This is a genomic window from Mesonia aestuariivivens (assembly GCF_019311235.1).
GTDB lineage: Bacteria > Bacteroidota > Bacteroidia > Flavobacteriales > Flavobacteriaceae > Mesonia > Mesonia aestuariivivens.
In genome coordinates, this window is the sequence record NZ_JAHWDF010000015.1 from 1 (window position 1) to 57,671 (window position 57,671).

The 57,671-nt window shown below is 35.2% G+C and carries 48 protein-coding genes and 1 tRNA gene (1 of these 49 running past the window's edge); 9 read left to right on the forward strand and 40 right to left on the reverse strand.

The features are described from left to right. Positions 1-440: 440 nt before the first annotated feature. Positions 441-1,073: a DUF6266 family protein gene (locus KW502_RS12535; protein WP_219040901.1), complete on the reverse strand. Its 633-nt coding sequence runs from the start codon at positions 1,071-1,073 to the stop codon at positions 441-443. Positions 1,074-1,647: 574 nt separating this feature from the next. Between KW502_RS12535 and KW502_RS12540 the strand changes: the two genes are divergently transcribed. From KW502_RS12540 to KW502_RS12555, 4 genes are all read left to right on the forward strand, one after another. Continuing rightward, on the forward strand, positions 1,648-2,694 hold the full coding sequence (locus tag KW502_RS12540) for a GntR family transcriptional regulator (RefSeq protein WP_219040902.1): 1,047 nt from the start codon (positions 1,648-1,650) through the stop codon (positions 2,692-2,694). Positions 2,695-2,769: 75 nt separating this feature from the next. Next, on the forward strand, positions 2,770-4,299 hold the full coding sequence (locus KW502_RS12545; RefSeq protein WP_219040903.1) for a sialate O-acetylesterase: 1,530 nt from the start codon (positions 2,770-2,772) through the stop codon (positions 4,297-4,299). A 112-nt stretch (positions 4,300-4,411) separates the two neighbouring features. Continuing rightward, positions 4,412-7,174, forward strand: coding sequence for a glycoside hydrolase family 2 TIM barrel-domain containing protein (locus KW502_RS12550; protein ID WP_255554236.1), 2,763 nt, complete (start codon positions 4,412-4,414; stop codon positions 7,172-7,174). A gap of 485 nt (positions 7,175-7,659) precedes the next feature. Then, positions 7,660-9,174: a rhamnogalacturonan acetylesterase gene (locus KW502_RS12555; RefSeq protein ID WP_219040905.1), complete on the forward strand. Its 1,515-nt coding sequence runs from the start codon at positions 7,660-7,662 to the stop codon at positions 9,172-9,174. 125 nt (positions 9,175-9,299) lie between these two features. Here KW502_RS12555 and rhaM read toward each other — a convergent pair whose 3' ends face one another. The 21 genes from rhaM to mraZ all read right to left on the reverse strand — a co-directional run bounded on the left by rhaM (position 9,300) and on the right by mraZ (position 35,806). Beyond that, on the reverse strand, positions 9,300-9,614 hold the full coding sequence (rhaM, locus tag KW502_RS12560) for an L-rhamnose mutarotase (RefSeq protein ID WP_219040906.1): 315 nt from the start codon (positions 9,612-9,614) through the stop codon (positions 9,300-9,302). 108 nt (positions 9,615-9,722) lie between these two features. Further along, positions 9,723-10,415, reverse strand: coding sequence for a sulfatase family protein (locus KW502_RS12565; RefSeq protein WP_255554242.1), 693 nt, complete (start codon positions 10,413-10,415; stop codon positions 9,723-9,725). A 160-nt stretch (positions 10,416-10,575) separates the two neighbouring features. Further along, positions 10,576-12,969, reverse strand: coding sequence for a glycoside hydrolase family 31 protein (locus KW502_RS12570; protein ID WP_219040908.1), 2,394 nt, complete (start codon positions 12,967-12,969; stop codon positions 10,576-10,578). A gap of 124 nt (positions 12,970-13,093) precedes the next feature. Further along, on the reverse strand, positions 13,094-14,509 hold the full coding sequence (locus tag KW502_RS12575) for a pectate lyase family protein (RefSeq protein WP_219040909.1): 1,416 nt from the start codon (positions 14,507-14,509) through the stop codon (positions 13,094-13,096). Positions 14,510-14,653: 144 nt separating this feature from the next. Next, a complete protein-coding gene (locus KW502_RS12580; RefSeq protein WP_219040910.1) occupies positions 14,654-16,162 on the reverse strand; it encodes a RagB/SusD family nutrient uptake outer membrane protein in 1,509 nt (502 codons plus the stop codon). Positions 16,163-16,172: 10 nt separating this feature from the next. Further along, positions 16,173-19,307 (reverse strand): SusC/RagA family TonB-linked outer membrane protein, encoded by a 3,135-nt coding sequence (locus tag KW502_RS12585; protein ID WP_219040911.1) that lies wholly within the window; start codon positions 19,305-19,307, stop codon positions 16,173-16,175. 202 nt (positions 19,308-19,509) lie between these two features. Beyond that, positions 19,510-19,583 (reverse strand) — tRNA-Arg (locus KW502_RS12590). A 39-nt stretch (positions 19,584-19,622) separates the two neighbouring features. Next, positions 19,623-20,072, reverse strand: a complete 450-nt coding sequence (locus KW502_RS12595; RefSeq protein WP_219040912.1) for a GatB/YqeY domain-containing protein — start codon at positions 20,070-20,072, stop codon at positions 19,623-19,625. A gap of 105 nt (positions 20,073-20,177) precedes the next feature. After that, positions 20,178-22,202 carry a cell division protein FtsZ gene (gene ftsZ / locus KW502_RS12600; protein ID WP_219040913.1) on the reverse strand — a complete coding sequence of 675 codons (2,025 nt, stop codon included), beginning with the start codon at positions 22,200-22,202 and terminating at the stop codon, positions 20,178-20,180. Positions 22,203-22,250: 48 nt separating this feature from the next. Continuing rightward, positions 22,251-23,651, reverse strand: a complete 1,401-nt coding sequence (gene ftsA / locus KW502_RS12605; RefSeq protein ID WP_219040914.1) for a cell division protein FtsA — start codon at positions 23,649-23,651, stop codon at positions 22,251-22,253. Positions 23,652-23,664: 13 nt separating this feature from the next. After that, on the reverse strand, positions 23,665-24,381 hold the full coding sequence (locus KW502_RS12610; protein WP_219040915.1) for a cell division protein FtsQ/DivIB: 717 nt from the start codon (positions 24,379-24,381) through the stop codon (positions 23,665-23,667). Further along, the gene (gene murC / locus KW502_RS12615; RefSeq protein ID WP_219040916.1) at positions 24,371-25,726 is read right to left on the reverse strand and encodes a UDP-N-acetylmuramate--L-alanine ligase; all 1,356 of its coding nucleotides are present in this window, start codon (positions 25,724-25,726) and stop codon (positions 24,371-24,373) included. Before murC ends, KW502_RS12610 begins: the two co-directional genes overlap by 11 nt. A gap of 51 nt (positions 25,727-25,777) precedes the next feature. After that, a complete protein-coding gene (gene murG / locus KW502_RS12620; protein WP_219040917.1) occupies positions 25,778-26,869 on the reverse strand; it encodes an undecaprenyldiphospho-muramoylpentapeptide beta-N-acetylglucosaminyltransferase in 1,092 nt (363 codons plus the stop codon). Then, positions 26,866-28,104 carry an FtsW/RodA/SpoVE family cell cycle protein gene (locus tag KW502_RS12625; protein ID WP_369412532.1) on the reverse strand — a complete coding sequence of 413 codons (1,239 nt, stop codon included), beginning with the start codon at positions 28,102-28,104 and terminating at the stop codon, positions 26,866-26,868. Before KW502_RS12625 ends, murG begins: the two co-directional genes overlap by 4 nt. A 7-nt stretch (positions 28,105-28,111) precedes the next feature. Continuing rightward, entirely contained in the window at positions 28,112-29,446 is a 1,335-nt protein-coding gene (gene murD, locus KW502_RS12630) for a UDP-N-acetylmuramoyl-L-alanine--D-glutamate ligase (protein ID WP_219040918.1), read from the reverse strand. A gap of 1 nt (position 29,447) precedes the next feature. Next, the gene (gene mraY / locus KW502_RS12635) at positions 29,448-30,677 is read right to left on the reverse strand and encodes a phospho-N-acetylmuramoyl-pentapeptide-transferase (protein WP_219040919.1); all 1,230 of its coding nucleotides are present in this window, start codon (positions 30,675-30,677) and stop codon (positions 29,448-29,450) included. Between the two features lie 20 nt (positions 30,678-30,697). Continuing rightward, positions 30,698-32,161: a UDP-N-acetylmuramoyl-L-alanyl-D-glutamate--2,6-diaminopimelate ligase gene (locus KW502_RS12640; protein ID WP_219040920.1), complete on the reverse strand. Its 1,464-nt coding sequence runs from the start codon at positions 32,159-32,161 to the stop codon at positions 30,698-30,700. Next, positions 32,158-34,125 (reverse strand): PASTA domain-containing penicillin-binding protein, encoded by a 1,968-nt coding sequence (locus tag KW502_RS12645; protein ID WP_219040921.1) that lies wholly within the window; start codon positions 34,123-34,125, stop codon positions 32,158-32,160. The genes KW502_RS12640 and KW502_RS12645 overlap by 4 nt, the downstream gene beginning before the upstream one ends. A gap of 3 nt (positions 34,126-34,128) precedes the next feature. Beyond that, entirely contained in the window at positions 34,129-34,446 is a 318-nt protein-coding gene (locus tag KW502_RS12650) for an FtsL-like putative cell division protein (protein WP_219040922.1), read from the reverse strand. 6 nt (positions 34,447-34,452) lie between these two features. Further along, the gene (rsmH, locus tag KW502_RS12655) at positions 34,453-35,349 is read right to left on the reverse strand and encodes a 16S rRNA (cytosine(1402)-N(4))-methyltransferase RsmH (protein WP_219040964.1); all 897 of its coding nucleotides are present in this window, start codon (positions 35,347-35,349) and stop codon (positions 34,453-34,455) included. Next, positions 35,336-35,806, reverse strand: a complete 471-nt coding sequence (gene mraZ / locus KW502_RS12660) for a division/cell wall cluster transcriptional repressor MraZ (RefSeq protein ID WP_219040923.1) — start codon at positions 35,804-35,806, stop codon at positions 35,336-35,338. The genes rsmH and mraZ overlap by 14 nt, the downstream gene beginning before the upstream one ends. Before the next feature lie 282 nt (positions 35,807-36,088). Here mraZ and KW502_RS12665 point away from each other — a divergent pair, with 282 nt between their 5' ends. Both KW502_RS12665 and yihA read left to right on the forward strand, forming a co-directional pair. Beyond that, positions 36,089-36,853, forward strand: coding sequence for an alpha/beta fold hydrolase (locus KW502_RS12665; protein ID WP_219040924.1), 765 nt, complete (start codon positions 36,089-36,091; stop codon positions 36,851-36,853). Positions 36,854-36,856: 3 nt separating this feature from the next. After that, on the forward strand, positions 36,857-37,453 hold the full coding sequence (yihA, locus tag KW502_RS12670) for a ribosome biogenesis GTP-binding protein YihA/YsxC (RefSeq protein WP_219040925.1): 597 nt from the start codon (positions 36,857-36,859) through the stop codon (positions 37,451-37,453). Between the two features lie 203 nt (positions 37,454-37,656). On the opposite strand, the gene gldC is transcribed toward yihA, so the two are convergent. Further along, positions 37,657-37,992 (reverse strand): gliding motility protein GldC, encoded by a 336-nt coding sequence (gldC, locus tag KW502_RS12675; protein ID WP_219040926.1) that lies wholly within the window; start codon positions 37,990-37,992, stop codon positions 37,657-37,659. Positions 37,993-37,994: 2 nt separating this feature from the next. Next, a complete protein-coding gene (gldB, locus tag KW502_RS12680; protein WP_219040927.1) occupies positions 37,995-38,963 on the reverse strand; it encodes a gliding motility lipoprotein GldB in 969 nt (322 codons plus the stop codon). 104 nt (positions 38,964-39,067) lie between these two features. Between gldB and nadE the strand changes: the two genes are divergently transcribed. Then, positions 39,068-39,859, forward strand: coding sequence for an NAD(+) synthase (nadE, locus tag KW502_RS12685; RefSeq protein ID WP_219040928.1), 792 nt, complete (start codon positions 39,068-39,070; stop codon positions 39,857-39,859). A gap of 1 nt (position 39,860) precedes the next feature. On the opposite strand, the gene dnaG is transcribed toward nadE, so the two are convergent. From dnaG to KW502_RS12710, 5 genes are all read right to left on the reverse strand, one after another. Continuing rightward, positions 39,861-41,828, reverse strand: coding sequence for a DNA primase (gene dnaG, locus KW502_RS12690; protein WP_219040929.1), 1,968 nt, complete (start codon positions 41,826-41,828; stop codon positions 39,861-39,863). A gap of 104 nt (positions 41,829-41,932) precedes the next feature. Next, positions 41,933-43,009 carry a hypothetical protein gene (locus KW502_RS12695; protein ID WP_219040930.1) on the reverse strand — a complete coding sequence of 359 codons (1,077 nt, stop codon included), beginning with the start codon at positions 43,007-43,009 and terminating at the stop codon, positions 41,933-41,935. A gap of 85 nt (positions 43,010-43,094) precedes the next feature. After that, positions 43,095-43,850 carry a hypothetical protein gene (locus KW502_RS12700; RefSeq protein ID WP_219040931.1) on the reverse strand — a complete coding sequence of 252 codons (756 nt, stop codon included), beginning with the start codon at positions 43,848-43,850 and terminating at the stop codon, positions 43,095-43,097. Then, positions 43,837-44,433, reverse strand: a complete 597-nt coding sequence (locus KW502_RS12705; protein ID WP_255554239.1) for an RNA polymerase sigma factor — start codon at positions 44,431-44,433, stop codon at positions 43,837-43,839. Before KW502_RS12705 ends, KW502_RS12700 begins: the two co-directional genes overlap by 14 nt. A 291-nt stretch (positions 44,434-44,724) precedes the next feature. Further along, positions 44,725-45,702, reverse strand: coding sequence for a polyprenyl synthetase family protein (locus tag KW502_RS12710; RefSeq protein ID WP_219040966.1), 978 nt, complete (start codon positions 45,700-45,702; stop codon positions 44,725-44,727). Positions 45,703-45,911: 209 nt separating this feature from the next. Between KW502_RS12710 and KW502_RS12715 the strand changes: the two genes are divergently transcribed. Continuing rightward, entirely contained in the window at positions 45,912-46,949 is a 1,038-nt protein-coding gene (locus tag KW502_RS12715; protein WP_219040932.1) for a T9SS type A sorting domain-containing protein, read from the forward strand. 94 nt (positions 46,950-47,043) lie between these two features. Here KW502_RS12715 and rlmN read toward each other — a convergent pair whose 3' ends face one another. The 11 genes from rlmN to KW502_RS12770 form a co-directional block, all read right to left on the reverse strand. Further along, a complete protein-coding gene (gene rlmN / locus KW502_RS12720; RefSeq protein ID WP_219040933.1) occupies positions 47,044-48,090 on the reverse strand; it encodes a dual-specificity RNA methyltransferase RlmN in 1,047 nt (348 codons plus the stop codon). Positions 48,091-48,333: 243 nt separating this feature from the next. Further along, positions 48,334-49,383, reverse strand: coding sequence for a tRNA preQ1(34) S-adenosylmethionine ribosyltransferase-isomerase QueA (gene queA / locus KW502_RS12725; RefSeq protein ID WP_219040934.1), 1,050 nt, complete (start codon positions 49,381-49,383; stop codon positions 48,334-48,336). Between the two features lie 114 nt (positions 49,384-49,497). Continuing rightward, complete coding sequence (locus tag KW502_RS12730) at positions 49,498-50,724, reverse strand: 3-phosphoshikimate 1-carboxyvinyltransferase (RefSeq protein WP_219040935.1); 1,227 nt, start codon at positions 50,722-50,724, stop codon at positions 49,498-49,500. Beyond that, positions 50,721-50,984: a hypothetical protein gene (locus tag KW502_RS12735; RefSeq protein WP_219040936.1), complete on the reverse strand. Its 264-nt coding sequence runs from the start codon at positions 50,982-50,984 to the stop codon at positions 50,721-50,723. The genes KW502_RS12730 and KW502_RS12735 overlap by 4 nt, the downstream gene beginning before the upstream one ends. Further along, entirely contained in the window at positions 50,981-51,310 is a 330-nt protein-coding gene (locus KW502_RS12740; RefSeq protein WP_219040937.1) for a nucleotide pyrophosphohydrolase, read from the reverse strand. The genes KW502_RS12735 and KW502_RS12740 overlap by 4 nt, the downstream gene beginning before the upstream one ends. Position 51,311: 1 nt before the next feature. Further along, positions 51,312-51,764 (reverse strand): D-aminoacyl-tRNA deacylase, encoded by a 453-nt coding sequence (gene dtd, locus KW502_RS12745; protein ID WP_219040938.1) that lies wholly within the window; start codon positions 51,762-51,764, stop codon positions 51,312-51,314. 4 nt (positions 51,765-51,768) lie between these two features. Further along, on the reverse strand, positions 51,769-52,716 hold the full coding sequence (gene rsgA / locus KW502_RS12750; RefSeq protein WP_219040939.1) for a ribosome small subunit-dependent GTPase A: 948 nt from the start codon (positions 52,714-52,716) through the stop codon (positions 51,769-51,771). A 93-nt stretch (positions 52,717-52,809) separates the two neighbouring features. Then, positions 52,810-53,892 carry a bifunctional 3-deoxy-7-phosphoheptulonate synthase/chorismate mutase type II gene (locus KW502_RS12755; RefSeq protein ID WP_219040940.1) on the reverse strand — a complete coding sequence of 361 codons (1,083 nt, stop codon included), beginning with the start codon at positions 53,890-53,892 and terminating at the stop codon, positions 52,810-52,812. A 196-nt stretch (positions 53,893-54,088) separates the two neighbouring features. After that, positions 54,089-54,937: a prephenate dehydrogenase gene (locus tag KW502_RS12760; RefSeq protein ID WP_219040941.1), complete on the reverse strand. Its 849-nt coding sequence runs from the start codon at positions 54,935-54,937 to the stop codon at positions 54,089-54,091. Next, complete coding sequence (locus KW502_RS12765; protein WP_219040942.1) at positions 54,934-56,085, reverse strand: pyridoxal phosphate-dependent aminotransferase; 1,152 nt, start codon at positions 56,083-56,085, stop codon at positions 54,934-54,936. Before KW502_RS12765 ends, KW502_RS12760 begins: the two co-directional genes overlap by 4 nt. Beyond that, complete coding sequence (locus KW502_RS12770; RefSeq protein WP_219040943.1) at positions 56,069-56,905, reverse strand: prephenate dehydratase; 837 nt, start codon at positions 56,903-56,905, stop codon at positions 56,069-56,071. The genes KW502_RS12765 and KW502_RS12770 overlap by 17 nt, the downstream gene beginning before the upstream one ends. A gap of 345 nt (positions 56,906-57,250) precedes the next feature. On the opposite strand from KW502_RS12770, the gene gldA reads away from it, so the two are divergent. Continuing rightward, positions 57,251-57,671: the 5' portion of a gliding motility-associated ABC transporter ATP-binding subunit GldA gene (gene gldA / locus KW502_RS12775; protein ID WP_219040944.1), read on the forward strand. It continues 485 nt past the right edge of the window; only the first 421 of its 906 coding nucleotides appear in the window; it begins with the start codon at positions 57,251-57,253; its stop codon lies beyond the right edge, outside the window.

The following is a 57,671-nucleotide window of genomic DNA, read 5'->3' on the forward strand; positions in this document are numbered from 1 at the left end:
ACAGGAAACAGGAAGCGGGATTTTTGAATGTTGAATTGTGAATGTTGAATTGGTATTTAGTAGTGAGTATTGAGTAGTGAGTACAATTTTGAATGTTATCCTTCGGCAAGCTCAGGATGAAAGGGAAGAGAGAATAGAGAATAGAGAATAGAATTTAGACTATTTCTTTGAAACAGGAAGCTAGATTTTTGTCTAAAAATAAAATTACTGAGGGTGCTTGCACACCCGTAAGGTGAGGTACGGGTTACACTCACTAAGTGTTTTACACCTGCAACGCGTGGGTTCTCTTATTTTTTAGCTTGTAACAGTTAGTCTTAGGCATCAAGCCGAGCTAGGGCTGGTAAAAAGGAGCTAGGATTTTTAGAATCAAGAACCTAAAAGGTTCAACTTCAGCTTCAATTTCATTTTCATTCATCACCCCTCCCCTCTGAACGTTTCAATTACAGGCTACCCAAATAAACACTCAGCGAAGCTTGTTGTTCTTCAGGTCGATAATAACCTACCCATATATAAAATTGAGCAGCAGCATCCCAAACTTCTGGTAATTCAAAAGTAGCTTGCCCAGCTTGCCTTTCAGCCACTTGCTCCACAAAACAGAATTGATGTAAATCTGGTTGGTACACCACTACAAAAAGTTGATCGTCTGGCTGCGCCATGGCTTGCTCCTGTTGAGGTTCCCAAGTGAGTAGAACTTCGTACATTCCCTCCCTTTGAAACACTACCTGTTCAGGCATTCGAAGATCGCCATAACTCATCAAACAACGGGAATAGACGAGTTGAAAACCTTCTCCGCTAGGGGTCAAAGCATGGCGTAAATAATAAGATTTGATATGATTAAAACTAGGGGAATTTTGCTGTAACGGAAAGTAGGTATTCTTTAAAATCCATCGGAGGGGCGTTAAAAAATGCATCACCATCTTCATTTTGCTTTGCTGACGCTGTTGCAAAACGGAAGGCTTTTTCGTTACATTCGGCAAACTACTTACATAATTACCGTACTTTGTTTTTTTAAACACCACCGACCCGGCTTTTCCAGAAAGTTCTCCCAAAGGATTATTAATAATTCTTGCCATGACAAATTCATTTTTAAAGTAAGCATCTTATAAAGATACTCAAAATGGTCATTTAAAATCGTGATGATCCTTTAATAATTTAAGGTAACGTTATCACTACTCCGTAACTTCTTCGAGTTTTGCTAGTAAATTATAGGAAATACGGTACTTTAATCAAGGAAAACTCGAAGAAGTATCGAAGAAGTATCAATAAAGCTAGGGGGATGTTGGGAAGATCGTTAATCGGAAAATAATTTTTTAAACGAATGTTTTAAACATGCATTATTCGCTTCAAGCAAAACGCTTTGAATGGTAAGCATTGATACGCTAATTAATAAAAAACAGTTAGCGTTACCGTAAAGAGAACACTTTCTACCAACAATCAGGTAATATAAAAAGATGATTTTAGGATTAGTAGCCACCTTAATACGGGTAACTTACCAATTCTTCCACTTCACCTTAACTCTTTCAAAAAGTTTAAGAAGTTTGAATAAACATTTTATAAAACTACCAACTATTAAATTATATTATTTAACTACTTTTACTGAAAATTCGGTACTAAATTTACTAATTTTCTAAATAAGCCCTTTTTAAAATGTTACAGATTCTCAATATCGAAATTAATAGTCAGTCACGTATCCCTAAATACAAGCAAATTGTCGACTCGATTATTAACGACATTTCTAGAGGCAATCTACAAGTAGGTGAAAAAATACCCTCGATTAATGAATTAAGTGAATACCTTCTGCTCTCTAGGGATACAGTAGAAAAGGCTTATAAACTTTTAAAAGAAAAGAAAGTCATCGTCTCGGTCAAAGGAAAAGGTTACTACACCGCCAAAACCGATCTGATTTCTAAAGTAAATGTTTTTTTCTTGGTAAACAAACCGAGTACTTACAAGATGATGATTTATAACTCTTTTGTAAATACAATTGGGGTGAACGGTCACGTTAATTTATTCATCTACCATTGTGATGAAATTTTATTTAAACGTTCAGTAGAAAAAAATATAGGCGCTTATGATTATTATGTAATTATGCCACACTTTCGAGATGAGAATTCTAACCACGTGAGTTATACCGATGAGATATTAAAATTAATGGAGAATATCCCTAAAGATCAACTTATTTTATTAGATAACACTAAACCTCATATAAAAGGAGATTATGGTTCAATTTATCAAGACTTTCAAAAAGACATTTACAATGCTTTAAAAGAAGGTATTGAAAAAATAAAAAAATACGATAAAATCATCTTAGTCTACCCTCGTAAATCAGTAAATCCATACCCTCGTCGAATTCTTCACGGTTTCAAACAATTTTGTATCGAGAATAATTTTGATTTTGAAGTGTTAGATGAAATTTATGACGATATGGAATTGCAAAGCAAAGACGTTTACGTCACCATACAAGAACGAGACCTGGTCAATTTAGTTCGACAAGTACGTGCTAAAAATTTAGAGTTAGGAAAAGACATTGGTATCATTTCTTATAACGAAACTCCGCTTAAAGAACTTTTAGGGATCACCGTGATTAGTACCGATTTTAAAGCAATGGGAGAATCTGCGGCTTATATGGTGCTAAAAAACAAGAAAGAAAAAGTAAAAAACGTGTTTAAATATATTGAGCGTAATTCTCTATAAATACCATCATCACAGTACAGGATACCTAAGTACTTAAAGCCCTCTATCTTTAAAGCTAAATTCTAAAATTTAGTTATGGTTTCATTTCAGAAGTACTGCTTCTTTTTTTTCTTCGCTTTAAGTGTTCATTTTTCGGTTCAAGCACAAATAAAACTACCGTCTTTAGTGGGTGATCATATGGTTTTACAACAAGATACCGAGGTTAAGCTTTGGGGCTGGGCTTCATCAAATGAAAACATCAACATTACAGCAGATTGGCTATCAAAACCAATAACAATTTCTTCTGATGAAGATGGAAATTGGAAAACCACAATTAAAACGCCAGAAGCCGATCATCAACCCCACCAAATTACTTTAGAAGGAAAAAATAAAATTGAAATTAATGATATTTTATTCGGAGAAGTTTGGTTGTGTTCAGGGCAATCCAATATGTATTTTCCAGTAGGTAAAAAAGAAGATACTTGGAAAACCGGAGTCACTAATTATCAGGAAGAGGTCAACAATGCAGACCAACCACAAATCAGACTTTTTACCGTTGGTTTAGCAGCTTCTCAAACTCCTTTAAAAGACGTTAAAGGAACCTGGCAAATAGGCTCTCCTGAGACCGTTTATAATTTTTCTGCGGTAGCGTATTTCTTCGGAAAAAATCTTTATGAAAATCTCAACGTCCCTATAGGACTTATTTCTTCGTCTTGGGGAGGCACGCGCGCTGAAGCTTGGACTTCTCAGGAAGTCTTAGAAGATACCCCAGATTACCTTCCCATTTTAGAACGCTTTACCGAAAAACAAATTTCTTATTACAAAAAACTACAACACTATTATCAAGAAAAGGAAAAAGCTCAAAGAGATTCTTCCAAATTAACTTTAGATAAACCAACTTATGGCGAGTTAAATAAAGATCCATATGTATTATACAATGCGATGTTGCATCCTTTAATTAATTACACCATCAAAGGTGTTACTTGGTACCAAGGTGAAAGTAATGCCCAACGTGCCTATCAATACCGCACATTGTTTCCTGATATGATCCAGAATTGGAGAGAAGATTGGCAACAAGAAAACCTGCCCCTTTATTTTGTACAAATCACTCCGCATCACAGTCAAAATCCTGAAATTCGTGAAGCACAACTTATGGCTTACCGTTCAGTAGATCATACTGGAATGGTGGTGACCACCGATATCGGGAATCCTAAAAATATTCATCCTGAAAATAAACAAGAAGTAGGCCGTCGCTTAGCACTTTGGGCACGTTCCAATACCTATGGAGAAAAAAATATTGAATATTCGGGGCCAATGTATAAAGATTTCAATGTGAAAAGAAACAAAATTCAGATCTATTTTGATTTTGCTGAAAACGGATTGCAAAAAAAAGGAAAACAACTCACTCATTTTGAGATTGCCGGTGAAGATCAAAAATTCTATCCTGCGAAAGCAAGAATTAAAGGAAATACGGTAATTGTTTCTTCAGCTAAAGTTAAAAAACCGGTAGCAGTTCGTTTTGGCTGGAGTAAATCTCCTGAACCTAATTTGTTCAATACTGCCGGATTACCGGCTTCGCCATTTCGTACAGATAATTGGCCCGGAGAAACTCATCAAAAATTTTGAAATCAGAAAACCTTACGGAAATTAAACCACAATGATCAAACTAAAACTTACTTTCTTTCTCTGCTGTTCATTGTTTTTTCTGAACATAAACGCTCAGAAAACCCTAAAAATAATGCTTTCAGGTCCCGATTTTGAGCATCAAAAAGAATGGGGTTTTAAAGTAACCGACGGCCAAAATTCGGGCGAATGGACAAAAATCGGCGTACCCTCGCAATGGGAAACGGAAGGCTTTGGAACCTATACTTACGGGCGTTGGTACAAAGAATTGAATCAGGAAGAACCTAGCATAGAAGAAGGTTTTTATAAGTATAAATTTGAAGTTCCGCAAGAATATGAAGATCAGCAAGTAATCATCCATTTTGGTGGGGCAATGACCGATACTGAAGTAAAAATCAACGGAAAATTGGCCGGTGAAAAACATCAGGGTGGTTTTTATGAATTCAGTTACGATATTTCAGATTTGATCAATGAGGACGAAAAAAATCTATTGGAAGTTCATGTTTGGAAACATTCAGAAAATCATAATGTCAATAGAGCAGAACGCTATGCAGACTGGTGGTTATTTGGCGGAATTTACCGTCCCGTTTGGCTAGGTATTTTACCTAAAACCAACATCAAGCACGTCGCTATCGATGCCAAAGCAGATGGAAATTTAACGGCCGATTTGGAGTTTGAAAATCTTCCTAAAAAAGCCGAAGTTGAAATTTCACTAATGGCAGATGGCGCTGCTTCTTCAAGCTTCAAAAAATTCACAAAAGAGCTCGATAAAAAAACTAAAAAACAACGAATTTCAGTTCAGTTTGAAAATATAAACCCTTGGAATCCGGAAGATCCTAACTTGTATTGGGTGCAATTCGATTTAAAGAAAAACGGAGAAGTTTTACATTCCATCAAAAAACGTATTGGATTCAGAACCTTAGCATTTAAAAAACGTGATGGAATTTACGTAAACGGCACCAAAATTAAAATGAAAGGGATTAACCGCCATAGCTTTTGGCCGGAATCTGGGCGAAGCACCAGCAAGCGTATCAGTGTGATGGATGTTAACCTCATCAAAGATATGAATATGAATGCGGTACGGTTTCATTATCCGCCAGACACGCATTTTCTGGAAGCTTGTGATTCTCTTGGTCTCTTTGTTTTAGACGAATTAGCCGGATGGCAAAATGGATATGACACCGAAACTGGACAAAAATTGATCAAAGAAATGGTTGAGCGCGACGTGAACCATCCTTCAGTAATTATTTGGGATCAGGGAAATGAAGGCGGCTGGAATTACGAATTGGATGATGATTTCGCAAAATACGACCCTCAAAACAGAATTGTGATTCATCCCTGGGCAGATTTCAATGGTTGGGATACACACCACTACCCTACGTATCAAACGGGAGTACACCGTTTTGGAAGTGGCGAAAATGTATTTTTTCCAACAGAAACGATGCACGGAACTTATGATAACGGAATCGGCTCCGGATTACGTGACTTTTGGGAGCATTACAGTGAAAGTCCGCTTTTTGCCGGAAGTTTTCTTTGGGTTTTTAGTGACGAAGCTGTCTTAAGAACCGATTGGACAGGAGAACAAAAATATGATTCGAAAGGAAATTTAGCGCCCGACGGAGCTTTGGGGCCGCACCGCGAAAAAGAAGGTAGTTTCTATGCCGTGAAAGAAGTTTGGGCGCCAATGCAATTTCAACCTTTGCAAATCACACAAACTTTTAATGGTGAGTTTTTAGTTGAAAACACCTATTTATTTACCAATTTGAATGAATGTAACATCACTTATAAAGTACAGCAAGCGCCTAAGAATTTCTTGTATGTAGATGCTGAAGTACAAACTATTTACAAAGGAGATTTTGAAGTTTCGGACATTCAACCGGGTGAAACGCGTAAGTTGAAAATGCCTGTAAAAGACAATTTTTTTGAAGGTGATTGGGTTGAAATTACAGCTACCGACAAGCACGGAAGAGAAATTTATACCTGGACCTGGAAAATTCATCACGCAGATGCGTTTGCTGCTAAATTCATTCAAAAAAACAAAGAAGAAAAAGCCAGCGCTACAGACAATGGAAATTCGGTTGTTTTAAATGGTGGAAGCGTAAGCGTAAAGATCGATAAAAAGACAGGTGAAATTACTAAAATCACCAACGCTAAAGGTGAAATGCCATTTGTAAACGGTCCTCGCCCAATTGGGATGCAAGCCAAAGTGGATAAAATCGAAATCAAAAACAAGACAGAAAATGCAGTAGCTACCGTGTTTTACAATGGCGGCATCGATCATATTAAATGGACAATCACCAAGGACGGAAGAGTGCATATGGAAGCGATTATGCTGAAAAATGCCGGCCGCAACAGTGGTTTTGATGGTGCATTTTTCCAGGGAGAAATTAGTAAATTCGGACTTACTTTTGATTTTCCTGAAGAGATTGTTGAAGGTTTCAAATGGTTCGGAAAAGGTCCGTACCGCATTTGGAAAAACCGTTTGGACGGAGTAGAATACAACGTTTGGGACAAAGATTACAACAACACCATTACAGGTGAAAGTTTTGAAAATCTCATCTATCCAGAATTTAAAGGATACCACGCAAATTTCATTGCTGGAAAACTAGAAGCGAAAGACAAAACTTTTAGAATTTTCAGTGAATCAGATCAATTGTTCTTGCGCTTATTTACGCCCGATGAACCTAAAAACACTATTTCCAACGCCAAAGCTCATCCCGATTTCCCGGAAGGAAATATTTCGTTTATGTATGAAATTCCGGGAATGCACGCTTTCAAACCGCTTTCGCAACAAGGCCCCAGCAGTCAGCCCACCAACATCCGAATTAAAAGTGGTGATGATGGAATTGCTATGAAATTATGGTTTGATTTCCGTTAGTATTGAGTATTGAGTATTGAGAAAATAGACAAGAGAAGCAACAACCAAGATGATCACATCATCCTTGTTGAGAATCTGATGAGGTTCCGTTTCAGGCAAGAAATGACAATCAAAAAAGTAATAGATGAAAATAAAAAAACAAGGGCCTACTTTTTAATTCTGTAGTAATTGTAGGGAAATAGCCCAGCGATGGATGTGGAGCAAAGGATTAGTGAAACGCTTTCCCTTGCGCAGGATAAACTATTTTTCTAACAATTCAAGGAAATAAAAATAAGACTAGACTTTTTTGCTACTTTTTTTGGCAATGAAAAAAAGTAGAGAGAAAGAAAATCTTTAATAACGAAGCGATCTAGCATCTGAATGACATAAAACAACTTGCGCAAGGGATTGAAAAGTAAACCCCGTATTGCGACCAGAGGAAGCAAACGGAATTGAAACGGAAAGTCCGACCCGAGAGGGATGCGCCCAAAAACATCAACTAAAATATGAAAACAACCAAGTTATTTGCCGTGTTATTACTTATGGCAAGCTTTTTAAGCTGCAAACAAAAACCAGAGAGCAAACCTACCGTTTACATCATCGGCGATTCTACTGTGAAAAATGGTAGCGGTAAAGGTGACGGCGGACTTTGGGGCTGGGGTGATTATATGGATCAGTTGCTGGACACTACAAAAGTTGCCATTGAAAATCACGCTTTAGGTGGCACTAGTAGCCGAACTTTCCAGAGCAAAGGTCTATGGGAACCGGTGAAAGATAGTCTGAAAAAAGGAGATTATGTATTGTTACAATTTGGACATAACGATAATGGTCCTATCAATGATAATTTTCGTGCACGTGGTACTATAAAAGGAGTTGGAGAAGAAAGCGAAGAAATTGATAATATGCTTACCGGCAAACACGAAATAGTACATTCTTATGGTTGGTATTTGCGTAAAGTAATTAAAGAAACTAAAGAAAAAGGCGCTATACCAGTAGTAATCTCGCCTATTCCCCGCAACGATTGGACAGACGGAAAATTGTCTAGAAACGATCAATCGTACGGCGGTTGGGCAAAACAAGTTGCCGAAGAAGAAGGCGTTACCTTCATCAATTTAAATGAAAGAATGGTTAACGTCTTGAATCCAATAGGAGAAGAAAAAGTAACCGGCACGTACTTTTACAAACGCGACCATACGCATACTTCGGCACGTGGGGCATTGCTTTCGGCTAGTTTAATTTCTGAAGGTTTGGCTGCATCTGATAATGATTTGAAAACATATTTACTGAAAGATCCTAAGACGCATTTACCTGAAAAGAAAGATATTTTCTTAATCGGCGATTCTACCGTTGCTAGCAATAATGATACACTTGTAGGTTGGGGAGTTGTTTTCGAAAAATATTTCGACACGACCAGAGTTCGTATTCATAACAAAGCTAGAGGAGGTCGCAGCAGTCGTACGTTTAGGGGTGAAGGTTTATGGGATGCAGTGAAGGATTCGCTCAGCGAAGGGGATTTTGTGTTGATGCAATTTGGGCATAATGACGGCGGACACATCGATACCCCTAAATATCGTGGTTCTATTCGCGGAATGGGCGATGAAACGCAGGTAGTCAATTTTAGCAACGACAGTACGGAAGTGGTGCATACTTATGGTTGGTATATGAAAAAATATATTGAAGAGACGCGTGAAAAAGGAGCTACTCCTATTGTGTTGAGTATGGTGCCCAGAAATATCTGGCACGGAGAAAAAGTAGAGCGCAATGATGACGATTATGCCGGATTAGCAAAAAAAGCCGCAGAAGAAATGGATGCCATTTTTGTAAATCTAAATGATGAAGTAGCACTCAAATACGAAGCAATGGAAAAAGAACAAGTGAAAGACTATTTCCCAAAAGATCATACCCACACCAATAAGGAAGGTGCCGAATTGAACGCCTTAACGGTTGCTGAAAAATTAGAGCAAATTAGAAATTGCTACATCCGCGATTATATTTATTTGCCAGAAGAAGCAAAAAATTAAACTCATTGTCTTTGATATTTATACTAAATACATCACCCCGAACTTGATTCAGCGTCTGATGCTATGAATTCATATTCTTAATTATTAAACGAGGTTACAGATCAGATCCGGAATCTGATAAGTGTTTACTTCATATAAAAAACTTTTTCTAAAGGAATAACTACTGGAGAGTGATCTGGATTAACTTCCATTAAATCTGCCATGTACTCCCACCATTTTTTCATGAGTGCATGTTTAGGCAATTCAGCTTCGGTTGAATTCTCCTTCAGTTTTTGAACCGCGAAAAGACTTAGGCTTTCTTCGTCTAAAAATATATGGTAATCAGTGATACCATTTTCTTTCAGCAAGCTTTCTAATTCAGGCCAAATTTCGTCATGACGTTTTTTATATTCAGCCTCATTACCGGGTTTTAGTTTCATTTTAAAGGCAACTGTTTTCATATTGATATTTGATTAAATGGAAAGATAGTAAATAAACACTTCGACAAGCTCAGTAGAACAAATTAGCATAACTACAGGGTTTTAAAAATCTTGTAGGAGAAATAGAATTTATCGCAAGGGTACGTTCACTTCTTTTGCATCTTTACTAAATTGTTTTGCAATAGCTTGCTTCATTTTCTCTGCGATTGTTGGATATTGCTGGATCACATTGTTTTCTTCGGAAGGATCTTCTTCAACATTGAATAATTCAAACTCGGTTTTAGCATGGAGATGACGCGTTCTTACAAGTTTCCAAGGCCTTTGAATCAAGCTTTCTTGTTTATGCCCACGAACGTAAATGCTATGATGTTCATTCGTTTTCTCTTTTAAAATTACAGTTAAGCTCTCTCCTTCCACTTGTTCAGGAATTTTTACTGCTGCTAATTCTAAAAATGTAGGCATGACATCGATTACGGAGGTATAATTATGATTTTTTTCAGCTTGCATAAAATTATTATTCCACGAAATAATTGCGGGTACCCGAATGGCTCCTTCGTAATTACTGGTTTTATAATTGCGTAAAGGCTGATTACTTCCTAATTGATCATTCGGTCCATATTTACCTTCATATTGAGATGTTGGATGCCAGTTTTCTTGTGCTCCATTATCGCTCATAAACAATACAATGGTATTTTTTCGTAATCCTAAACTATCTAAACGCTTCAAGACTTGACCTATCGCATCGTCCAAATGACTCATTGCGGCGGCGTAATCACGTCTGGATTCACTCTTTATAAAGCTGTATTTATCTCTCCATTGCAGTTCAAAAAAACACTCGAGATGACTTCTTAACTAACAAGTAAATTTATAATTCACCTAATAGACTAGTTGAATTGTCACATCGAGCGGAGTCGAGATGTTATGATATAGCTTTCGACTCCGCTCAAGCTGACACTAATGCAATAAAGAAATAATTAAAAGATTACTTTGAAAAATTAATGCTAGTCTTCTTTTTAGAATTGCTTAAAATACTTACGGTAGAAACATTTTCTTTTTGCTGAATTTTTAAAGATTTCCCGTTTGATTTAGCTTTGGAATAATTTCCGTGTAAACGAATTTCGTAAGTTCTATCATCTAATTTATAGTTCCCTTCCGCAGGTTGAATTGTTACTTTTACCTCATCTTCTTCAGCATTCACTTCAATCGTCGTCAACGCATATTTTCCTTCTTGATACTCTAAACTTTTACCATCATCATCGTAGAGCGTGAACGAAGAATTTCCGTCGGGATAAATATCTAACGTAATTTTTTTAATATCTTTTTCACCTACATATTGCACAACTTCTTGCGAAGGAATAATGGCTCCACCTTTTATAAAAATTGGCATTTCTTCAATAGGGCAAAGTACGTTTAAGTATTGTTTTCCTTCAAATTGTTCACCTGTCCAGTAATTGGTCCAATTTCCTTCAGGTAAATAAACGGTTCTTGTTTTTGCTCCTTTGGTGGTTACCGGGCAAATCATCATACTTTCCCCAAATAAATACTGATCGGTAATTTCGTAAACATTAGAGTCGTCTTGATAACCTAATACCAAAGCCCGCATTAACGGCATCCCGGTTTGATGATTTTCGTAAGCGGTACTGTAGATATAAGGAATTAAACGATAACGTAAATCGTCGTATTGCTTAAAGATGCGTTGGGCTTCTTCACCGTAATTCCAAGGTTCTTTATAATTAGGATGTTCCATCCCGAACAAGTGAGCAATCGGACTAAAGAGACCAAATTGGCACCACCTGATGTACAATTCCGGATCTGCCACGTGTTCAAATCCGCCCATGTTGTGACTCCAATAGCCTACGCCAGACATCCCTATATTTAGTCCGGCTTTAATGACCGGTTCGAAATATTGCCACTCACTCGGCCAGTCACCTGCCCAAATAAAAGGATACCGCTGAATCCCGGCATAGCCTTCACGGGTATGATTCATTCCGCGCATTTTGTTATAGGCTTGGTATTTTTCATAAGGTGCTTTGGCATAAGCTACCGGAAATAAATTATGCAAGGATTTAATTTCCTGACCTTGTGGTCCCGTTTTATTACTTTCATTGGCTTTTCTACCAAAGGCGCTTCCTTCATCGGTTTTAAAAAACATGGCGCCTTGTTCTGCGACGCGCATCGCTCCGTTTTCCCACCACCAATCGACTGCATCTTCATCAAAGAAATTGACAAATTCACCTGAATTGTTAGGTTCGGGATATACGTAACCGGCTTCTCTAGCTTCGTCCAACAAGCGTAGTTTCTTTCCATTATCGAAACGCGGACGAACATGGAGTCCTACGGCATTCAAGTTTAAGGCATATAAACTATCGAACATTTTTTCGGTGTTGTGAAAAGTTTCTCTCCACTCAAAAGTAGTGGCACCGCTCCCTCCATTTTCGCCAAACATTCTCCACGTAGAATCTAAGTGAAGTACATCAATAGGAATTTGGAATTGTCTAAATTTCTCGACCAAAGCCACCGGATAATTTGCAGAGGTTTCTTCTTCGTGACCCCAAGTACCACCGCTATATGTCCCTACGTGCAATCCCATCGCAAACTTAGGAAGCATCGGAGATTTTCCGGTAATGGAAGTATAGGCATCCAATATCTTTGGAAGATTAGGACCATACATAAAATAATAATCGAGCTCCTTATCTTCTGAAGAAAAGGTATAGGTTTCAGCATTTGATTTTCCCATATCCCAAGTGGAAGGATATGCGGTATGATAGAAGATTCCGTAACCTTTGGTACTCATAAAAAAAGGAACTGGTGCATAATTGGCTTCCAACACATTATAAGCTCCAATAATATGCGGTTTTCCCAATCCGCGACCTACGTTTAAAGTTACTTCTTTTCCTCGACGATCGAGCATATCCATACGTTCGCCAAAGCCGAAGAAATGCTCATCGGCTTGAAGTTTTTTAGTAGTTCCAAAAGTTTCTTCTGAAGTTTTTTGGTTGGAAGGAGCATCGGCATTTAATAAATTTCCTTCCTGATCGTAAATATGAATTTGAAACGGACTTTTCTGAATTTCAACGTTTAATTGACTGGTTTGAAAACTTAGCTTATCGGATGTTTCATTTTGCTGAACTTTTACTTGATCCCAATCGTAATTGATCACCATATACGGTTCATTTTCCTTGAACTTTCCGTTCCAAGAAGTTCTAAAGCGAACGATAGAAGAAGTACAGAATTCCACTTTCACATCGGCTGCTGAGGTTTTTAAATGAAAGGTATTGTTATTTTCTTTTTTTAATTTCTGAAAGTCACCCATTTGCTGAGCAAAAAAACTAACTGATAGAAAAAAGCTAAAAAGTGTGAGTCCTAATTTTTTCAAACTTGAGTATTTTAAAATTTCATGGTCTGTAAATATAGATGTTGTAAGCGCTAGAGGTATCCTGCACTATACTGTTGCTGAAGATAATCATCGAATTTAAAATGAAATAGTTTGGATAATCAGGCTATAAATCGACGAGTCCATTGATGTACATTTCTATATTTAAGTAATTCTCGCAAATACTACTTACTTCTAACGCATCTGTAGCATCATTAGGGTTTAATCCTAATTGATTTTCCCATATATCCGGAATACCATCTTGATCACTATCTGTGGGAGAATTGGTACTTTCATAATTGCCTAAACCATTATTTGATAATGACAAATCACTTTCTGTATATACATAAATCCCTTGTGTACCTTTGGAGTCAAGTTCAGCCATTATCAATTCATCAACTTCATCTTGTGAAGGATAATTAGCCCCGGCATTATTTTTCACATAATTATAGGCCTGACTAGCTGATAAAAATGTATTCATCTCTGGATATGGGTAAGGAGAACTTTTTAAGTTGGCAGGAAGAAGCCCGGGATAGCCTAAGGTATCTTCCGGTACCAAATTACCGTCTAAAATTCCATTCTTATTATTATCGAAATAATTTCCAGAAGCATATACATTGAACGTTTCTGTACCTCTAGAAAATGGTGTTTCTTCATTATCTAAAGTTAAGGGACCGCTTATAAAATAATTATTTATAATATTTACTTCTGAAACCATAGCGGAACCTCCCATTATATAAGCTGCTCCAGAAACAGTATGCCCCATTGGGTTATCTTTATTTCCATAATTGTAAACGATATTATTTACATATTCACTTTTTCCTTTCACTTTAGGATTTCTCGTTTTATTACTGGCATATAAAGAATTAAGAATACTGATATGTCCATTCTCTGATTGAATTAATCCGCCTGCAGAGTGATTGTGTCGATGAAGACCTTGAGCGATAATTGAATTTTGAATGGTAATACTATCGGGTTCAAAACCTTTCTTATCCCAATTAATTGAAAAAACTTCATCTAAGCCCCAAGAAACAGAAAAATGATCTAAAATGATATTTTTTCCGTTAGCGATTCCTGAGGCATCAGTATTTTTTGAAATACCTGAAGTATTTCCTAACCGAATTCTTAAATAACGGGCAATGGTGTGATTAGCACCGGTGAAAGATACTTTTTGCCCATACAAAACTATACCATCTCCCGGAGCGGTTTGTCCGGCAATGGTTAAATTATTTGCTATACTAACCGGAGATTGTAAATTAATAATACCACTTACCTCAAATAGAACAAATCTTCCCGACTTACTTACCGCATCCCTAAACGAACCCTGTCCACTATCGTTAAGGTTAGTTACTTTATATACTTCTGGATGCGCTACGCTTCTAGCCCCAGAAGCATATTTTCCAAAACCTTGAGCCGTAGGGAAGGCAAGTACTTGATCTTCGCTACAAGCATCATTGTTTCCGCCACCCGGGAAAAAATCATCTGTGATACACGAAACAAATAAAAAAGAAAAAAGAAAAATTATACAGTTTAGTTTGGACATGATTATTATTTTAAAATTTTAATATCATTAAATTACTCATTATATTGATTTACAGTATCCTGCACTATACTGTGTCAAAAAGAAAAGCCCTGTTTTCAAAAGAAAACAGGGCTTGGATAATTCAAATAAACAAAAACATATACATTAATTGTACCCTGGGTTTTGTTCGTATAAACCTGGGTTTGATAAAATTTCTTGTAATGGAATTGGATAAATTAATGAATTTGGATCTATCCCTCTTAATGCATTTTCATCATCTACTTCTGTTTTCCAATTATTAAGAATGTTAATCGCGTTTCCTGTTCGATATAAATCAAACCAACGATTTCCTTCTGCAAAAAACTCTTTTTGACGTTCTTGAAATAATTCTTCAAGAGTAACATTTACCGCATCTGCGGGTAAGCCTGCACGCTCTCTAACCTTATTTATAATAAAATCTACGTCTGCTTGAGCACCTCCACCTCCTTGTAAGGTGCATTCTGCCATAAGCATTAAAATATCTGTATATCGAAGTACCATAAAATCTACTCCCCAATCTGTTCTGCTATCTCCATACCGGGTCACATCAGCATATTTTGAATAAACAGGACGATCATATGAACCTTCCCATCTTCCCTCATCTACTACGTAAGAATCTACGATACCAAACTCTGCTCTCAAATCTCCCTCTGCAAAGCTGCTTCTTAAATCAGGTGAGACAAATCTACCTTCTGAAGCCCCTTGAGCTGAAAGACCTAAAGAAGCAAAATAAGAGTCTGCCCCAATATGTTCAGACATGAAATTTGTTCCCACACTATTTCCAGTACTTTCTAAAAAAGGAATGACAAATACATTCTCAGTATTTTGAGTTCCTTCGGTTCGAAAAATTCTACTGTATTCTTCTTCTAATTGAAATTGACCACTATTTCTTATATCATTTAATTGTTGGTAGGCTAAATTCCATTCTCCTGAATTTAATCCTGGACCATCTATTCCATAAGTTTCACTAGATCTGGTCATATACACTAAGGCTAAAATACCTTTGGCTGCATATTTTGAAACTCTTCCATAATTCTCATCGTCATAACTTTCTGGTAAATTTTCTACTGCGAATTTTAAATCTTCAATAACGAGTTGATAAATATTTTCTACAGAAGATCTTGGTATTTTTGCAGCTTCTTGAGGTGATACTGTTCGATCTAATAATGGAACGGGGCCAAACCATCGGATAAGATCGAAATAGCAAAATGCTCTCATAAAATGAGCTTCAGCTCTAATATTAAGACGTATATCTGTATCGATTATCACTTGACCATTTTCATCTAACTTTTCTAGTAATTGGTTTACTTTGTAGATAGTATTATAATTGGTAGCATAGGCCTCTTCGATAAAGCCATTAGCTGTAATAGAGGTATAGAAGTTATGGATTTCTGACCATGCATAGTTTACATCTGGCACTGTATAAATATTATCTGATCTTGTTTCACTTAAATTCATTAAACGAGTAGGATATGAATATAAGCCTGAAGAATAGGTTGCGTTTCTCGCCTGCTCAAAATCATTTTGGTTAGCATAAAAACTTTCCGTTGTTCCGTATGATAATGGCACTTGATCTAAATCTGACTCACAAGCCATTAGTACCATTAAAAATGAGAAGTATATAATTTTTTTCATAATCTTTACTTTAGAAATTAAAATTTAATCCTACAATTAATGTTTTAGCTATAGGTGCTCCACCGTAATCTGCTGGAACAGGAAATCTTCCATCATTACTTGCGGGAGCATTAGTTGCCTCTGGATTAAATCCGCTGTAATCTGTCCAATACAACCAGTTTTCTGCGGTAGCATAAATTCTAGCTCCTGAAATTCTTTCTCCAAAGTATTCAGACATATCGAAGCCTAAAGTTATATTTCTTAAACTGATGTAATCAGAATCATAAACCCAAGAACTATTAACGATATAACCAAAACTAGTTTTCCAATTACCTTGAACATTTGGATTTACATCTAAATGATTTTCACCAGAAGACATGCCTGTTCTATTAATAGCACGATCTAAAAGACTTATCACTTTACCTCCATTTTGACCTTGTAATAAGATATTTAAATCGAACTTTTTGTATTTAAAGGTATTGGTTATTCCCCAGTTAATTTTAGGAAAAGGGCTTCCTATATCTACTCGATCATCTGCAGTTATTACTCCATCTCCATTTTGATCTACATATTTAGGATCTCCTAGAACGGGTTCGCCTCCTCCATAAGTTGCTGCTCCATTAGCTATATCTTGAGCTGTTAAAACACCATCTTGCTGTATTGTATGGATTTGATACATAGGTTTCCCTTTTTCTAAAAGTACAAATGGTATATTACTATATCCTGAAGTAACTTCTATACGATCTTGATCAGGACCTAAAGCTAAAACTTCATTTCTATTATGGCTGGCATTTATAGATGTTTTCCATTGAAAATTATCTTGAATAATATTATAAGTCGTTAATTCAAATTCAATTCCGTCATTTCTAACTCTTCCAATATTATCTAAATAACTTGAAAAACCCGAAGCCTGAGCTGCTGGAACTTTTAATAATAACTTTGAATTTTCTTTTCTATAAAGGTTTAATGTGGTAGTAATACGGCCTTTCAATAAGCCAAAATCCAATCCAAAATTAATACTTTCAGATTCTTCCCAGCTTATTGCGTCATTGGGTATGTTACCTACTCCTGATCCTGGAACAGAAGAATCACCAATAACGTAATTACTAGAGGTCAATCTTGATCTCCAAGCATATGGTCCAATATTATTACTACCATTTATACCGTAGCTAGCTCTAAGTTTCAATTCACTTAGCCAAGTTGAATTTTTCAAAAAAGATTCTTCACTAATTCTCCAGCCCGCAGAAATAGCTGGAAATAAACCCCATCGGTTCTCTGGACCAAATTTAGATGAACCATCTGTTCTTAAACTTAATGATAAAAGATACTTTTCTTGAAAATCATATTGTAATCTTGAAAAATAAGATATCATTACATTCTTAGAAGAGTTAGTATTACCTGTCGATCCATCAGGAAGTGTGTAAATACCAAATCTAGTATAACGGTTACCTGAACTTAAACTAGAAGATGTAATTGAGTATTTATTATAGGAGTGCCCTACTAAAAAATTAAAGTTATGATTACCAAAAGAATTTACATAATTCAAAGTATTTTCATTCACTAAATTTTGTTTTCTATAGGTGCCATAACCTCCTCTTATACTTTCTAAATTATCATTAGGTAAGTAAGACTCAGAAGTTCTATCTGTATTATCAAAATTAAATGAACTTCTTAGCGTTAACCCATTAAATATTTGATAATTAATAAAAGTTGTGAATAAATTTCTAAACATACTTCCTTTTCCAGTACGATTTAGCCTTGGTAAAGGATCGGTATTACTACTTCCCCAATCATATCTAGTAGTATATAATTCTCCTGCCTCATTTGGTGTACTTTCCATCAAAGGAGTAGTAGATAAAGTTTTATGTAATGTATTATCTTTTCCTTCTAAACCAGGATCATTTTTTATAGAGTATGAGGGTGCTAAATTAACTCCCATAGAAAGTTTATCTGTAATATTTGCTGTAATATTTGCGCGTGCACTAAATTGCTCAAAATCAGTATTTATAATATAACCTTCATTTTTTTGATAATTTCCAGAAACATAATAATTGATATCTTCTGTCGCTCCAGATACCGATAATTGATAATTTTGAAATACTCCTGTTCTAAAGATTCGATCTTGCCAATCGATAACATTTAAATCTCCATAACCTTCCATATCCCAACGAGGATCATACATATAACTAGTATTAAACTCAGTTGGTGCTAATAAATCATTACCTTCTTGTAGTTGAAATTGATTAAATACTTCTCTTCTTTGATCAATACTTTGGTTTACATTTGCTCCTGGAATACCTGAATTCATCCATTGCTTATCAATCATGGTTTTAGCACGATCAATCCATTCATCGGCATTTAACATATCAACTCTCTTTGCTTCTTTAGATATACCTCCATATGTATTTAAAGTAAATTTTGGTTTACCCATTTTTCCTTTTTTAGTAGTTACAATAACAACCCCATTAGAAGCTCTAGAACCATAAATTGCAGCGGCTGCAGCATCTTTTAAAACTTCAATAGATTCTATATCATTAGGATTGATGTTGTCTAGCGGACTACCGTTACTAAAATTACCATTAGAATTTACTCCATTTGTTTCTACAGGAAAACCATCTATTACATATAATGGTTCATTACCAGCGGATATAGAACCAGTCCCTCTTATTCTAATACTAAGTGGACTCCCTGGCATTCCGCTAGTCTGCTGAACATTAACACCGGCCATTTGCCCTATTAAACCTTGATCAACTCTTGTAATAGGCCTTTCTGCAAAATTTTCAGCATCTAAAGAACCTACAGAACCAGTTGTGAGTTTGCGCTTTTGTGTACCATATCCAACCACCACTACTTCATCTAATTCAGCACTATCAGACTCCATCACTACATCGTAAGTACTTTCAGCACCTATCTTTTTCTCAATCGTTTTCGTACCTACATATGAAAAAAGAATAAGATCACCTTCAGAAGCTTGTAAAGAGTAATTTCCATCAAAATCACTTTGCGTACCTTGGCTGGTTCCTTTAATTAAAATGTTAACTCCTGGAAGTGGAACATTATTTTCATCTTGTACCGTACCTGATACCGTTTTATTTTGAGCTTGAATCGAAAAAGTAATTATCGATAACAAACCACAAAAAATAATTTTAAGTATAACGTGTTTCATACTGCTAATTGATTAAATTGTTCACAATTATTTAACACTCAAATATATTTTGATTAAAATTTATTAGTGTCCTGTACTGTACTGTTGAAATTTAAAAGAATACAATTAGACTGGAATTATATTATATATTTCTAAATATTAAGGTATTATTTTAAATAAAACACAAAAAAAAGCAAGCTAAAATAGCTTGCTTTTTTACTAGTGACCCCGGCAGGATTCAAACCTGCAACCCTCAGAGCCGAAATCTGATGCGCTATTCAGTTGCGCCACGGGGCCAATACTGTTAATTATGCTACAAAGGTAGCTTTTAAAAAATTATTTAGATAATTTATTTTTAACAACAATAGAAATGGTTTTTCCATCTGCTTTACCAGCGAGTTCTTTAGAAGCTAAGCCCATTACTTTGCCCATATCTTTCATACCTTCTGCTCCGCTTTCATTAATAATCGCTTCTACTTTAATTGCTATTTCTGCTTCGCTTAATTGTTCTGGTAAAAACTGAGCGATAACTTCTGCTTGCTTAATTTCAGGCTCTACTAAATCTTCTCTATTTTGCTCTTTATAAAGTGCAGCACTATCTTTACGTTGCTTGACTAATTTCTGAACAATTTTAATCTCTTCTTCTTCAGATAAGTCTTGCTGACTATTTTCTGTTTTTGCCAATAAAATAGCCCCCTTAATTGCTCTTAAAGCTTCTAAAGCTGTCGAATCTTTTGCTTTCATCGCAGCTTTCATTTGCGTCATGACGTCTTTTTCTAAACTCATAAATAGAAAATTATTTGTGATACGAAGATACTAATCTCCACTAAAAAACCCGAAGTTTATTTATGCAAAACTTCGGGTTTTTATTATTTTTTAGAACCTCTACTTTTAATCTACATTATCGTGTAAAAAAGAATTATTAGTTCTAAATGTAACTTCATCATTATTATCTTTCCCTAAAGAAGTTCTAGATATTTTCTCGTTGGTTGGAGATTGGTTATTATTAATATCGATGCCCGCTCTTTTATAGGCTGGCTGCTTTTCTATCTCGTCTATATTATTATTATTTCTAAATTTATAGTTGAAATTTTTCATTCTTGCTCTACGCTCTGCTGCTCTCGCTATCAAGTCTTCTGAAATAGGATTCTCAAAAGGGTCTATCTCTTCTGAATCTTGTTCTTGAGGGGCTTGCTTTTGCTCCTGCTGTATTTCTCTTTTTTCTACCTTAAATTCTTCTACTTTTGGAGAGGGATTAGCTTGAGATGGTGTGGTAGATTTAGATGTTGGTTTTGCACTCTCCATTCGCTCTTCCAATTCCATGTAATCTTCTAACGAATATCTTTTTTCTCCATTTTGATGTTGCACTGAAGAACCTATTTCAATTTCGCTATTTACTTTTGCATTTTTTGTTTCAACTTCCTCCTCTTCTAAACTGAAATAAACTTTATGTTCATCTTCTTCCGCTTGATTTTTTACTTCAGTATCAATTTCATTTGAGTGATCTTCTGATTTATCATCATTCAAAGGAAAATCGAAAGTAAACATAGAAGTTTGGTCTTCATCTTCTACTTGAGGGCTTATTTCTTGAGGTTCATTAACTTCAAAATCATTGATTTCTTGATCTGCATCTATAATTACAAAATCTTCTTCGTGATAGCTTATATCTTCATAAGAAACATCGATATTTTTAATTAACTCTGAAGTTGGAATTAAATCCATCTCATTTCTAGGCGTACTTGGTTTAGGAGTTGGTTTTTCTTCTACCTCTTCTTCTAACGTATGCACTATTTTATTTTGCGCTGCCGTTTTGTTTTGTAGCGGAGTATGCTGTCTAGGTGTGGTTTGATTAGGCGTTAGGTTATGAACTGCTTTTTGTTCGTCTTCTAACGTATGAATAATCTTTTTGGTTTCTGTATTTACAATTACATTTTGCTGTTCAAGGTCGAAACCTGTTGCTATAATGGTTACAGAAATAGATTCTTCTAAACTTTCATCGTCACCAACACCCATAATAATATTGGCACTATGGCCTGCTTCACCTTGAATGTGATCGTTGATTTCTCCTATCTCATCGATGGTAATTTCTTCTGAACCAGAAACTATTAATAGCAATACGTTTTTAGCACCACTAATTTTATTATCGTTTAATAGAGGTGAATCTAATGCTTTTGCGATGGCTTCTTGCGCTCTATTACTACCTGATGCGGTTGCAGAACCCATAATTGCAGTACCACTATTACTCAATACCGTTTTTGCATCTCGCAAGTCAATATTTTGTGTGTAGTGGTGTGTAATTACTTCTGCAATACCTCTAGAAGCTGTGGCCAGCACTTCATCAGCTTTAGAGAATCCTGCTTTAAAACCTAAATTACCATAGACATCTCTAAGTTTATTGTTGTTAATAACAATGAGAGAGTCTACATTTTTTCTTAAACGTTCTACACCTAACTGCGCTTGTTCATTACGCATTTTCCCTTCAAATTGAAAAGGAATGGTAACGATACCTACCGTTAGAATATCCATATCTTTAGCTTGCTTTGCGATAATTGGCGCTGCACCAGTACCGGTACCTCCACCCATTCCTGCAGTGATAAATACCATTTTGGTATTTTTATCTAACAGGGTTTTTAAATCGTCAAAACTTTCTAAAGCAGCTTTTTCTCCAATTTCAGGATTTGCTCCCGCTCCTAATCCTTCAGTTAAATTTACACCTAACTGAACTTTAATAGGCACAGGGCTGTTTTCTAAGGCTTGAGAATCTGTATTACACACTACAAAGTCTACACCGTTAATTCCTTGGTGAAACATATGGTTTATAGCGTTAGATCCACCACCGCCTACGCCAATCACTTTAATGACGTTAGATTGATTTTTTGGTAAATCAAATGAAATGTCGAATTCTGTGCTGCTCATAATTCTATAATTTTCGGTTTTAATGTCTTTATTTCTTTTTCTAGCTTTTTATTCTGCGTTGTCTAAAAAATCTTTAAAATCGTCAAACCATTTTTCAAAAATGTTTTTGCGATGTTTTTTAGGCTTTGTATATTTTTCTTCTTGTTCCTCTTCTTCTACTTCTTCCGCTAACTCTTCATTTACATCTTGTTGAGGCGCTTCTATAGGCTGCTCTACGAAAGGCTTCGTTTCTGGCTGGATTTGCTCTTCTTTTTCGGCTTCAACTATATCTTCATTTTTCAGTTGTTGGTTTTTCTCTAAACTATTTAAGACCAAACCTACGGCTGTCGCATACATTGGACTTGTTGTTTCAGGATCACTATTGCCAGCTAAATGTTCATTAGGGTAACCAATACGAGTATCCATCCCAGTAATATATTCTACTAATTGTTTCAGGTGTTTTAACTGTGCACCACCACCTGTAATTACAATTCCGGCTATTAATTTTTTCTTTTGCTCGTCGTGACCGTAATTTTTAATTTCTAAAAAGACCTGCTCAATAATTTCTACGACTCTAAAATGAATGACTTTAGACAGGTTTTTTAACGTAATTTCTTTTGGCTCTCTTCCTCGTAAACCAGGAATAGAAACAATCTCGTTGTCTTTATTTTCTCCTGGCCAAGCAGAACCAAATTTTACTTTTAATAATTCGGCTTGCTTTTCAATGATAGAGCAACCTTCTTTAATGTCTTCTGTAATCACATTTCCGCCGAAAGGAATCACAGCTGTATGCCGAATAATGCCATCTTTAAAAATGGCTAAATCTGTGGTTCCGCCACCTATATCTATTAAGGCTACTCCCGCTTCTTTCTCTTCTTGACTCAATACGGCATTTGCAGAGGCTAAAGGCTCTAGCGTTACTCCAAACAATTCTAATCCAGAACTTTTTACACAACGGCCAATATTTCTAATAGATGAAATTTGCCCTACAACTACATGAAAATTAGCTTCTAATCTACCGCCATACATACCGATAGGTTCAGAAATTTCAGCTTGACCATCTACTTTATATTCTTGAGGTAGTACGTGAATAATTTCTTCTCCAGGAAGCATTACCAATTTATGCACCTGATTACAAAGCATGTCGATATCTTTTACCGATATCACTTCATCTGGATTTGCTCTAGTGATATAATCGCTATGTTGTAGGCTTCTAATGTGCTGCCCAGCGATACCAACTACTACTCCATCAATAGCTACACCAGAATTAGCTTCCGCTTCTTGTACGGCTTGCTGAATTGATTGTATAGTTTGTGTTATGTTATTAACTACGCCTCTATGGACTCCTAAACTTTTAGACTTCCCGATACCGAGAATTTCCATTTTACCGTATTCATTATTACGGCCAACCATGGCTACAATTTTAGTGGTTCCAATATCAAGTCCTACTGCAATATCTTTATCTTTCATAGTCAAAATAATCTCACTTTTTGGTACAAACAACCTGATTATCAAACTGAAGACTTACGCTTTGGTAAGCATCTAGTTTTTCATCTTTCATCGCCTTTTTGTAAAAAGCTTTGAAATTTTTAATTTTAAATTCTAAATTCTCTATTTTTCCTAACTCTACTTCAAAATCTATGACCCTTAAACCTAGCTTATAATTACCATTTTCACTTTTTGAAATTAATGTAATATGTTCTTTTAGAAACATATCTTCTTTAATTTTCAAAAGTAAGGGGTAAACTTCAGAAATATCTTCTTCTTTTAAACCTGTTACTATTGGTACTCTGGCTGAATATATAGTAGAAAGCGGCATTTTTTTACTTTGTGTATCTATATAAAATGACTCACTACCATATACTCTAGCTAAGGGTTTACGTTGAGTTATAGTTGCAATAAGCTTTTTATTGATAGTTAAATAAACGTCTGCTTGTTTAATCATTGCATGCTTATCTAACTTAATTTCTAAATCATTCAAATTTAATATTTCTTTTTCACTATTTTCCAGTGTATCTTCTTTCACTTCTAACAACTTATAAATCTCATTTTCAGTCACATACAAGTTATCACCATTGGTAAATTCAATTTTCACCTCTGAAATTCTTCTAGTTGCGTTTCTTTTGGAAGAAAAACTGTATAAAAATACAACCAACGCCAATAATGCAAAAGCTTTTATATAACTCCAATTAACTTTCACGATTTAACTCAACTTTAATGGTTTCTACTTCATTTCCTATATCTCCAGCACCCATCATTACTATCACTTCTGCTGAAGATGCTTTTATATTTTCACTTAATTTTTCTCTTGAGACTAGTGCCTTTTTTTCGTTTAAAATTTTGTCTAATAACATTTGAGAATTTACTCCTTCGATAGGTAGTTCTCTTGCTGGGTAAATATCCATCAAAAGCACCTCGTCAAACTTAGATAAACTTGCCGCAAAATCGTCTGCAAAATCTTTAGTTCTACTGAATAAATGTGGTTGAAAAACCGCTAATACTTTTTTACCAGCATGCATTTCTCGTACTGCTTGATGTACTGCCAAAATCTCTTCTGGATGATGTGCATAATCTTCAATTAAAACTTTCGCTTCGGTTTTTAGGTGATAAGTAAATCTTCGCTCAACTCCTTTAAAACTTTTTAATGCATTTTTTAGTAATTCACCTTTTACTCCAAACTTTAAAGCCATAGCAAGTGCTGTTGCTGCATTTGTTAAATTATGCTTGCCTGGCAAGCTAAATTCTAGGTCTTTAATCGTTTCTTGCGGAGAAACAAAATCGAAACGATAAGAGCCATTCTGCACCTTTACATTTGCAACTTTGTAATCGGCTTCTTCTTCTACAGCTATTGAATTTCCTTTTAAGTCTAATCCTTTTTTATAAAAGAAATTAGATTTATCTTCTACCTTTTCAGCAAAGCTCAAAAAGGTTCTTTTTAATTCTTCTGTTTCTCCATAAATATCTAAATGATCTGCATCCATCGAAGTTATGGCGGCTATTGTTGGGTGAAGGTGTAAAAACGAACGATCAAATTCATCTGCTTCTACGACAACAGCTTGGTGCCCATCATTGATAAAATTGGTATGGTAATTTTCACTTATCCCGCCTAAAAAAGCGGTAAGCTTAACGCCAGATTGTTTCAAAATATGTGCTAAGATGGCAGTAGTAGTAGTTTTACCGTGGGTACCAGCTACTGCGAGTGTAGGAAAATCTTTTGTAATCATCCCAAGAACTTCTGCTCTCTTCTTGATCTCAAATTCATTGTTTTTGAAATATTGAAACAATTCATTTTCCTGTGAAACTGCCGGCGTATAAACGACCAGCGTATTTTCTTTATTTGTAAAAGAAGTTGGTAAGCTATCTTTGCTAGCTGTAAAACTTACTACAACCCCTTCTTCTGCTAACTTTTTAGTGATTTTACTAGGTGTTTTATCATAACCACCTACTTGCTTATTTTGCTGTACAAAATACCGAGCCAAAGCGCTCATACCAATGCCGCCAACGCCAATAAAATAAATATTTTGTATGTTTTTAAATAAGCTCATTTTATTCTTTAACTATAATGATGTTATTTTGAATCTAGTTCAGAGTAACTTTTATTTTTTAATTAGTTTTTCTATTTCATCTACAATATCTTTAGTAGCATTTGGTTTGGCTAAGGTTAAGATATTTGTTGCTAATTTTTGCTGAAGCGTTGCTGAATTTAATAATGCTGAAAATTCTTGTTGAAATTTTTCTTCCAATTGTGTTTCTTTCAACATTAATGCCGCATCTTCTTTCACTAGACTTAATGCATTTTTAGCCTGATGATCTTCAGCAACATTTGGCGATGGAATAAATAACACTGGTTTTGCTACCATACACAGTTCACTCACCGATCCTGCTCCCGCTCTAGAAATAATTATATCTGCAGCACTATACGCTAAATCCATTCGGTTTAAAAATTCATGCACTTGAATAGTCTTCGATTGATACTTTTTGTACTTCTCGAAATACAGTTTTCCTGTTTGCCAAACGACCTGCAAACTGTTTTCTTCAAAATAAGTCAAATTAGCTTCTACCAATTCATTAATGCGCTTAGCTCCTAAACTACCGCCAAGAATTAAAATTGTTTTTTTATTGGGTACGAGTTTAAAAAAAGCTTGCGCTTCATTTTCTTTATGAGCAATTTCGATAAGATCTTGTCGAACTGGGTTTCCTGTAAATTTTATCTTTTCTTTCGGAAAGAAGTTCTCCATTCCTGCATAGGCCACACAAATTTTATTGGCTTGATTGGCCAACCATTTATTGGTGATGCCGGCAAACGAATTTTGCTCTTGCAATACCGTAGGTATATTTTTTTGATTCGCAACTTTCAATAAAGGTCCGCTCGCAAAACCGCCAGTACCCACAACTACATCGGGCTGAAAGTTTTTGATAATTTTTCTAGATTTGCGTAAACTGCTGAATAATTTAAAAGGAAAAGCTAGGTTTTGAAGGGTTAATTTACGTTGAATTCCGCTAATCCATAATCCTTCAATTTGATAACCTGCTTGCGGAATTTTTTGCATTTCCATACGGTCTTGTGCTCCCACAAATAAAAATTCAGCATTGGGATGACGTCTTTTTAGCTCATCTGCAATAGCGACCGCTGGGTAAATATGACCGCCAGTTCCGCCTCCTGATAGTATGAATTTTAATTTTCTCATATGGCTTCACTCAAAATTTCTAACGGATTATCGTTATTATCTTCAATTGAATTATTTTCTTCTTCTTGTTTTTTAATTTCTTCTCGTTTTGCAGCTACACTTTGTACAATACCAAGGGCTAAACACGTCATCCAAATAGAGGACCCACCGCTACTAATAAGCGGAAGTGTTTGTCCTGTTACCGGAAACAATTCTACGGCTACTGCCATATTAATTAAGGCTTGAACAATAATTGGTAAACCCACAGCAATGACTACTAGCTTTCCAAACACAGTGGGGGCTTTAGTTGAAATAATCACTAACCTAAACAAAATAAATAGGTAAGCTAACATTACTCCAAAAGCGCCTATAAGTCCCATTTCTTCTACAATAATTGCATAAATAAAATCTGAAGAAGACTGAGGTAGAAAATTACGCTGAATACTTTTCCCTATTCCTTCTCCTGCTATGCCGCCTCTTGCTATGGCTATTTTTGCTCTTTCAATCTGATAATCTGCTTCTGTATCTTCTCCACTTACAAAATTTTCTACCCTGCTAATCCAAGTATCTACTCGGTTAGGAAAAACTCCTGGAAAAGCTTTTGCAGACAGCACAAATAATGACAAGATTAAAATTCCGGAACCTAAAATAATTCCGATATATTTTAAAGGATAGCCGCCTAAAAAAACCAAAGCAATCACCATTAAAAAAAGAATAGCCGTAGTAGAAAAATTAGCTGGCAAAATTAACATTAAAATTGCACCTACCGGCAACCAAAGTGGCAAAATTGTTTCTTTAAACTGAAGTTCTTTGTTTTGAATTTTTGATAAATACCTTGCTACATAAATCATTAAAATAACAGAAGCCAAGGTTGATGTTTGAAAGGTTTTATTGATAATAGGAATAGTAATCCATCTACTAGCGTTTGCCCCTCCAATAGTGGTTCCTTGAGCCAAGGTATATACTAATAAGCCCACTACTACAGGAATCATTAAAATAGACAAACCTTTAAAGTAGTGGTAAGGAATACGATGTACAGCATACACAATTACAAAACCTAAAAATAAATGTACAAAATGTGTAATTAAGTATTTAAAAGTATCTCCATCACCGTATAAATAGGCCAAATTACTACTGGCACTATATACAGGTATAAAAGAGAATATAGCCAAAAGCGCTGCTGCTGCCCAAATAGCTTTATCTCCCTTTAGATAAGAAAATATATGATTTGATGATATGTTATCTTTTAATGCCACTAATGATCTATAAGTCTCTTACATTATTTTTAAATTGTCTCCCGCGGTCTTCATAATTTTCGAATAAATCAAAACTGGCGCAAGCTGGAGAAAGTAAAACCGTATCTCCTGATTTTCCTAATTGATAAGCTAATTGAACCGCTTCTTTCATTGATTGTGTTTCTACAAAATTTTCTACACAATTACCAAAAACCTCTTTAATACGAGCATTATCTACACCCAAACAAATCACAGCTTTTACTTTTTCATTTACTAAAGGCAATAATTCTTCATATTTATTACCTTTATCTACTCCACCTACGATCCAAATTGTTTCAGCGGAAACACTCTCTAAGGCATAATACGTTGCGTTAATATTAGTCGCTTTAGAATCATTAATATACTGTACATTATTAATTTTCAATACTCTCTCTAAGCGATGCTCTACTCCTTGAAAACTTCCCATACTCTCGCGTATGATTTGTTTTTTTATTTTTAAAAGCTGCGCTACGGTAGAAGCTGCCATTGCATTTTTAGTATTATGCTCTCCCTTCAATGCTAAATCTTCTCTTGCCATAATAAACTCATTATCTACTATTCTTACTACAATATTTTGCTCATCTGCATACGCTCCTTCTTTTACTTTCTTTTGGAAAGTTAACGGCAGTTTTTTTGCTTTTACATCAAATTTCTCTATCCATTCTGCGATGGTTGGATTATCTGCATCATAGATAAAATAATCATTTTCTGTTTGATTCTTTATAATTCTAAATTTAGAAGCAATATAATTTTCATATTTATAATTATACCGATCTAAATGATCTGGTGTGATATTGGTTAAAACCGCTATATGAGGTTTAAAATCTTCTATCCCATCTAACTGAAAACTACTAAGTTCTAACACATAAAAATCGGCTTGGTTTTTCAAAACCGCTTTTGCAAAACTATCTCCTATATTTCCAGCTAAGGCTACATTTACTCCCGCATTCTCCAACACATAATCTACCCACGTTGCGGTGGTAGTTTTACCATTGCTACCAGTAATACCAATTAGATTAGCTTTGGTAAATGCCGAAGCAAATTCAATTTCAGAAATTACTGGAATTTCCTTTTGAAAAAGCTTTTGTACTATTTCTACTTTTTCAGGAATACCAGGACTTTTCATCACCACATTCGCATTTAAAATAAGGGCTTCTGTATGCTTTTCTTCTTCCCAATCTATGTCATTACTTACGAGAACTTCTTTATATTTCTGGGCAATTTTGCCTTTATCTGAAACAAAAACTTCATAGCCTTTTGCCTTACCTAATAATGCGGTTCCTACCCCACTTTCTCCACCACCAAGCACTACTAATCTTTTCAATTTATCTTAATTTTAAAGTTATAATGGTAAGCACTGCTAGAAAAATCCCTACAACCCAAAATCTCACTACAATTTTACTTTCGTGATGACCTTTTTTCTGATAATGATGATGCAAGGGAGACATAAGAAATACACGTCTTCCTACACCAAATCGCTTTCTTGTATATTTAAACCAACCTACTTGCAGCACTACTGATAAATTTTCAATTAAAAAAATTCCGCAGAGAATAGGGATTAGCAATTCTTTTCTAGTTGCTATCGCCAATACTGCTATAATACCACCAATCGTTAAACTACCCGTATCACCCATAAACACTTGCGCTGGATACGTATTATACCATAGAAAACCTACCAAGGCTCCCGCAAAAGCAGCGATATAAACCGTCATTTCTCCTGAATGCGGAATATTCATGACGTTTAAATAATCTGAAAAAATAATATTTCCAGAAACCCACGCAAAAAGCCCTAAAGTAAGAACGATGATGGCTGAAGATCCTGCCGCTAAACCATCTATCCCATCGGTTAGATTGGCACCATTAGAAACAGCGGTGACAATAAAAATAACGATAGGAATAAAAATGATCCACGCATATTTTGCATAGTCTGGATCTATCCAAGTAATTAAACTAGAATAGTCAAACTCATTGTTTTTAACAAAAGGAATGGTGGTTTTAGTCGATTTTTTTTCGGTTTCAAAGTTATTCGTCTTCGCATCTGTAATTTCTTCTTTAACCACATCTGTTTTCACCTGCTCTTTTATAGTAATGTCTTGATGAAAATACATAGTTGCTCCTACGATAATCCCTAAGCCTACCTGACCAATTATTTTAAACTTTCCTTGTAAACCTTCTTTATTTTTTTTGAATATTTTAATGTAATCATCAATAAACCCGATAACCCCCATCCACAAAGTGGTCACAATTAGCAACCAAACGTAAACATTGTCTAACTTCGCAAAAAGCAATACTGGAATTAGCGTTGCCATGATGATAATTAGCCCACCCATGGTTGGTGTACCCGCTTTCTCTGACTGACCTCGAAGGCCTAAATCACGAACACTCTCACCAACTTGTTTTTTTAATAAGTAGCCAATAATTCTTTTCCCAAAGATGGTAGAGATTAATAGAGAAATAATAATCGCTAAGGCTGCACGAAATGAGATAAACTCAAATATCTGCGCTCCAGGCAAATTATATTGATCTTCTAAAAATTGAAACAGGTAGTATAACATGTTCTAGTTTTTCCTTTTTATTACTTCTCTAATTGTGCTAAGAATTCTTTTACGATTTTCATATCATCAAAATCTGAGCGCACTCCATTTACTTCTTGATAAGTTTCATGCCCTTTTCCCGCAATTAAAATAATATCGTTAGGTGCAGCCATTACACAGGCCGTTTTAATAGCTTGCCTTCTACTGGTAACAGCAATTACTTTTTTTGTGTTTTGAGGTTCTACTCCAGCTACTACCTCTTCGATAATTTCATCAGGGTCTTCTGTTCTAGGGTTATCGCTAGTCAAGATTACTTTTGTACTTAATTCTGAAGCGATATGCCCCATTTTTGGTCGTTTGGTTTTATCACGATCACCACCGCAACCCACTACCGTAATCAATTCTTCATTTTTAGTACGAATAGCATTTATAGTTTCTAATACATTTTTTAGCGCATCAGGGGTATGAGCGTAATCTACAATTGCCGCAATTTTATGATCTGAAATAAAATACTGAAACCTACCACTTACTGCTGTTAAACTACTCATTAGCTTTAAATTTTCTAATTCATTTAAACCTAATAAATCTGCCGTACCGAAAATGGCCGCTAGATTATAAGCATTAAAATTACCTACCAGTTTACTCCAAATTTCATTTCCGTTTAACTTCAACAATAAACCTCCAAAACTATTTTCTAGAATTTGAGCTTTATAATCTGTCATTGTTTTTAAACCGTAGGTATATGTTTTAGCTTTTGTATTTTGAAGCATTATCGCTCCATTTTTATCGTCTGCATTGGTTAATGCAAAGGCTTCTTTCGGCAATTCATCAAAAAATCGCTTTTTCACATCTCTATATGCTGCAAAACTGTGGTGATAATCTAAATGATCATGCGACAGATTTGTGAATATTCCTCCTACAAAAGTTAATCCGCTAGTACGGTGCTGATCAATTCCGTGAGAACTTACTTCCATAAAGCAAAATTCTACTCCAGCATGATTCATTTCTGCCAAATATTTATTTATAGAAATAGAGTCTGGTGTTGTTAACTTTGTAGCATATTCTTTTTCACCCACTTTTATAGCTACCGTTGAAATTAAGCCAACTTTAAAACCCGCTTTAGAAAATAACTGATACAGTAATGTTGATATCGTGGTTTTACCATTAGTACCGGTTACCCCTACTAATTTTAAATTCTCTGAAGGGTTTCCGTAATAGTTACTCGCCATTAAGGCTAATGCTTTTTTAGAATTTTTTACTTGAACATACGTAATTCCGCTAATTTGTGTTGCTGGTATTTGCTCACAAACAATAGCTAAAGCTCCTTGATTTTGAGCTTGTTCAATATATTGGTGCCCATCAGATAAAGCTCCACGAATGGCTACAAAAACATCATTAAGCGCCACTTTTCTCGAATCAAAATTTAAGTTAGTGATTGCCATACTGGTATCACCTATTACTTTTTCAATAGAAACTTTATAGAGTATGTCTTTTAACTGTATCAAATTGAAGAAATTAAAATTTGCTGATTTGGTTTTACTTTTTGTCCTTTTTCGATGGATTGCTTTTTAATATTCCCTAAACCGTTTAGTTTTACTTTTAAGCCTAAGTTTTCAAGAATAGCAACTGCATCCATAGCCGGAAGGCCTTTAACATCTGGAACGATGGTTTTATATTTTTGGGCTACTGCGAAGTATTTTTCAAAATCTTTATTCACCTTTTTGTTAGTAGATTCTAGTTCTTCAATTTCATCTACATTAGGGGTGTCTATATAAATTTTTTGAGCGATAGTTTTGAACACAGGTCCAGCTACAATATTTCCGTAATAACCGATACTTCTATCGGGTTTACTAATCACTACAATGCAAGAATATTTAGGGTGATCTGCTGGAAAATAACCTGCAAAAGAAGCAATATATTCTGAACCACTTTTACCAGCCCCATAACCTGTTAAACAAGTACCGGTTTTTCCTGCCATCGAAAAACTTTCTGTATAAATATTAGCAGCTGTTCCTCGCTTTACGGTTTTCTTCATCATTTCACGAACCTTACTCGCTGTTTCTTTAGAGCATACCGAGTTTTGAACCACGGGCTGACTATAATCGTAAACAATACGATCTCTACTTCTCACCTCTTTGATTAGCCTAGGCTTAATCATAATTCCGTCATTAGCAATCGCATTATAAAACGCTAATGTTTGTAATGGTGTAATGGAAACTCCATACCCAAAAGACATCCAAGGCAAGGTAGTGCCATACCAATTACTATCGTCTGGATGCGGTATTTTAGGGGTTCCTTCACCTTTTATTTCTAATCCTATTTTCTTATTAAGCCCCATATAATCTAACCGATTCACGAAAGCTTCAGGGTCGTTTTTATAGCTTTCATAAATAAACTTTGAAAAAGCTGTATTAGAAGAAACTTCAAAAGCTCTTGCTACTGAAATTTTACCATACCCCCCACGATGAGAATCACGTACCACGCGATCGTAATATTTAATAGTCCCGTCTTCTGTATCTACAACATCTGCAGTATCTATCACTTTATCTTCTAACGCCGCCACCATAGACATGAGCTTAAATGTACTACCTGGCTCGTGAGATTCCCAAATTGCATAATTTCTCTTCTCGTAATATTTTCCCTCATCGGTGCGCCCTAAATTTGCCATGGCTTTAATTTCACCGGTTTGGGTCTCCATCACCACCACAGTACCATGATCTGCCTGAAAGCGCTCTAACTGAGAAAGCAATGCATGGTGTGCTATGTCTTGAATATTAATATCTATAGTTGAAACGACATCTAAACCATCTTCTGGCTCTCGCTCATTTTCATCACTAATTGGCTTCCATTGTCCCTGAGCTATTTTTTGTTTTAGACGATGCCCATCTTTTCCTTTTAAATATTCATCATAAGCTCCTTCTAAACCAGCTTGCCCATGCCCCACTGTTCGTTCTCCTATCTTACCAAGCGGGCGTTCTCTTACCGTGCGTTGTTCTGAAATAAAACCACCTTTATAAGCCCCTAAACGAAACATTGGAAACGATTTAATTTTCACATATTGAGAATACCCCAACCCCCTAGCCACTAAAAAATACCTATTTTTATTAGCACGGGCTCTTCTTAAGACATTTATGTAATAAGACTGAGGTCTACCTAGCATTCCTGAAAGCTCTTTTGCCAATGGCTTTAAGTACAAATCAAAATTTTCTTGAGAAACAGTTAAGGCATCAAAACGAATATCATACTCAGGTACTGAAGTAGCTAACAAGTTTCTATCTGTATCATAAAGATTACCCCTATTAGCAGGAATAGTGAAATTTTTAAAAACACGCTTATCCGAAAGCTCTTTATACTTTTCGCCTTCAGAAATTTGAATATTCACCAATTTAAAAACAATCAAAATTGCAAACAACAGTATTCCCCCAGCAATGAGGTAAAGTCTATACAATATGTTTTTTTCTGATCCCAAAAACTACTTCTGTTTTAAAATAACTATTTTTTGAGGAGGAGTTTTAGAAAGCCCCAACCCAGTACCATCTAATTGTTTTAAGATGGTAGACTCCATTTTAAGACGCATTAAATTTTTTTCTAAATCCACATGCTCACTTCTTAACTCTCTAACTTCTTTATTAATTTTAGCGATTTGATGTACTTTTCTTTCGGCGCTATGCGAACAAGCAATCATAACAATAGCTAATGCGGTACAAAAAAGAATAAAACTCCAGTTTTTTAGCGCATCATCACTGATCAAAAATTTACCTTTAAAAATATCGTAAACTCCTTTTTTCATTGCTCGTTAGATTCGCTCTCCTATTCTTAATTTCGCACTCCTCGCTCGATTATTTTGTTTAATTTCTTGTTCTTTAGGCACGATTAACTTCCCTACTTTTTTAAATGGAACTTCCACCCGACCAAAAACATCTTTTTCTGGCTCTCCTTCAAAAAGACCATTTCTAATATATCTTTTCACCAAACGATCTTCTAAAGAATGGTAAGAGATTAAACTTATACGCCCCCCTTTTTCTAAGACTTGTTCTGTTTGTTGTAAAAAATCTTTTAATACTTCAATCTCTTGATTTACTTCAATACGAATGGCTTGATAAATCTGAGCTAAAATTTTAAATTCTCTATACTTAAACAAATGCGGCATTAACAATTCTTTTAACTGATCGCCAGTTTCTATAGGTCGTTCACTTCGTTCTTCTACAATTACTCGCGCCAATTTTGGTGAATTTTTCAATTCGCCATATTGATAAAAAACTGAACGCAACTGCTCTTCAGAATAGGTATTTATTACCTCATAAGCACTTAGCTTTTCCTTCTGATTCATACGCATATCGAGCTTCGAATCAAACCGTGTAGAAAAACCACGCTCTGCTACATCAAACTGATGAGAAGAAACACCAAAATCACCCAACACACCGTCTACCTTCTTACATCCATAAAACCGTAAAAACTGTCTTAAAAATTTAAAATTTTCAGGGATAAGCGTAAAACGTTTATCATCAATTTTATTTTGTTTAGCATCAGGATCTTGATCAAAAGCAAACAATTTTCCGTTTTCATTTAATCGGCTAAGAATTTCACGAGAATGCCCTCCTCCTCCAAACGTAACATCTACATATACACCATTTGGCTTAATATTTAAACCATCAACTGTTTCTTTTAATAATACTGGATTATGATATTCCAAATTCTTCATCAAGTCCTCCCATTACTTCTTCTGCCAAATCTGCAAAGTCATCTGTTGCATCTTCAATAGCAGCTTCATATTTATTTTTATCCCAAATCTCCACGATATTCACCGCAGAAGACAACACGATTTCTTTTTGAAGTTCAGCAAAATTTAAAAGATCTTTCGGTACCAAAAGTCGGCCATTAGCATCTACTTCTACCATTTTCACTCCTGCTGTAAACCTTCTTATAAAATCGTTATTTTTCTTTTTAAAGCGATTAAGTGAGTTTACTTTTTTCATTAAAGCATTCCACTCACTCATTGGATACAATTCTATACATGGCTGAAATACAGCTCTCTTCAAAACAAAACCATCTTCTAGCATAGGTAGAAGTTGTGATTTCAATTTTGAAGGAACCATCAATCGACCTTTCGCATCGATTTTACATTCATATGATCCAATTAAGTTTACCACGTCAAGAATTCTTAATTCAAAGATATTGAAAATATTACCACTTTTTACCACATTCTACCACATTGTTGATAAGTTTTGATTCCTATACAGTATCAAAATCGCGAAACCCCCTAAAATTACTGACAAACAGCAGGTTAAAAAAAGTGTAATGAAGTGGGGTGATTAATTGTGAACAAGCTCAAAACTATAAGATTAAAAATCTATTCTTTATCGGGTCACAATAATTATTCATTCTTAAACAATAATCTCTATATTTGTGTTTGCTAACCGCAATTCTCATTAATGAAAGAAGAAATTAAATCTGAAGGAAAGTTTAATTATATCGAAAAAGGAGAAGGCACTCCAATAATTATCCTACATGGTTTAATGGGAGGTTTAAGTAACTTTGACGGTGTAGCACAATTTTTTCCAGAAAACGGTTATAAAGTTGTGATTCCTGAACTTCCACTATACTCCATGCCACTTTTAAAAACAAGTGTAAGTAACTTTGCTAAATACATCAAGGAGTTTATCGACTTTAAAAATTACTCAGAAGTAATTTTATTAGGAAATTCTCTTGGAGGCCATATTGCTTTATTAACCACAAAACTGTATCCTGAAAAAATTAAAGGCTTAGTGATTACTGGAAGTTCTGGTCTTTATGAAAGTGCCATGGGAGAAAGTTATCCTAAACGCGGCGACTACGAGTACATTAAGAAAAAAGCGGAAAATGTTTTTTACGATCCTGCGGTTGCTACCAAAGAAATTGTAGATGATGTGTATGCTACTGTTAATAACAGAAATAAGCTAATCAAAACTTTAGCGATTGCTAAAAGTGCCATTAGACATAATATGGCCAAAGATTTACCTAAAATGAATACCGAAACTTGTATTATTTGGGGTAAACAAGACCATGTTACACCACCAGACGTAGCGGAAGACTTTTATAGATTACTCCCAAACTCTAAATTATACTGGATCGATAAATGTGGTCATGCAGCCATGATGGAGCACCCCAAAAAATTCAATAAATTGTTTCACCATTGGTTAAAAGACAAGCAGCTGTAAGAAATGGAAATTAAATCTGCCAAGTTTGTAATTAGCAACAGTGACGTTAAAAAATGTCCTGAGAGCAATTTACCAGAATATGCTTTTATAGGAAGAAGTAATGTTGGTAAGTCTTCTTTAATCAATATGTTAACCAAGCGAAAAAGCTTGGCTAAAACTTCTGGAAGACCTGGAAAAACTCAGCTCATTAATCATTTTCTAATCAATGAAAATTGGCATCTTGTAGATTTACCAGGCTATGGCTACGCAAGAGTTAGCAAGAAAGACAAAAAAACATTTCAAAAATTTATTACCGATTATTTTAAGGATAGAAAGCAGTTAATTTCAGCATTTATTTTAGTTGATTCTCGTCATGAACCACAAAAAATAGATTTAGAATTTATGCAATGGTTAGGCGAAAACATGATTCCGTTTGCGATTATTTTCACTAAAGCAGATAAGTTAAAACCTAATGCACTAGAACGAAATGTAGAAGATTATCAGAAAAAATTATTAGAAACTTGGGCGAGCGTGCCTCCTTATTTTATTTCTTCATCTTCTAAAGAAATTGGTAGAGATGAAATTATTAATTATATTGAAGAGGTTAATAACTCACTTTAAAAATCTTATTTTTAAATTCTGAGCATTAAAAACATTATTGCGGAGAAATTTTAACACGTAATAAATATGTCTAAAACTCCTCCACTTTCTATGTTGTTTAAATATTTATTGAGTTCATTTAAACAATTTGTGTTTATTAATAGTTATAAAATACTAAGAACACCTTTATATTTTCAGATTTTAAATAAATTCACCACCACTTACTACTCTTTATTCAATTCTAATTTTTCAGCAAAATAAGCACAGAAATCTTTCATGGTTTCCATCATTTTCTCATCTTCAGTCGCTCTGTAAAAAGTATCACTTAACGCTACTAAAGTTTGGTGAAAGAAAACTTTCATTTCATCTACAGGCATATCTTTAGTCCACAAATCTATACGTAAGGTTTCCTGCTGCTTGCTGTCCCAAAGTGAAAGTAGCATCGCTTTTGCCTCTTCATGATCGATACCACCATCTTGAGCCGTCCAATTTAAAGCTTCAGGAACATTATTTTCATCTACTTCTACTTGTATTTTTATTTCAGATTTTTTATTTGCCATGCTTATGGTTTTCTAGGTTTATAATTTGATTGTTTAAAAATAGTTTCGGCATCTAACTGCAATACTTCAGCCAAAGAAACCTCGGGATTTTTAGCTGCAAATTGTTTTACAATTTGCCACCCCATATATTGTCCTAATTGTGACGGACTTTCATTGTCTAATTGTAATCTAAATTTTGAAAAAGGCGCCAAATTAATAAACCGCTGTTCTAATTCATTATCTGTATCATATAGCAATTCATGCTCTATAAAATAACGCCATATTTGCTCTTCATTAGTATGTGCCCAAGTTATTTCTTTAGAAGTATAGCCCATGCGCTGTGCCTCAGAAAAATTGGGAATTAGTTGATCTTTTACATATAAAAGTTTACCATAATAGATCATAGACGCCAAAAAAGTTCTTCCTTCAGGTTGAGGGGTAAACTTTTTAGCATAGGCTGTAGCGATATCGGGAATAATTTGTTCTTTTCTTAATTTTTTCTTTAAATACGACTGTAAGCCTATATAAAATTTATGCTCTTCTCCTAAATACGTATCTAAAGAAACTAACACCACAGTATCTGTGACTATTGTTTGATGACGATAATCTACTTCTGAAGTTACGGTAATTACTTTTGGCACTTGGAACTGCGGAAAATAATACTTAAGATGCTGAAAAAGATTCTCTAAGGCTTCTTGCTGCTCAAATTCAGGAAACGCTTTAAGGGTTTCTCTATTTAATTCTTGCTGGATGGTATCGTTTATCATCTTCACCCAAACCGAATCTGCATATTGTTTTGGGAATAATAATGGATACTCTCTCTTTAACTTCGGAATATCTTCTGGCGTAGCTTCAGCAAAAACTTTATCAAAACGATCTACCGCTACATTAACAGGAATTTTAGCAATCTCTTCTTCTATCTTCTCGCTATCATTTTTACAACTTGTTATGAAATTAATTATCAATAATAAATAGATAATATTTTTGAGCATAGACTTATTCTTACAATTGGTTTTAACGCGCTTTCGTATTTATAATTATACTTAAAAGCTTATTTTTGCTGCAAAGGTAATTTATAAACTTAAAACATTCGTCCATGCAAGCTGAAAAAGTAGTAGAACATATTGTACACTGGTTAAAAAATTATGCGGTAAAAGCCAATGTAAATGGTTTTGTAATTGGTATTAGTGGCGGAATTGACTCTGCTGTAACCTCTACGCTTTGTGCAAAAACAGGATTAAAAGTTAAATGTTTAGAAATGCCTATTCATCAAGCTGAAAACCAAGTGAGTCGTGGTGCTAGGCATATAGAATGGTTAACCAAAAATTTTGAACACGCTGAAAAACAACATGTAAATCTAACTCCTGTTTTTGATAGTTTACTGGAAACCTTACCAAAGGTCGAAAATGAAGAAAATCGCTTTATGGCTTTAGCTAACACACGCGCCAGATTACGAATGACTTCTCTTTATTATTTTGCAGGTTTAGAAGGACTGTTGGTCGCTGGAACCGGAAATAAAGTAGAAGATTTTGGCGTTGGTTTTTATACCAAGTACGGTGACGGCGGTGTAGATTTGAGTCCGATAGCCGACTTATTAAAAACTGAAGTTTTTGAAATTGCAGCACATTTAGGGATTCATGATGAAATTTTAAAAGCTGCGCCTACCGATGGATTATGGGGTGACGATCGTACCGATGAAGACCAAATTGGAGCTACCTATCCAGAATTAGAATGGGCGATGCATATGGACGATTTAGGAAAAACTGCCGATCACTTTACTGACCGAAAATTAGAAGTTTTTAAAATTTATAAAAAACTAAATAGTGCCAATCAACATAAAATGCAGCCTATACCAGTTTGTGAGATTCCGCTAAATCTGAAGAAATAATCTAGAGCACGCGTTTAATACGTTCGGCGATATTCATTTCTAATTTTTTATATTCAATTACCTGCTCGAGAATTTGATGGTGATGCGCTGCAATATCTTTTTTGGCATCTTCCATGAGCTCTGCTACCTTTTGCTTCACTAAATGCATACGTAAGTTTAAAATGGTATCGTTTACTTCTCGAGCTTCAAGCTTTGTTTTGGGCTGTACAAAAATATCTTGATCTTCCCAGCGGTGAAGCACATTTTTCTCTTCAGCCATTAATATTGCGGTGATTTCTGAAGCTTGCGCTGCCGTTAATTCATTAATAAAAGTTTCTACTTTTAGGTCTTCTTTGGTATTAAACTCATAAATAATCTTTTCATATAACGACCTAAATCCATCATTAGTAAATTCAATTTCATCTTCCTGAAGGTCTAAAAATATTTTTTCATAAACTTTAGCTTCCTGCTTTTCTAGCTCTAGTACAAGATTTCCGTCACTATCTTCTTTATAAACATATTCTTCAAACAAATCTTCCACTTTACCGTAACGCAACAGCAAGCTTATAATATGACGCTCTAACTCAAATTGACGATCTACTTTTGGCCGAACTTCTTTCGGTTGCTTAATAACCTCAAAATTTCCCTTTTTGGGTGTATATTTACCACTACCCCCCGATTCTTTATTGTTTTTCGCATTTAATTGCGCGAGTGTACTGTACAAAACATCTTCTGAGACATCCATAATTCGCGTACATTCTTTCAAGTAAATTTCTTGCTGAATTTGATCTGGTATTTTAGCAATGCTGTTTACCATATCCCGAACAACTTCTGCCTTTTTTATGGGATCGCCTTCAGCTTGATTCACCAAAAGTGAAGCTTTAAAACTGATAAAATCTTTTGAATTTTGCTGAAGAAAATCTTGAATCTCTTCTTGTGTATTAGCTTTTGCAAAACTATCGGGATCTTCGCCTTCAGGGAACGTACAAACTTTTACATTCATTCCCTGTTCTAAAATTAAATCTATACCGCGCATAGAAGCACGAAGTCCCGCAGCATCGCCATCAAAAAGTACGGTAATGTTTTTGGTTAGCCTATTAATGAGCCTAATTTGATCTGCTGTTAATGCTGTACCCGAAGAAGCGACTACATTTTCTATTCCTACCTGATGCATTTGAATTACATCGGTATAGCCTTCTACTAAATAGCAATTATCCTCTTTGGCAATGCTTTGTTTGGCATGATAAATACCATACAGCACTTTACTCTTATGGTAAATATCACTTTCTGGAGAATTAAGGTATTTAGCCGCTTTTTTATCGTTGGTTAAAATTCTACCTCCAAAACCTAGCGTTCTGCCAGACATAGAATGAATAGGAAACATCACTCGCCCTTTAAAGCGGTCAAACTTTTTTTGCTCCTTCACAATACTAAGTCCGGTTTTTTCTAAAAACGCTAACTTATAACCACTTTTTAGAGCTTCTTCCGTAAAGGCATCCCAAAGATCGGGAGAGTATCCTAAATCAAATTTTTTGATGGTCTCGTTGGTAAAGCCTCGCTCTTTAAAATAGCTTAATCCAATCGCTTTACCTTGTTCGGTTTTGTGTAGTTTTTTCTGAAAAAATTGATTCGCAAATTCTGAAACCAGATACATACTTTCGCGCTCATCGGCCTGCTGCTTTTGCTCGTCGGTTCGCTCGGTTTCTTCAATTTCGATTCCGTATTTTTTAGCGAGGTATTTTATAGCCTCAGGATAATTAAAATGCTCGTGCTCCATTAAGAACGCCACGACATTCCCGCCTTTACCACTACTAAAATCTTTCCAGATTTGCTTCACTGGGCTTACCATAAAACTTGGTGAACGCTCATCGGTAAACGGACTTAAACCTTTATAATTTGAACCAGATTTTTTTAGTTGCACAAAATCACCAATTACCTCTTCTACACGAGCGGCATCAAAAACTTGATCTACGGTTGACTTATGTATCATGTGGGCTTAATATCTAGGAAGTTTATCGGTTGCAAAAGTAAGAAAATAAAAAAAGGATATGTAGTTACTCATACCCTTTTCAACATCTAAATAAAAAAACACTTTTATAAACTCACCCTCACTCCTAAAGATACATTATGTTGTTCTACTGGATTATCTTTGAACAGGGTATTTAAATCGTATTTCGCATACAGCGTCCAATCACCATAACCCATATAGCCGCTGAGTCCGTAAACAAACTTCTCTACATTGTAATCTTCTTTTATCTTTTCTTTTTTATTTTTCCCATCTTCTTCATATTTTAATTTCTGCTTCGCTCCCAAATTTAAACCAGCATAACCTCCTAAACCAACTTTAAAATGATCTAGGTCATAATAAGCAGAATCGTGACCGTACGCAGTTTTCGCTTTACCTAATTCAATATGAAATGGAACAACTAGGTTATAGAGATTTAATTTAGCTTTATCTAATTCATAAGGGTATTTCTTTAGATTAGTTTGATCTTCATCTTCTACGAAATACTGGTTATCCTTAGCTTTTATTCCATTCATCTGCACACTAAGCCCATAATCAATTCTTAACCAGCCGGCTTTATTTAGCATCGTATTCCAACCATAGCCTATTTCAAAAAAACGACTCCCTCCCAATTTATAAGGAGAATCACTTAAAGACACATCGTCTATCAACGAATGATTAAGCCCAAAGGCTACAAAAATATCCTTACGTGTTCTACTAGGTATAGAATCGTAATCTTTAAACTTATCTGTTTTCTTATCATACCTTAAAAACGCTAATGAAGTATAATATTCATCTATTTCTTGTTTTTCTTCTCCGTCTTCACTTTCTACCTGTTCACTATTTCGTTCTAGCAAAGCTATATTCTCATCGATAATAGTTAACTGACTCTGTATATTTAGTGCTCGCTTTTCTGCAGCTTTATTTTTTAGTTCTTCTGCTTCTGTTGCCGTAATTTCGTTACTTTCTAAACGCTCGTTAATTTTTTCTACTTCTTGGCGAAGCTTATCTTTTTCAAGCTTTTCGATCTTGTTTTTTTGCTTTTGCAATTCTTCAATTTTCAATTCAATATTATTAATAACATTTAATTGTACGACTTGAGCCTGAACTCCAACACCAACAATCAGGGCTAAAAAAAAGGCTACATTGATAATAATTGTTTTCATAATTTTTTAATGTTAAGCACTTAGCTTCTCCCCTTCCCTTTTAAGGAAGGAAGAAACGTCGTGGATTGATGAATGATAGCTGATTTTACTTGATAACGGAATTCTTCACTTGTTTAAGACCACTTTCTAACGCGTAAAGTATTTTTTCTTTAAAGGTTTGCTTATTTTCAACTTCTATATGTTCTAGCAAATCTTCAGCATTTACTAAAGGATAAGGATTTTTAATATTTCTAAGCTTCACATTTTGTTTTGCCTGAGCCAGCAAAAGTTCTGCCTCTTCTGCTGAAGAAAGAATTTTCGTTGAAGCTAATGGCTTATCAATAACATCTTCTTCTAAATTAAAATCCCTTTTAACTACTAGTTTTTGCTGAAGAGCCGCTAAGTTATTTAATGATAAACGCTGTAATTTTACTCGGTTTATTTCTTGTTGTTCTATAACTGAATTGACGGCACGCAAAGCATTTTCCTGTTCAATTTTTAGTGCTATTTTACTTTTTGTTTCCGCTAAACCTGTTTGCTTTTGAGTGTAATTATCTTTTAAGCTAGCTTCTGTTTTATTGTTTTGCACAACTTCAACTTCCTCATAAATTTGCTCTTTTGGGGCAGTACTCTCTTCTACGAGTTGTATTGCTGGAGTAGACTGTTGGTTAAACACTAAAGAAGTAAGTAAAATTCCTGCCAAAAAACTAGCCGCTATGGCTAGCCACCAATATTTTTTATTAGATTTTTCTTCCTTTGCTTCTAATGCTGCAGCGAGCTGATCCCAAGTTCTCGCAGAAGGCTTAATTTCTCGCTCTTCTAAGTGTTTTTTTATTTTTTTATCGAAATTATTTGCCGCCATGATGCTCTTTTCTTCGTAATTCTACTTTTGTTTGCAATAACTTTCTAGCCTTAAAAAGTTGTGATTTAGAGGTTCCTTCAGAAATACTAAGCAGCTTAGCAATTTCTTGATGTTTGTAACCTTCTACCGCGTAAAGCATAAATACTGCTTTATAACCTTCGGGTAATTCGTCTATTTTTTGCTGAAGAAAATCTACTTCTTCTACCGACCCAAAACTGTTTTCTGATGCTAATGCTGAATCATTTTCTAATGCTTCAGAAAACTGAACTTTCTTCTGACTTCTTAAAAAATCAATCGCTTCTCTCACCATAATTCTACGTATCCAACCTTCAAAACTTCCTGCTGCTTTGTAACTAGAGAGATGAGTAAAAACCTTCATAAACCCCTTCAGCATTACATCTTCTGCAAATTGCAGATCTTTCACATACATTCTGCAAACGCTTAACATTTTTGGCGAATAAGTTTCGTACAAACGCTGCTGCGCTTTACGATCTTTTTTGAGTGCCTTTTTAATTAGACGCTTTTCGTTTTGATGTAACTGAATGACTTTCACCTTTTTTTCATTAAAGACTTCTATGAGCATAGACGAAAGTAAAGTAAAAAAGGTTGCTTGAAATTATATTTTTTCAAAAAAAATTTCACTAAACACTCATTAACAGTGTTTTAAAAAGTAAATCAATAAAGTTCTACAGCATTTTAATTATTCATTTTGAATATTTTAAATAAGAAAGCAGCTAGAGGTTATAATGAATGGCGTGGTTTTACTAAAAAGAATTGGTGTGTACGTAAAACTTTTATGAGAAAGTGGAAAATAGAAAAAGATGCTGAATACAGTTGAATAGAACGCAAGCCAAAACTGCTAGATAAGAAAATCTTATTTTTTACGGTCAATTACGTAAGTCATCATTAACGCTAAAGATTCTTTATAAGGAGAGTCCGGATATTTTTGAATAATATCGAAAGCTTGCTGCTGAAAGGCTTTCATTTTGGTGACTGCATACTCCAAACCGCCGGCATCTTTTACAAACTGAATCACTTCTTTTACTCGTTTTTTATCTTTATTATGATTTTTTATCGAGTTAATAAGCCACCTGCGGTCTTTTTCTGTGGCATTATTTAAAGCGTAAATTAGGGGCAGCGTCATTTTTTGTTCTTTAATATCGATACCGGTAGGTTTCCCTATTTTTTCTTGACCGTAATCAAATAAATCATCTTTAATCTGAAAAGCCATCCCTATTAATTCTCCAAACTTCCGCATGCGTTCTACATGTTTAGAGTCGGGCTTTACCGAGGCAGCGCCCAAACTACAACAAGCAGCAATAAGGGTTGCGGTTTTTTGCCGAATAATTTCATAATATACCTCTTCGGTAATGTCTAATTTTCGGGCTTTCTCAATTTGTAATAATTCACCTTCACTCATCTCCCGCACGGCTACCGAAATAATTTTAAGCAAATCAAAATCGTTATTATCGATAGAAAGTAAAAGTCCTTTAGATAAAAGGTAATCACCGACGAGCACGGCAATTTTATTTTTCCAGAGTGCATTAATCGAGAAAAAACCACGTCGCCGGTTAGAATCATCGACCACATCGTCGTGTACTAAGGTTGCGGTATGTATAAGCTCAATCACCGAAGCGCCACGATACGTACGATCGTTCACCTCGCCGCCAGAAACCATTTTAGAAACCAAAAACACAAACATAGGGCGCATTTGTTTCCCTTTACGGTTTACTACATAATGGGTAATTCTATTTAGCAACGCCACTTTAGAAGACATGGAGAGTAAGAACTTTTTTTCAAAAAGTTCCATCTCAAAATTAATGGGGGCTTTTATTTGAGCTATGGGTTTCACGTCGCACAAATATACTATTTAGATCTGTTTTATAAGAAAGAAAATAAAGACTTGTTTTTTTTGTAGCCCTAATTAACAAACTAAATACCTAACAAAACTTCCTTAAACCCTAGTATACTTAAAAAAAAACTGTTAAAACCCTTAACTATTCTACATTTATTATTAAATTTACATCAATAAACAACATAAAAGATATAAAAAATTTAATTATGAAAAAAATTACCTTAGGTATTGCAGCTATACTTGCTGCTTTTACAATGAATGCTCAGACAATTCTAAATGCTGATAAAGGTGTTCCATTTACCAATGAAAACAACACTAGTACAGCTGCTGCTCCAAATGTAGCCACTAACCCTAGCCCATCAGACGGAGAAACAGGAGTATATATTCAGCACACTTTCTCCACTAATAGTAACGGTCAAACTGTAACTACTCGAGTAGTCCAACTTTCTTGGGATGCACCTACATCTGGCGATGCACCAGCAGCTTACGAAATCATTTTTAATGGAGCCTCTTTAGGAGATCTTGGTCCAGCATCAGGAGAAACTACACCTCCAACTGAGGTGGGTATCACTGGAACCGATATTACTTTAGGCGCTACAGTAACGTGGTCAGTAATACCTAAAAATGCAGATGGATCTGCAACAGGTTCTCAAACTTGGTCTTTTACTATTGTAGAAGAAGCAAATATTAATGAAGCTCCAAATGCAGTAAATTCAGCACTAACACCAGTAGATGAAGCCACAGATGTTGAAATTAATGATGATGGAAGTATTACATTCGCTTTCTTTGCTGCTGAAACGGGGGCTCCAGCAATTGATTATGATGTATTTTTTGGTACTGATCCAAACAATTTAACTAATAGAGGCACTTTAAACTCATTAATTGGTTCTATTCCTGTTGATGCTTCTACAACATATTACTGGTACATAGTAGCTAAAAATGGTGCTGGTTCAGCTCCTGCTAGTCCAACTTGGTCTTTCACAACTGCACAAGATATGAGTGTTGAAGATTTTAAAAATGAATCTTTATCTCACTTTGTAGCTAACGGAATTTTAACTATCGATGCAGAACAACAAATAGAGCAAGTAGAGCTTTATAGTATCTTAGGTCAAAGAGTTGCTTCTCAGCAGGAAGTAAACAACAAAAAAACTACTATGAATGTTTCTTCATTACAATCAGGTATTTACTTAGCTAAAGTACACGCTAAAGGAAAAACTAAAACTTTCAAGTTTGTTAAGAAATAATTAGATTTTTATAAAACAAAAAAGCCCGAATCTAACGATTCGGGCTTTTTTTATACTTTTACTTTTTACAAATAAAGTTGTTTTAAATTAGTTATTATTCAGCAGACTTATTTGCTAATTGCCCGCAAGCGGCATCTATATCTTTACCACGAGAACGCCTTACGGTAACGGTGATTCCATTTTTCTCTAATTGGTGTTGGTAACGATCGGTAACGCTAGAAGAAGCTTGCTGAAATTCTCCATCATCAATGGGGTTGTATTCAATAATATTTACCTTACAAGGAATTATCTTGCAAAAATCTACCAACGCATCAATATCTTTTTGTTGATCGTTTATACCCTCCCAAATTAAATATTCGTAGGTCACTCTTCGATTGGTTTTCTCGTACCAATATGCCAACGAATCTGCTAAATCTTTTAAAGGAAAATTAGCATTAAAAGGCATGATTTGCGTACGTACCTCATCGATAGCCGCATGTAAAGAAACAGCTAGATTAAATTTCACCTCATCATCGGCTAACTTTTTAATCATCTTTGGCACGCCAGAGGTAGAAACGGTAATTCGCTTAGGCGACATCCCTAAGCCTTCTGTAGAGGTAATCATCGCTATAGACTTTAAAACATTTTTATAGTTCATTAGCGGCTCGCCCATGCCCATAAAAACAATATTAGAGAGTGGCATATTATTATAAAGTCTACTTTCGTTATCGATAGCGACTACCTGATCGTAAATTTCATCTGGATTTAAGTTTCGCATACGCTTAAGTTTTGCTGTAGCGCAAAATTTACAATCTAAACTACAACCCACTTGCGAAGAAACGCAGGCGGTGGTTCTAGAAAAAGTAGGAATTAATACCGACTCTACGGTAAAACCATCGTGTAACTTTACGGCATTTTTTATGGTACCGTCACTACTGCGCTGCATGTGATCGACCTTGATATGATTGATCACAAAATTATCGTCGAGCATTTGGCGGGTTTGCTTCGAGATATTCGTCATATCTTCAAAGCTGTGAGCGCCTTTGCTCCATAACCATTCGTACACTTGTGTACCTCTAAATGATTTATCTCCTTCAGCAACAAAAAATTCTCTAAGTTGCTCTTTACTTAATGCGCGTATGTCTCTTTTCTTATCTTTCACAATGCAAAGGTATAAAACTTCATGGAGTTGTTTTCTTTTATTCTAATTACTGATGCGTAAGCGATTAAAGCTTTGTTGGAGCTCTTTTTATGTAGTGAAACCTTTCGACTCCGCTCAAGGTGACAAAATAAAAACGCCCCTGTTGAAAGCCCGGCCCAAAGGGAAAATGCCTAATACACAATTAGTTTATAAAAAAGGCTACACAAAATGTGTAGCCTTTTTAAAATTATAAATTAGTTTCACTTAGATGATTAACATAGCATCACCGTAAGAATAGAATTTATATTCTTCTTTAATAGCTTCTTTATAAGCACGCTCCATTAAATCGTGACCTGCAAAAGCAGAAACCATCATTAATAGAGTTGATTTTGGCGTATGAAAATTGGTAATCATACAATTAGCAATACTAAAATCGTAAGGAGGAAAGATAAACTTGTTAGTCCACCCCTTAAATTCATTAAGTCTACCATTAGAAGAAACTGAACTTTCTAAGGCTCTCATCACGGTGGTACCAACTGCGCAAATTCTTCTTTTGTTATTGATTGCATTATTAATTACCTGTGTAGAAGCCACTTCAATCTCTGCTTCTTCACTATCCATTTTATGCTTAGAAAGATCTTCTACCTCTACTGGATTAAATGTACCTAAACCAATATGAAGGGTCACTTCTGCAAAGTCTACACCTTTAATTTCTAAGCGCTTTAATAAATGTTTAGAAAAATGTAAACCTGCGGTTGGTGCAGCTACAGCTCCTTCATTTTTAGCATAAATGGTTTGGTAACGGTCTGCATCTTCTGGCTCTACTTCTCTTTTTATATATTTAGGAAGTGGAGTTTCCCCTAGCTCATTTAATTTTTTTCTGAATTCTTCATAAGAACCATCAAAAAGAAAGCGTAAGGTTCTCCCTCTAGAAGTGGTGTTATCGATCACTTCTGCCACTAAACTTTCATCATCACCAAAATACAGTTTGTTACCAATACGTATTTTTCTTGCAGGATCTACTAAAACATCCCAAAGACGTGTTTCTGGATTTAATTCTCTTAATAGAAAAACTTCTATTCTTGCTCCCGTCTTCTCTTTATTTCCAAAAAGTCTCGCAGGAAAAACCTTGGTATTATTTAAAACCATAACATCATCTGGCTCAAAATAATCTATAAGGTCTTTAAATTTTTTGTGTTCTATAGTGTCTTCTTTACGGTTTAAAACCATTAACCGTGCTTCATCACGATCTTCGGAAGGATATTCTGCTAACAAGTTTTTTGGCAGTTCAAACTCGAACTGTGAAAGTTTCATTCCCATACTAAAATTTTTTAGAATTGCAAATATACAACCTCAACATAGGCGTTGTCAAGTAAATGAGCAATTATTTAAAAAATAGATTTTTAAAAGCTAAATTTAAGACCAGTTTTATACCTTTTTGCATTGAATATGGAAGTGTTGCATCGCCTCCCAAAAATCTGGAAATGATTTAGAAACCACTTGTGCATCTTCAATAGTTAAAGTCGTCTTTAAAGCTAAGGGAGCAAAAGCCATCGCCATACGATGATCGTTATAAGTCGCTATTAAACTATTTTCTTTAAGATTGCGACAGGGATATAACTTTAAACTATCGTTGGTGACTTCTACCTGAGCGCCGAGTTTTGTCATCTCGTCGTGTAGCGCTACTAAACGATCGGTTTCTTTTATTTTTAGCGTATGTAAGCCCGAAAGCTCACAGCCAATCCCCAAGCCTAAACAGCTAACGGCAATGGTTTGTGCCAAATCTGGAGAAGACACTAAATTTGCCCGGTAAGTTTTGGGAAGCTGTACCGAAGCCTCTTTTTCTAATTGAATTGAATTTTCTAGAAAAGTGGTTTTCACCCCTAAACTTTTATAAAATTCGACTAAAGAAGAATCTCCCTGGAGGCTATCTTTTTGATAACTATTAATTTTAATTTTCGCTGAATTGCTTAAGGCTACCAAACTATAAAAATAAGAGGCAGAACTCCAATCTGATTCTACTACAAATTTCTTTTTCTGATGAAGTTGAAGAGGTTGAATTTTAATTAGGTTATTTTCAAACGATGCTTCTACTCCCAACGTTTTTAACATTGAAAGCGTCATTAAAATATAGGGCGTTGAAGTTATTTCTCCATTAAGCTGAATCTCTAAACCATTTTCTAATGAAGGCGCAATTAGCATTAAAGCAGATATATATTGGCTACTTACATTTGCCGCTAAGCTCACGTGATGTTTGGTTAACTTTGTTCCGGTAATCGCTAGCGGCGGGTAACCTTCTTTGTTTAGATATTCAATCTTAGCGTCAAGACTTTTCAATGCATCAACCAATAACTTAATGGGACGCTCTTGCATACGTTTACTCCCAGTTAAAATAGTCTTTCTTCCTTCTTGAATTGAAAAATAAGCGGTTAAAAAGCGCATAGCTGTTCCTGCATGATGAATATCGATCACTTCTTCTAAAGAAGCTAATGCTTTTTGCAAGACCTTGCTATCATCGCTATTCGATAAATTTTCGATCTCTACCTGCGGAAATAAAGCTTGTAAAATTAACAACCTATTGGCTTCACTTTTAGAGCCAGTAACTTGCCAGGTTCCCTTTAAATGAGGATTTTTAGTTTGAAGCTGAAGATTCATTGGCGTTGTTTTTCTCTTTTTAATTTACTTCTAAACTGAAGAAAAGTGACAATAAACCCATAAATCAGCCCACCTAATATATTGGCAATTAAAAACCTAAATAACATGGGACCGCTTAATTTTTCTGCTACAAATTCATCAAAATTAAATCCGTAAGAAAATAGCAAATCGATGACATTGTAAATCAACATAAAAGCGATACCTAAAATCACAACAGACTTCCAAAAACCTTTTACAGCAATTACTTCTTTAAAACTCATTTTTTTAATTTTTCATTTTCATGGTGACGGTTATGGTCACGCTTTGTTTTAAGATCTAATTTTTTATCAAAAGCTTCTTGTAAATTAATACCGGTTTGATTGGCTAGACACAAGACTACAAAAACCACATCGGCTAGTTCTTCGCCTAAATCTTTATTTTTATCGCTTTCTTTTTCACTTTGCTCGCCATAGCGACGTGCAATAATTCTGGCTACCTCCCCTACTTCTTCAGTAAGTTGTGCCATATTGGTAAGCTCGTTAAAATACCGAACGCCGTGTTCTTGTATCCAACTATCTACTGCTTTTTGAGCATCTTCAATGTTCATATTATTCTTTGTTTTTAGAATCTAAATTTATGGTTACTGGGCCATCATTTACCAAAGAAACTTTCATATCTGCACCGAATGAGCCAGTACCGACAGGTTTCTGTAATTGCTTTTCAAATTCTTTGATAAAAGCCTCGTAAAGCGGAATTGCAATATTGGGTTTGGCCGCCTTAATAAAACTAGGACGGTTTCCTTTTTTGACGCTAGCATGCAGGGTAAATTGACTTATAATTAGAGCCTCTCCATTAATGTCTTGGAGTGATAAATTCATTTTATCATCTTCATCCCCAAAAATGCGCATATTTACTATTTTTCGACATAACCAATCGATGTCTTCTGGAGTGTCTTCTGCTTCTATCCCTATCAAGATTAAAAAACCTTTTTTAATAGAAGATTTCACTTGCTTTTCTATCGTCACGCTTGCTTCACTAACGCGCTGCAATACAACTCTCATATTGTTATTCTTTATAAATATCTACTCGGTAATGTTCATCTTCTCCATCTAGCATTTGCAAATACGATTTGTACCTAGACCAAGAAATTTCATCTTCATCTAAAGCATCTTTAATAGCGCATTTAGGTTCTTCTACATGTAAGCAATTGTTGAATTTACATTCGCTTTTTCGCTGAAAGAACTCTGGAAAATAATCACCCAATTCTTCTTTTTCAATCTCTACAATACCAAAACCTTTAATGCCTGGCGTATCGATGATTCGTGCATCAAAAGAAAGGTCAAACATTTCGGCAAAAGTAGTGGTGTGTTGCCCTTGCAAATGCTGTTCTGAAATAGCGGAAGTCTTTAACTCTAAACTCGATTCTAACAGATTAATTAAAGTTGATTTTCCTACACCACTATGCCCAGAAAACAAAGAAGTTTTACCTATCATCAACTCTTTTACTTTATCTAGATTTTTACCCGACTTTGCCGATATTGCTATACACGTATATCCAATTTCTCGGTACATGGCCATGAGGTATAAAATCTCATCTTTTTCTTCTTCGCTATAGGTATCTACCTTATTGAAAAGGAGCACCGCTGTAATTCCGTAAGCTTCTGCTGTCACCAAAAAACGATCGATAAAAGTCGTAAAAGTTGGCGGATTATTTAGGGTAATCATTAAAAAAGCAACGTCTATATTCGCTGCAATAATATGAGTTTGCTTAGAGAGGTTAACCGATTTTCTAATGATGTAATTTTGGCGTTCTTCAATTACCTTTATCACCCCAACAACTTCTTCTGCTTTGGTATCTACCTCAAATTCCACTACATCTCCTACCGCTACGGGGTTGGTACTTTTAATCCCTTGGATTCTAAATTTCCCTTTGATACGGCAATTGTAAAACTGCGCATCTTCAGCTTTTACGGTGTACCAACTTCCTGTAGATTTATAAACGATTCCTTTCATTCAGTTTTTTATGAAAATTGCCCAACTACCTTAATAATTGAGCAATTTGCTTTTTACAAAAGTAACAAAAACAAACGGTTTACAACCTCCTGATTATTCGTTTAAAATTCTCTCTTGATGCTGAATAGATTCTTGATGAATCGCTTTAAATATCTTTAAGATAAATTCTTCACTTAGGTTATGTTCTTTACCATCTAAAATCATTTTTCCTAAAATCTCATTCCAACGTGAAGATTGAAGTATGGCTACATTTTTCTCTTTTTTTACATCACCAATATCATCTGCCACCTTCATTCTTTTTCCCAAAACATCTAGCAACTGATGATCAATTACGTCTATTTTAGCACGTAAAGAAGCTAATTTCTCTTTAAAATCTTCACTTTGAGAAGCTTCTTTTCTAATTTTTAAATCTCTCGTCATTTGCCCTAATGCATTGGGTGTAATTTGCTGATTGGCATCACTCCAAGCGTTATCGGGATCGTAATGGGTTTCTACCATAATCCCATCGTAATTGAGATCTAAAGCAGTCTGACATAAATCTGTAATGATATCTCTTCTTCCTGCAATATGAGACGGATCTAAAATTAACGGCAAGTCTGGAAACTTAGTCTGCAGATCAATCGCGATTTGCCATTCTGGATTGTTTCTATATTTTGATTTTTCGTAGGTAGAAAACCCTCTATGTATTACCCCTAAATTCTTAACATCTTGCTTATAAAAACGTTCTACTGCACCTAACCATAATGATAAATCTGGATTTACCGGATTCTTAATTAATACCGTTTTATCGGTTCCTTTTAAAGCTTCTGCGATCTCCTGAATATTAAACGGAGACACGGTTGTTCTAGCGCCAATCCATAAAATATCTACATCGTGTTTAAGCGCTAAATCTACATGAATTGGATTGGCCACTTCTGTCGTGGTTAACAAGCCAGTTTCTTCTTTAGCTTTCTGCAACCATTTTAATCCTAAAGAACCTACGCCTTCAAAATTACCTGGACGAGTTCTAGGTTTCCAGATACCGGCACGCAATACGCTAGTATCTGTTTCTTTTAACTGGTGCGCAATCTTTAACACTTGCTCTTCAGTTTCGGCGCTACAAGGTCCTGCAATCACTAAAGGGTGATCTAAATTAAATTTATCTAACCAAGTTCTTAATTCTTTTTTATTTTCCATAGGTGTTTGTTTTCTGTGTTTTGTAAAATTTATCTTGGGCGTTTCCCTATCGGGTCGGGCTTTCGGCAGTCGCTTTTTTAATTTGTCTCAACCTTTCGACTTAAGTTTATCCTGAGCGATAGTCGAAGGGCTCAAGGTGACAAATTAAAAAGAGCTTCAACAATGCCTCTATCCCTAACGCAACGTATTTCTTTAGTTAATTTATTCCGTTTAATACTTTTTTAATGTGATTGGTATTTTTCATTTCTTCAAATAATTTTTCAAAATCATCCTGTTCCATTAAGTTTTTAAATTCATTTAGATTCTGAATGTATTCCGTTAAGGTTTCTAACACATTTTCTTTATTCTGTTTAAAAATGGGCGACCACATTGCTGGTGAACTCTTTGCTAGCCGTACCGTCGATGCAAAACCACTTCCGGCTAAATCAAAAATATCTTTTTCATTTTTCTCTTTGTCAAGCACTGTTTTTCCAAGCATAAACGCACTGATATGCGATAAATGTGAAACATAAGCAATGTGTTTATCATGCGAATGCGGATCCATATAACGAATTCGCATTCCCAAACGTTGAAAGATATCAAAAGCTATTTCCTGTAACTTAAATGCTGTTTTTTCAACTTCACAAACAATCATGGTTTTGTTTTGGTACAACTGAGCAATCGCTGCTTCAGGACCAGAAAACTCAGTCCCCGCAATGGGGTGTGCTGCCAAGTAATTTCTGCGTTTTGAATGATTTTTAACCGATTCACAAATCTTTTCTTTAGTTGAACCCGTGTCTAGCACCAAGGTATTTTCGCCTATATGATCTAAAACTTGAGCAAGCACTTTTATACTTACATCTACAGGAACAGAGATAATTACTACCTGTACCGTTTTCAGGTCTTTTAGCGTAGCCACCTCATCGATAAGCTGTAATTCTTTGGCTTTTTTTAAATTCTGTTCATTTTTATCAATTCCAACAATTTTCACATTGTCCATAGCAGATTTCAGGTCTAACGCCATCGAACCTCCTATTAATCCTATTCCTACAATTGCTACTTTCATGCTTCTACCCGTTTAATGGCTTTTTCTATAGTTGCTTCATCTACACAAAGCGAAAACCGAATATAACCTTCACCTGCGCTTCCAAAAACCGTTCCTGGTGCGGCAAACAAATGATGCGTTTGCAAAATATGCTCTGAAAATTCTTCTGAACTTTTATAGCCTGATGGAATTTTTGCCCAAACAAAAAGACCTACCAAAGCTCGTTCTTCTAATTGGCAACCTAATTTCTGAACCAGTTCTAAAAGTTTTGTTTTTCGGTTTTGATAAATAAAATCTAAGTTTTTAAACCAATCTTCATTTTCATTAAGCGCCACGGCAGCTCCCAACTGAATGGGCAGAAACATTCCGCTATCCATATTACTTTTCACCTTTAAAATAGATTGTAAATTTTCTTTGCTTCCTAATACAGCTCCAACGCGCCAACCAGCCATATTAAAAGTTTTACTTAGAGAATTGAGCTCCAATCCCACTTCTTTAGCTTCTGGATAAGCCAGTAAACTATCGGGCTGATCGTTTAAAATAAAACTATACGGATTATCATTAACCAATAAGATATGGTGTTTTTGAGCAAATTTAATAGCATCGTGAAATACATTTTTGCCGGCTTTTGCTCCTGTGGGCATATGTGGATAATTAAGCCACATCATTTTCACTTTACTTAAATCTTGTTGCTCTAATTCTTGAAAATTAGGTTGCCAACCTTGTGCTTCTTTCAACTCATAAAAAACAGGCTTAGCGCCCACCAATTTCGTGACCGAGGTATAAGTAGGATAACTTGGATTAGGAATAAGCACCTCATCGCCTTCATTTAAAAAAGCCATAGAAATATGCATCACTCCTTCTTTGCTTCCCAGCAATGGTAAAATTTCGGCATGAGCATTTACATCTACCTGAAAATTGCGTTTATAGAAATTAGCAAAAGCTTCTCGCAATTCATCTACGCCACGATAACTTTGGTATTGATGGGCTTTTTCTTGTTTGGCTGCCAACTGCATTTGCGCCACCGCATCAAAAGGGGGCGGTAAATCTGGGCTACCTATTCCTAGGTTAATCACCTCGATTCCGTTGTGTTGCATTTCTCTAATTTCTTGCAACTTTTTACTAAAATAGTACTCTTTGATAAACGCTAACCTATTGGCGGGTTTCATGGTTTTTGTTTTTATAGATTCCTAATATTTTATGTGCTTCTGAAACTTTTTCTAAAGCTGTAATCGCCTCTAAAAATGTTGCTAATTCTTTAAAAATAACATCGATAAAAAATGAATATTTCCAAGGTTCATCTACAATGGGTAAGGATTGTATTTTTGTCATATCTAACCCAAAACGGTCGAGTATCTGCAAGGCTTTTAGCAAACTTCCTTGTTCATGTTTCAAAATTAATTTTAAAGAAGCTTTATCGGCTTGGGCTACTTGCTCTCCTTCTTTTGAAAGGATTAAAAAGCGAGTCGTATTGGTTTGTTGTGAATGAATACTTTCTGCTAATACCTTCAGCTTAAAAATTTCAGCAGCAGTTTTACTCGCAATAGCTGCCGTATTTCTGAGTCCTTTTTGGGCTATACGCTTAGCCGCTTCTGCCGTATCATTATCTTCAATTAGCTTGATATGCGGATATTGCTTAAAGAAGTTTTTACATTGCAACAATGCGATGGGATGCGAATACACTTCAGTAATACTTTCTAAAGTTTCACCCGGCAGCGCCATTAAATTCATATTTACAGGAATGTAATGCTCGCCTATTACTTCTAAACCATATTCATCTATATAAGCATAGTTAGGCAAAATAGAACCTGCGGTAGAATTTTCTATCGCCATTACCGCTTTGGTCACCAAATTTTGCGAAACTTGTTCTGCCAATTCTTTAAAACTAGCGCACATCGAAACCTGAACTTGTTCTCCAAAATATTCTCGTGCCACCTGATGATGAAAAGAACCTTCTATGCCTTGTATTGCGATCACTCCGTTTTTCATTTTTTATCAAAAAAAATCCCGATAAAAATTTATCGGGATTTTAATAATTACTTTATAAGTGTTAAGTATTTACATAGCGCTCCCGTTTCTATCTCTAAAGAAGAAATAAAAATAAAAATAAGCGTTCCAAGTAAATACGTTTTTCATTCTGTTTTCAAATATTGGACTAAATTATAATTTAATTTTTAGATAGAAAATATTTTTTAAAGTTTTTAGTGAAAATTTTAAACTCAACTACCCCTTCGACTCCGCTCAAGGTGACAAATCTCTTGAATCAAAACTTTTAAACTGAAAAAGATTTTTAGCAGTTAGTTTTATTTATTTTTGAGATTAAATTGAATAACTATGGGTATTGAAGTAAAAGGTATTTCTAAATTTTATGGAGCACAGCAAGCGCTAAAAGAAATTTCTTTTGAAATTAATAGCGGAGAGATTGTTGGTTTTCTAGGCCCAAATGGTGCTGGAAAGTCAACCACCATGAAAATTTTGACTGGTTATTTGGCTGCTTCAAAAGGGGTCGCAAAAATAAACGGTCTTGATATTGCCACCGATAAACTCAAAATTCAGCAGCAAATTGGATATCTGCCAGAACATAACCCATTATACTTAGACATGTATGTTCGCGAGTACTTAGGTTTTAACGCTAAAGTTTACCAAACGCCCAAAGAAGAGATTGAAAAAGTGATTCAATTAACCGGATTAACTCCAGAAGCTAATAAAAAAATTGGAGAGCTTTCTAAAGGTTATCGCCAACGGGTAGGTTTAG

What these genes read in the sequence shown, in the direction of transcription:
- KW502_RS12535 (WP_219040901.1), bottom strand. Translation starts at nt 1,073, where the DNA reads ATGGCAAGAATTATTAATAATCCTTTGGGAGAACTTTCTGGAAAAGCC.
- KW502_RS12540 (WP_219040902.1), top strand. Translation starts at nt 1,648, where the DNA reads ATGTTACAGATTCTCAATATCGAAATTAATAGTCAGTCACGTATCCCT.
- KW502_RS12545 (WP_219040903.1), top strand. Translation starts at nt 2,770, where the DNA reads ATGGTTTCATTTCAGAAGTACTGCTTCTTTTTTTTCTTCGCTTTAAGT.
- KW502_RS12550 (WP_255554236.1), top strand. Translation starts at nt 4,412, where the DNA reads ATGCTTTCAGGTCCCGATTTTGAGCATCAAAAAGAATGGGGTTTTAAA.
- KW502_RS12555 (WP_219040905.1), top strand. Translation starts at nt 7,660, where the DNA reads ATGAAAACAACCAAGTTATTTGCCGTGTTATTACTTATGGCAAGCTTT.
- rhaM (WP_219040906.1), bottom strand. Translation starts at nt 9,614, where the DNA reads ATGAAAACAGTTGCCTTTAAAATGAAACTAAAACCCGGTAATGAGGCT.
- KW502_RS12575 (WP_219040909.1), bottom strand. Translation starts at nt 14,509, where the DNA reads ATGTCCAAACTAAACTGTATAATTTTTCTTTTTTCTTTTTTATTTGTT.
- KW502_RS12580 (WP_219040910.1), bottom strand. Translation starts at nt 16,162, where the DNA reads ATGAAAAAAATTATATACTTCTCATTTTTAATGGTACTAATGGCTTGT.
- KW502_RS12585 (WP_219040911.1), bottom strand. Translation starts at nt 19,307, where the DNA reads ATGAAACACGTTATACTTAAAATTATTTTTTGTGGTTTGTTATCGATA.
- KW502_RS12595 (WP_219040912.1), bottom strand. Translation starts at nt 20,072, where the DNA reads ATGAGTTTAGAAAAAGACGTCATGACGCAAATGAAAGCTGCGATGAAA.
- ftsZ (WP_219040913.1), bottom strand. Translation starts at nt 22,202, where the DNA reads ATGAGCAGCACAGAATTCGACATTTCATTTGATTTACCAAAAAATCAA.
- ftsA (WP_219040914.1), bottom strand. Translation starts at nt 23,651, where the DNA reads ATGAAAGATAAAGATATTGCAGTAGGACTTGATATTGGAACCACTAAA.
- murC (WP_219040916.1), bottom strand. Translation starts at nt 25,726, where the DNA reads ATGAGCTTATTTAAAAACATACAAAATATTTATTTTATTGGCGTTGGC.
- murG (WP_219040917.1), bottom strand. Translation starts at nt 26,869, where the DNA reads ATGAGAAAATTAAAATTCATACTATCAGGAGGCGGAACTGGCGGTCAT.
- mraY (WP_219040919.1), bottom strand. Translation starts at nt 30,677, where the DNA reads ATGTTATACTACCTGTTTCAATTTTTAGAAGATCAATATAATTTGCCT.
- KW502_RS12650 (WP_219040922.1), bottom strand. Translation starts at nt 34,446, where the DNA reads ATGAAAAAAGGAGTTTACGATATTTTTAAAGGTAAATTTTTGATCAGT.
- KW502_RS12665 (WP_219040924.1), top strand. Translation starts at nt 36,089, where the DNA reads ATGAAAGAAGAAATTAAATCTGAAGGAAAGTTTAATTATATCGAAAAA.
- yihA (WP_219040925.1), top strand. Translation starts at nt 36,857, where the DNA reads ATGGAAATTAAATCTGCCAAGTTTGTAATTAGCAACAGTGACGTTAAA.
- gldC (WP_219040926.1), bottom strand. Translation starts at nt 37,992, where the DNA reads ATGGCAAATAAAAAATCTGAAATAAAAATACAAGTAGAAGTAGATGAA.
- gldB (WP_219040927.1), bottom strand. Translation starts at nt 38,963, where the DNA reads ATGCTCAAAAATATTATCTATTTATTATTGATAATTAATTTCATAACA.
- nadE (WP_219040928.1), top strand. Translation starts at nt 39,068, where the DNA reads ATGCAAGCTGAAAAAGTAGTAGAACATATTGTACACTGGTTAAAAAAT.
- dnaG (WP_219040929.1), bottom strand. Translation starts at nt 41,828, where the DNA reads ATGATACATAAGTCAACCGTAGATCAAGTTTTTGATGCCGCTCGTGTA.
- KW502_RS12695 (WP_219040930.1), bottom strand. Translation starts at nt 43,009, where the DNA reads ATGAAAACAATTATTATCAATGTAGCCTTTTTTTTAGCCCTGATTGTT.
- KW502_RS12700 (WP_219040931.1), bottom strand. Translation starts at nt 43,850, where the DNA reads ATGGCGGCAAATAATTTCGATAAAAAAATAAAAAAACACTTAGAAGAG.
- KW502_RS12705 (WP_255554239.1), bottom strand. Translation starts at nt 44,433, where the DNA reads ATGCTCATAGAAGTCTTTAATGAAAAAAAGGTGAAAGTCATTCAGTTA.
- KW502_RS12715 (WP_219040932.1), top strand. Translation starts at nt 45,912, where the DNA reads ATGAAAAAAATTACCTTAGGTATTGCAGCTATACTTGCTGCTTTTACA.
- queA (WP_219040934.1), bottom strand. Translation starts at nt 49,383, where the DNA reads ATGAAACTTTCACAGTTCGAGTTTGAACTGCCAAAAAACTTGTTAGCA.
- KW502_RS12730 (WP_219040935.1), bottom strand. Translation starts at nt 50,724, where the DNA reads ATGAATCTTCAGCTTCAAACTAAAAATCCTCATTTAAAGGGAACCTGG.
- KW502_RS12735 (WP_219040936.1), bottom strand. Translation starts at nt 50,984, where the DNA reads ATGAGTTTTAAAGAAGTAATTGCTGTAAAAGGTTTTTGGAAGTCTGTT.
- KW502_RS12740 (WP_219040937.1), bottom strand. Translation starts at nt 51,310, where the DNA reads ATGAACATTGAAGATGCTCAAAAAGCAGTAGATAGTTGGATACAAGAA.
- dtd (WP_219040938.1), bottom strand. Translation starts at nt 51,764, where the DNA reads ATGAGAGTTGTATTGCAGCGCGTTAGTGAAGCAAGCGTGACGATAGAA.
- rsgA (WP_219040939.1), bottom strand. Translation starts at nt 52,716, where the DNA reads ATGAAAGGAATCGTTTATAAATCTACAGGAAGTTGGTACACCGTAAAA.
- KW502_RS12755 (WP_219040940.1), bottom strand. Translation starts at nt 53,892, where the DNA reads ATGGAAAATAAAAAAGAATTAAGAACTTGGTTAGATAAATTTAATTTA.
- KW502_RS12760 (WP_219040941.1), bottom strand. Translation starts at nt 54,937, where the DNA reads ATGAAAGTAGCAATTGTAGGAATAGGATTAATAGGAGGTTCGATGGCG.
- KW502_RS12765 (WP_219040942.1), bottom strand. Translation starts at nt 56,085, where the DNA reads ATGAAACCCGCCAATAGGTTAGCGTTTATCAAAGAGTACTATTTTAGT.
- KW502_RS12770 (WP_219040943.1), bottom strand. Translation starts at nt 56,905, where the DNA reads ATGAAAAACGGAGTGATCGCAATACAAGGCATAGAAGGTTCTTTTCAT.